Genomic DNA, 56,628 nt, shown 5'->3' with positions numbered 1-56,628 from the left:
CGATCTTGGCCGACGTCAGCGCCGACGCGCTTTCCATCACGGGCAGTGCGTGAGCCTCGTAGGACAGCCACGCCTTGCGTGCGCGATCAGCGCCGCCATCCACGGCACGCAAGATGCGCTCGGTGCGAGTGAGCTGGCGGCGTATCGAGCTAACCGGCACACGTCGCTCACCGACGCCGAAGAAGGCCCGCAAGTAGCCATCGCGCGCAGGGTCAAGAACGACACCTTGGCCGAATTCGTGGTGGGTGATTCGTTCGCCTGGTTGAAACTGAGTCTGTGCTTCCACGCGCCGACCTCAGGTAATCCGCAGATGGAACAGGCCAGCGGGCCTGCTGCCTGCGTGCAGCAGAATTTCCTGCGGATACTCGTTTGCCTCGCCCCACAGGATGCGGCCGAAGGCGAGCAGACTCTCGCCGTGCGGTGCCGCGCAGCGCCATTCGATAGAATCGGTGGCGGGATGGAATTTGATGCGCCCCTGACCGGAGGGCAGCCAGAAGATCAAGGCCGCCTGTCCGTCATAGGCGTCCTGGAACGATAGGATCGCCTGCTTCACGGAATCGCCCAGCCACGTCTCAGCATCTTCTGGCGTCAGTAAATCGAGGCCACCTTCCAAGCCCGCTACTACCAGCGTGTTGTTGCCGTTGCTCGGCAGATCGTCGGGCCAATTGCCCACCGCCTGAAGGAACTGGCGCAGGCTCCAGACCTCGCTGGCCACACACACCTGATTGCGCGCTTCCTCGTCCCAAATCCAGCTGGTGCCACGTCGCTGCCATACAGTGTCGAGCAGTTGCTTCATAGCGCATACTCCTCGAACAACGAGCCTTGCGTCGGTTTGACCGACTGCGTCGCCGCCCATGCGTTGTAGATCGACACGGCGCGCGAGGCCGCATTGCGGTTGGCCTGATCCGGGCCGTTCTTGTGCAGCCACTCCAGCAAGGGCTTCAGCGCCACGTGGGGCTTGAAATTCTCGTTCTTCAGCGTGTCCGAGGCATTGATGCCGCTGCTATCGAAGCACGCGCCGATGAGCACTAGCGCCTGATCCAAATCCGAGGTCAAGCGGCGTTTGTGCTTTCCAGACCACTCGCGGGCGAAATCGAGCGGATTCGCTCGCGTGAACACCTTGCTCTTCTCTGAGCACCAGCCGCGCTGTTCGAATTCGTCAGGCGTGGTGATCGAGCCCTTCAAGAATTTCTGCAACTGGTCGCGCTTCATCTCGGTCGCGTTGCCGAAGGTGCGCAGGAACTGGCGGGTGATTGGCTCGGCATTGACCGGCGGCGGCTCTTTGCCTTTGTCCGCGTCTTCGTCGATGAGCTGGTTGATACCGACTAGCGCGTCCTTGACCGAGATTGTGCGCCCCTCGTCGACATAGACCTTGCCGTAGTGGCGGGAGAAGTACTCCAGCGCCTTGCCGCGCCGGATCACCTGGATGTCTGCGGCGGGGAGACCTTCCTTGGCGTGGTTCTCCAGCATCGCCTGCAGTTGGCGCACGTCGGCCATCACCTCGCGGCGCATCCGGCCCCAGCTCACCGGTTTCGGTTCTTCCGTGCGCTTGCGGCAGACGTGGATGATGTCGTACTCGATGGTCTGAGAACCGAATGTTCCAGGCTTCGATCCCTCACCCTTTGTTTCGTCGGAACGAATCGGATAGGTCGCTTCAAGGTAGTAGCCCGCATCGAACAGCGATTCCAGCACAGCCACCCATGGCTCATCCTCACTGTGGTGGAAGGTGAAGGCGAGAATGCCGCCAGGCTTGAGCACGCGATGCGCTTCGCGCCAGCACTGCGTGAGCAGGCGCTGGTAGAACCCGTCCGGGTCTTCAGGCTCGCGAGCCCGGTTGGCGACGGCCTCCAGCGATTTGGGCGTGTGTTCGGTGCTGAAATAGTCTGGGTACTTTTCTTTCAGTACGAGGCGTAGCCAGACGTAGAAGAAATCGGACAGTTCCGAATAGTGCAGCAGGCCGCCGAAGGGCGGATCGGTGATGACCAGATCGAGGCTGGAGGTGGCAATGTGCGCGAGATCGGTGGACGAAGCCCGGTACACGCCAACCTCGCCGACCGAATCGCCGGGGTAGACCTTCTCGCTCTTGCCAGTAATCTGTTCAGCCAAGGCTGGATCATGTCGTTTCAGCGTCTCAAGGCTCGCTGCTTCCCACGGCTGCATCGCCCATTCTCGGCCCTGGACGATTCCTTCGATGCAGGATGCCCAGTTCCCGCGTCCAAGTGTGGCGAACACACAATTCTCAACTGTTGTAGCCTTAGGGTGGTAATTGTTGTTAGCAAACTGCGGCTCAAGCTTGTCAGCTTGCACGTTCCACAAAGTAAACAGACTTTGATTACGTAGGTATTGCTGGAATGCTCCAAGAACATACTCTCTCACATTCCACGCGTAGCTTCCGACAGTTGAAATAGCCTTCAAGAGCTGTGTATGCACGAGCCTCTGCCGGGGGTTGAACATGGTCCACCAATGCGTGTATCCATGATTCGGTATCCCGCCGTTGTTCATGTGCGTCATGAACCCGTAGGGAAGTTCTGAACGCGGCCAGTAGTCCTTCAGGTCGCCGTCCTTGCGCTCTTCCCACTCCTGGAACGCCGCGTCGTACTGCTTGGCGTGCGCTGTATCAAATGCCGCGAAGAAGCGACCGCTGTAGGGCATGCCGGCCGCGTCTCGTCCGGGCGCATAACCCTGCACCGCGTAGGACGCCATCGGCCCGGTCTTGCCGCTAGCCTTGATCGTCGTCAGCACGTCCTGCACCGTGCCGCAGGCCGCGCAGGAGTAGTGCGACTTCTTCGGTACCGTAGCTGCATCAGTCTTGAATGTGAGTTTGGTCTCAGGGCAAGTCACTTCCTCGGGCAGCGCACCACGCACCTCCAGGAATCGAATCTTTGCCGCGCGTTCCTGATCCCATCGCGTGGTCGCGGCCGCGTCGTCCTGAGCCGAGCCGCCGTAGGGCTGGCTGTTTGCGTCTTGCTTGGGCGAACCAGCCAGCCACTGCGGATGCACCAGCAGGCTGAGTTCGACTTTTTTGTTCTTGCCCTTGCCCAGGTTGACGAGCGCGGTGTGACCGCAATGAGGACAGACAACGCCCTTCTTGCGGTCGAGCACGGAGAACGGGTACTCGGAAGGTGCTACGTACAGCGGCGCATCGGGTGCCATGCGTGCGGCGTCTTCCTCAACGTGGAACTCGCCGCCGCACTTGCCGCAGGAATGTTCCCAGTGTTTGACGCTGAGCGTCTTCACTGCCATCACTGGGCTGCTCATGATCGGCGTCCGGTGGCCGCAGCCGGTCACCTGACAGGGGCCATGCTTGGCCCAGAATGTGTAGATGATCTCCGGGCCTTCGTAGCTGTACTCAGACCGCTGCTCCTGAGGAATGCTGAGAGGGTCGAAATCGGCTGACATCACGCGCTTGGTAGGCACGTGCGTCCATTTGCCCTTCTCGCCGTTCGGCCCGTCGCAGTAGTAGTACGGCATGATTTGCGGCTTGACCTCGGCCTCGATGTCGACGAGCAGGCGCTTCACTTCCTCCAGATCGACGTTGGCGAGTTCCTGCTTGACCACGAACCACGCAACCGGATTCAGGTCGTTGCCGACCATCTGCATCCCGAGACGGGAGCCTTCCACCAGCGTGGTGCCGCCACCCATGAAGATGTCGGCAACCTTGAGGTTCTTGAACGCGCCTTTCTTCTGGTGGTTGGCGTAGTAGTTTTCCCACACCAGCTTGGCCGCGTGCGACTTGTCTTCCGGGGCCTTGGTCGCCGCCGCGATCAACATCGAGCGGAACACGCTGGAACGACGCCGCGCCCACCATTTCGACATCTGGTAGATGGGCTTGCCTGCGTTGCCTTCGATGATCGCCACCTGATTGACTGGCAGGATCGGGAAGTCCACCTCCAGACAAGTCTTGGGGCGGTTCGGGTCGTTGAAATCGACCGTTTCGAGAGCGACCGTCTTGCCTGCACCGACGGCCTTGGCGACTTCTTGCGCCAGTAGTTCTTTTTTGGTTGCCATGCAGCGCGTTCCTTATTTCGTGAGCTCGACGAAGGGCGACAGCACCTCCAGCAGCGAGAGGCCGCCGTGCGTCAACGTCGGATAACCGCCCTGGCTCTTCCATTTCCAGCGGCCAACGGCCAGGAGATGAGCGCCGTGCGGGCTGTTGATCTGGAGTGCCACGGGGGGCACGAACGGGCCAGTCTCGCCCGTGCCAGCAGTACTACGACCACTGGCGAAGGTCTTCTTGAGAAATTGGCCGACCTCGCCGTCGGCATCAGGGAAGTAGCCGGTGGCGGCGTAACCGTGGTCGGAAGTGATGACCAGCCGTCGCCCGGTAGCTAAGCGCTCGACGAAGGCCCAGAAGTCGTCGCTACTGAGTTGGTCGGTCGCGTCACGGGTCAGCGTGTCGAGTCCCTGTCCCGCGCCAGATCCGTCGTGAACCTTGCTGTCGGGCCAGTGGTGCCAGAATACCCAGTTCAGTGCGCTGTTGATCAGACCCTCACAGTCCTTCCATGGCATATCGACGCACTCGGTGTGCGCCGGTTGCAGCCTGTGGGCAAGGCCGCCACCGTTGTTCTGGAGTTGGCTGCGACTGCCAAAACCGAGCGCCTGCGCAAACTCGTTGGTTTCGCCGGGCAGTTCGGAGGCGTTGGCAGTGACCTCGTGCAAGGTGAATCCGCGTTCCTTGGCTCCTTGTAGCAGCCAAGGCAATTCGCGCAACGACAGACCGTCAAGGATCAGCACCGCCTTGGCGCTGTAGGGCTCGGCCCACCAGCGAGCGAGTCGATCAGAGGTGCGTTCGACGGTGTCGCCGAAGGCCTGCCACAGATCCCACCCGGTGGACGACAGGAAATGATCGAGCGCACCGATCTCCCGGTCACGTTTGATGACCTCGCTGGGCGCATTGCCTACAGCCAATGGCTTCGAGGCGATCTCGACGGCGTTGTTGATGATGACGTGCCATGCGTCCTCGGCAGTGCCTTTGGTGAGGCTGTGCAATACCCCGGCGTCGAGTGCCATTAGTTGTCCTCCTTCTCAAGGCTCAGCTCGAAGGTCATGCCATCGGGCAGTTTCTTGAGCAGTTCCTTGAGCTGGGCACCGTTGGCCGCAGATACTTTGATCGAAACCTCGGCGACCTGCGTCGCGGGGCCAATGCCCCAACCTTCAAGTTTGCCGATCAGGTTCAATGGTGACGTCGGCGGGTTGCTCAAGGGGATACGTGGCTTGCCGCCAGTACTTGTCGAGCCACCACCGAAGATGCCGCCTCCGGCCGGGGGCGCGTCACCGCCAGAAGTCGCATCACCACCCGAAGGAGGTGCTGTGCCACCGCCGAACAGGCCACCGCCATCCCCGCCAGCAGGCGGCTGGGGTGCAGGAGGCGTCGTGCCGCCAGTGGTTGGCACCGCCGAGGGCTCCATCAGGAACACCTCGTCCAGCTGACGTCCGGTGTAGGAGAGCTTGGGGCGCAGTCGCTTCCAGGCTGTGTCCTCGTCTTCGCCAGGCTGAGTCTGGAGGTATTCGAGGCCGCGCAGGTTGACGGCGATCTTGCCCCGCGCGCACAAGCGCAGGACACGTTCCTTCATCGCGGTTTCGCCGAGCCAAGGGATGCAATCCCGGCCCGCCGGGCGGGGCTCTTGCAGCTCGCGCAGCAGTTTGCCAACCGGTGAATTTTCGGTGGCAGCTTCCAGCACGAGGTCTTCAAAGTCCTCTGGCACGAACAGGTCGTTGACCAGCGCCTCTTCGATGCCCTCGGGGATCTGGGCACCTTGCTTCTTCAGGCTCTCGACGCCGAACATGCATTGGTTCGGGTCGGCGAAATTCCAGCGATGCAGCACGGCGAAGCGGTCAAAGCGTTTCTTCAGAATGTCGCGCAATGCACCTTGGAATTCTGTGTGCAGCTTCTTGTACTCGGGGTTCTGGCCGCTCCACTCCTGCGCTTTCATCTCGGCGCGAGCGAGGATCAGCAAATCGCGGTCTTGGAACGCATTCGATGAGCCGGATCGCGGCAGCAGGAAACGGATGGTGTTGCGGCGCTTCTGCAGATGGTCTTTGAGCCAGCGGCCAAGGCGCTGGTCAATGGTGTCGGGTTCTTCCGGCAGCACTAGGATGGGCAAGCGATCGTCCCAACGCTCGGGTTGCTCGGCCTCATCCAGTGTTGACCACGGATCGGTCTGCCAAGACTTCGGCAGCGCGATCACGCGGAAGGTCTTGGCCACCTCGTCGGTGCCGCCGATAACGTAGCGAACCTGCTTGGCCAGCTGCGCCTGATCGGAACCGTCCGTGAACAGCTTGTCGTTGCGCGCGCAGGCCATCAGCTTGGCACGCGGGTTTTCCTCTTCGCGGAAAACCAGACGGGGGCCATCCTGGTGAATGTTGAAGCTGTTTTCGACGATGGTCGCCAGTTCAACCTGGAAGGCGTTGTCGTCGACGGCCTTGCTGCGGGTGATGTCGACCTGCAGTGTCACGGGCTCGGCACCAGCGAGATTCCCGACGGCAATGGATCGCAGCCACAGCGCACCCACGATTTCCTGCAGGTGCGGGGCGAGACTTGCGTGATCGGCGACCGCCTCCGTGACCGAGATAATGTTCTGTTGAGCCTTGGCACGCAGGGTGCGGTGATGCTCATTCGACACCGAATCCAGTAGCGCGCCGATACCTGAGGCATCGTCATCCAGACGGAAGTCTGCGGCCGTGAGCACGGGAGCCGCCTCGCCACGACTCTTGTAGAGGTTGGCCAGGATACGGATCATGTCGCGCGTTTCCTGCGCGTCAGTCGCAATCAGCACCTGCTCTTCAAGCAGTCGCAGCAGATGTGGCGCGTAGGGCCAGGACTCGGTGAATTCCTTGCTCTTGCGATCCTGCTCGGACGATGGCACGTCAAGCAGGCGGAAATATTCGGCGACGTGCTTGGCTACAAGCGACTCGATGCTGGCCGGAGCAATCTGCATCCGGTTATCGAACAGACGGTGCAACAGCATCCGACGGCGATCCCGCTGGATGCGCTCTGCGTTGCCGCCAGCCTTGAAGTCGATGGCGACCGGATTGACGCGATGCACCTGCTGGTAGGCATCGCTACTGCCATTGCGAACCGAGATCACCAGCACCAGAAGGTCTGGACGCTCCTTGGCGATCTCCGAAAGGATCTGGATGAAGTTGAACGCCCAGTTCTTCCAGGGGTACTGCTTCGTGTTGGTCAAACCGTCATACCACGTCTGGAACTCGTCCAGGAGCAGCATCGTGGGCGTATGCTGCAGCAGTTCGAGGATTAGCTTGTCGGATGGAATGTCGGTCTTGGCCGCTCCCATCCCTTCCCATTTGCCTTTGATGTAAGTGCCGTGAGGATGACGCTCGAACAGTAAGTCCCACAGGAATTTGTAGCGCTGGCGGTGCAGGCTTTCGCCAATGACCAGCATTCCATCGCGCAGGGCGATCTGGCCGACATTGGGGTCGCCCAACGTGGTCGCCCATGAATTGAGCCATGCCCTCGTAGATGTTGCATCGTTCACCGCGTGGTAGAGCGCAGCCATCAGGTGCGACTTACCAAGGCCGCGCTCGCCGATCACTACTACCGGGCGACCTTGGTTCGGACCGACCGCCTCGATCCCTTTCAGTAGGTCATGGGTCGGATAGGTAATCTCCAGGAACTCCTTAGCCGCAATCTGCGTTGCGCCGGTGTTCGTGTCGTTGGAGAGTTCAATTGCCGTCCCTTTGAGACGTTTGCCCCGGAATTCTTCGCGCAGGTTCAGTCCAAGCATTACTTCCGCTCCCGTCTATTTTTTGATTCTTGGCTTAGAAGCCAAAGATGCTGCGATTCTAACGTTTTAACGAAAACCCGCGTGAGCCGTGGTTTTCCGAGATTTGAGGTGCCGGCTGCCGTCATTTTCGCCCGGACCCCTCAGTGCCATCCTTTCGGCGCGGCAGGTCGCCGTTCCGCGTCTTCAGTACGCCACCTTGAAGGTCGGTGAATCTTCTGGCCGGCTCTTTCGTCGATCATAGATGCGCGTGGTCGCAATATTCGCGTGCCCGAGCCATTCCTGAACCTTCGCGATATCGGCCTCGTGTTCGAGCGCATTGGTGGCCGCGGTCGCGCGGAGGCTGTGCACGCCGAAGCCCTGCACGTCGATCTTCGCCTGCGCCGCATAAGCGAGCACGCATTTGTAGACGCCATCGGCTGTGATCGCGGCGCCGGTCGGGCCACGCAGTGGACGGAACAGCGGCGCATCGGGCGTGATGCCGTGGCCAGCCATTTCCAGATAGAGGTGGATTCGCTCCGCAGTACCCGGGTGCAGCGGTAAGTATCTGGTCCTGCCGCCCTTGCCGTGCACCCGCAGATGGGGCACCCCGCGCCGGCTGTGAATATCTCGCACCTTCAGCAGACAGAGTTCTTCGCGACGCAGCCCGTGATATAGCAGTACCGCGAGCAGCGCCCTGTCGCGCAGGCCTTTGAGCGTGGCGGGGTCGGGCGCGTCGAGCAGCGCGCGCGCCTGGTGGTCGCCGAGCGCTGGCGTCTTGCCTTCATTGCTATCCACCTTGGGCCGCTTCGCGCCCTTGACCGGGTTGAAGTCGACCGCGTTCTTTTCGCACAGGTACTCAAACAGCGACGACAGCGCGGCCAGCTTGCGCCGGATCGTCGCGCCCGACAGCGCGCGCTCCTCGAGCACCTTGCGCCACGCCAGTACGTGGGCGCGCGTGACGAGGCGGAACTCCTCCGGACGCTGGATCCCCGCGAAGCCCATGAAGTCCTGCAGATCGATCTGATAGGCTCGCCGCGTGCGTGGATTGTCGAGATTCGCGAACCACTCGGCCTCGGCGGGCACGGCCCCCAGCTGGTGAAATTCCGGCGCACTCAGGCGCCGCTCACCGGGCAGGTTGGCCGCCGGCAACCCCGTGGTGGACCCGCGTGATGTGGGTGCAGTCATGGCGGCCTACAGCACGCGCAGGTTACGGATCCGGCCGATCCGCGGTGAGCGCTGGCGGATCAGGTCGGCGATGAATTCGGGCAGCAGCGCGCGCGGCACGGTGGCCGGCACACCGGTCACCAGCTGGGACGGGATCTGGACAATGAACGCGTCCGGCGCGCTCGCCAGGCTGTGTTCGTAGCTGACGCGGTAATCCATCGAAACTCCTTGAGGTCAGTGGCTACATTACTATTGATAACATATTTTATCAATACTTCGGTCGTCTGACCCGGCCCTGCCCCATCCGTCCCGGTTTGTTTCGTCTTCGCGCATCTCCACGAATCGCTTGAAACGCCCGTGCTGCAAGGGTTTGGGCGTCGTGCGCGCCCTCCTCCGGGCGCGTCGTTGAAAGTTAGTTAGTTTCTTTATTTGTTTATTTGTTTGTGATACGATGGCGGTATTCCGTTTTGGAGCCCTTTGCCATGCGCCCCGTTGAATTCACGCCAGAACAGATCATCGAAGCCGGCCAGTCGCTGCGCGATGCCGGCCGCAACGTCACCGGCTTTGCGCTGCGTCAGCGGATCGGCGGCGGCAACCCGAACCGCCTGAAACAGGTGTGGGACGAATATGTGGCGTCGCAGTCGACGGTGGAGGCCCAGCCGGTGGCCGAATTGCCGGTCGAGGTCGCCGAAGAGGTCGCGGCGGTGACCGCGGCGCTGACCGAGCGGATCGCGAAGCTCGCCGCGGAACTGAACGACAAGGCCGTCAAGGCGGCGGAGCGGCGTGTCGCCGAGGTGGTACGCGCGGCGGGCGAGCAGCGTGAACAGGCGGAGCGCGAACTGGCTGACGCCGCACAGACGGTGGACGACCTGGAGGCGCAACTGGACGCCATGAAGGCCCACGCCAATGAACTGACGCAGCGTGTCGCGGACACCCAGGACGAAAAGCAGGCGCTGGCGGTTCAGCTCGCGCAGACGCGCGAACGGCTTGCTGCGACCGAGCAGCAGGCCAAGGCTGCGGCCGAACAACACACTGCGGAGCTGACGCGGGGACAGGAGAGCGTGGATCGGCTACGAGCCGAACTTGAGACGGTACGCGCCGGCGCGGCCGAGAAGATTGAGGTGCTGCGTGCGGAACTCAGCGAGTCGAGGGCACAGGCCCGAGCCGCCGAGCAGACGCACACTGAACAGCGCCGGCTCGCCGATGAAGGGCATGCCGCGGAGCGCAAGCGGACGGCGGAGGAGGCGCAGCGGCAGGCCGAGAGGTTCACACAGGTCCAGGCGGAGCGCGACGCCGCCCGCAAGGAGGCCGGCCAGGCCAGGGAGGAAGCATCCCGGCAGGCCGGCAAACTGGAAGCGCTGGCGACGCAGAATGCGGAGCTGCTGGCCGCGCTCAGGGCGCAAAAGTGACCGCCCAGTCCCGCCGGGCCGGATCCCAGGAAAGCTGCCCGATGGTGCCGCCCTCAGGCTTGGACCGCGACGTCACCCAGCGCCCGCGGACATGGTTTGGATTAGCCTTGGCTCACCTCCAATGTCTGAACCAACGTTGCGATATCGCGAAAGCCTTATCCGGCTTAGGTTTGCTTGCACCCTTGGATCGGGTCCTTGGCTCATCGAGCCGAGATAGGTGGCGATTTGCGCCAACGCTAGGTGTAGCGGCTTGCATTTGAAATCGTCCGTGCTTGCAATCGACGTGCTTTCCCGCTCGAGATAACTGCAACTGACGGAACGTGCGTGCTCGGATTATCTGCAACTGTGCTTGCATTCAGCCGGCCGTGCTTGCATTCCATCGTGGTCCGCTCACATTATCTGCAACGGACGTGGAGCGCACGGACCCGGTGCGCTCCGCCTTCACGCCGCTTGCCGTGTCCTCGAAGACGCGTTCGCAACCGGCCTTCGCCAGCGCGTCGCGTTGCAGGTCGAGCGCTGGTCGTCTGTCGACACTCGGACAACCTCACACGGCTTGCCGGGGCGTCAGCGCGCGCCGGTCAATTTCCTGTCGTAGTGCAGTGCAACTGGCTCCCGATCTGATAGCAGTTCGTGTTCTGAATCGACGGCGTTCGGATCGGGGGCGGCGGGGGCAACGGCGTGTAGATAGGTCTCGAGTTCGCCAACATTTGCAACGCAAGCGCACGCCGAGCATTTTGCGCCGCTTCTTCATTCGCTTGCGCTTGTGCTTGCGTAGCGGCCTCTTGCGCGGCAGCTGCCTTCTGTTGAGCTTCGATGCTGGCTTGTTGGGCCCGCCTATTTGCCTGCTCCCGATCGCTCTCCGCCTGCAATGTCTGCAGAGTGCTGGCAACCCGTTCCCGATAGGTGTCGTCGGTAGCTTGACGCTGCTGATTGAACTGAGCGTAGGTCAGCTTACCGGCGTACAGCTTTGCAACCAGGGCCTCGATTGCGTGCATGCTCTCGTCGATGAGAGCGGATACAACTGGCTGATATGCGATGGCTCGATAGTCGTGGCCGAGATCGTAACAGCGTTCGCTCTCGGCAACCCAGGCAGCGATCGCGTCCTTCTCCCGCTTCGTTGGTCGATGGTCGTTTGCGAGCATCGAGAGATCAGGATGGGCGCCGAGCTTCAAAACCACTTTGCCTCGCAGCGGCGCAAACGCTGGATTGTCCGCCATAGCTGCAAAACATGCGATCGACGGGTCCTCCGCCGCCCACGCCGCGGAAGATGCGACGGCCACTGCCAATGCAGCCACCGACCACGAAAATTTTTTCCCCATGATCACCCTTGTCTCGCTATTCTTGTCAACGATTACCGTCATGACAGCCGCCTCGCCGATGATACCGTCATCCTCGCCACCGCATCGGCATGTCGACAAGGATTCTCGGGCGCTGGCAAGGAAGCGTAGATGCCTACTACCGTCGCAGAAGCGTTCGCTGCCGCCGACCTCAGTCGGGCCGGCTGCGTTCCTTGGGGTACAAAGCCGCCCGCGCCTGAGTGTGGGGTCTACATCGTTTCGCTTACGGACTCTCTAGATTCGCTCGATGGAGTTCTGTCGGAAGCCCCTTTGTCATCAATTGACTTCGAACACTGGCTGTATGTGCGGCCGGAGCTATCAATCGACGGCAGCAGGCCGACCCCTGAGGAGTTGATGCGGCGGGTGGCGGCCTTCTGGTTACGAGACGAAGTCATCCTCTATGTCGGGCTGACGGAATCTCAGTCGCTATCGAAACGACTGGGCCAGTACTATCGGACGCCAATTGGAAAGCGTAGTCCCCATGCCGGTGGCTACTTTCTGAAACTGCTCTCGAATCTCGATAGTCTTTGGATTCATTACGCACCAAGCTCAGACCCGGCCGGTGCGGAATCGAAGATCATCGACTGGTTTTACTCGCACGTTTCCGATACAGCTAAGCGCGACCTATGGGATCCGGAGCACCCGTTCCCGTTTGCAAATCTCGAGTGGCCCCGTGGCACTCGAAAGAAGCACGGGTTCCGTGGTTCCGCCGAAGCCCGCTGACCATCCGCCATTTTCTGCACGATCGCCTGCGGCGCGCCCTTCTCCGCATAACGGAAACCATACGCAGACCCGCCGAACGTCATCATTTCGGGTAGACCACGCCTTGCGGCGAGATCGTGGACGGTTCGTTCCATGTGGGCGAGCGCTTGATCGTCCAATAAACGAAGGTTTGCTGGATGCCACACCGCCGTCAATCCGACATCACGGGAACCCGCATGGCGAGCATCTTTCAACGTCACAATATACCGGTCGTTTCTCGCACAAACTGAACAGTGCACGCCGATGGTCGTCATTTGGGGAGCGTTCGACGAAAGGGGCGCCAAAGTACGCTAAGCCGGCTCACCTATTATGGCAACGGCTAGACGGTGCGCGCGAAGTTCGGCAATGCCGGCTCGCTGCTGCATTGCTTCTCGCGGTACTCGCACCATCAGCGTCTTGAGGCGCCTCGCCGGGGAACGTAGGAGCCTCGTTCGTTGTACCTGCGGTTGCCGACATTCCAGTCGAATCCCGCATCTAGCATGTCCGGCTGCAGATACAGAAGCACAAGCGCTGTACCGCCGGCGCTGCCAATGCACTGCTCCAGCACCTCGTACTTTTCGGCGTCATCGTTCTCGAACCAAGCGTCCGCCGACTGTTTGCCGAGGTACCGGGACTCCTTGCCGCTGTTGAGAAAATCGTAGGTAAAAGTATCTTCATCCAGCTTGTCTTTGAGAAACCAGCGCTTCGGGATGTCCGCTGCCGGCAAACTCCAACGCTTCCCATCCCTGGTATAGCAAGCGACGATGACCGGCAGGGTGTCGATGTTCGCGAGGCGCAGGGCCGTTGCCATGATGCTCGTCTCGAACTCTCCCGCGACCTTCGTGAGCTGCTGAAAGCTCGGCTGCCCAAGCTGGGCAATCACCGGTTTGAAGAGCGGGCCGGGTAACAGCAGATGAGCTGCGAAATTGTCCGCCTCCTTCTCCAGAGCACGGTCGGAGGAAAGGTTGGCGCTCGGGTCATCGACGCGACACTGGAACGAGCGCCCCCTGTGAAGATGCCAATGTCCCAGCTCGTGTGCGACGGAGAACCGTTCGCGACCACGCACGTCTGACGGATTGATGGTCGCAACGGCACGGTCGAGATAGCCAACGAGAGATGCCTCGCACCCCGTCATCGCTTCGTAGACCACCTCAACTCCCGAGTCGAAGGCAATTGCTTCGACATCCAGATCCTGAGGACACTTGATGCCAAGCTCTGCGACCAATGCCTCAGCACGCTTGCCCGCAGAAGTCACTTCTCAGCTCCCTCAGCGCCCGACTCCAGTGCCTTGATTTTCCTGTACAGCTTGAGCACTTCGTCATCCGAGAGATCACCAAGGCTCCGAGCGGCCAACGTATACCTGCCATCGTTTGCAGCCTGGGCAATGAACCGGCGAGCCTCGTTTGCAGAAACCTCTGCGGTTACAGCAGCAGGCTGCTCTTTCAGAGCCGCAAAACCAGCCTTGGCCGCAGCAAGCCGCGCATGCCCAGCCTTCGCCTTGGCGGCTTGGAGCAGACGCAAACCGTCCGCCTGCACGGAGGCTGGGTCAAGGCCTTCTAACACCTGGTCGTCGGGCATCGCAATCAACTCATCCACCAGCGCATCGATGAAGTTCTCGAATTCGTTTGTCGGCTTGGTCGTCATTTCGATCTCCGGTCGGGGTCCAGCGCTGCGAGTCTGCGCAGCAACCGATTTCGAGCCGCATCGTATTTCTTCTCGTCCCAGCCCAGTTCTTCGCGTGCTTCGGCGCCGCGAAGGCCATCAGCCCACGCCATGACTAGCAATTCTAGGTCCTCGTCGCCGCCAAGCGCCGCGTAAAGGGCAACTATCTGCTGCTTGCCCGACATCTTGTCCTCTGGCGTCACCGACACCTTACCGTGCGCCACTGGAGTCTTGTCGTCATCGTCGGCCTCGAACGGGTCCACGATCACATTCTCGTCGACGGGGCTCGCCTCGTTATGCTTTCTGGCATTGCTGGCGACGCTGTGCATCGCGGTTTTGATCACCACCAACGGGTGAACGCCGTGTGGCCATACGCGTGTGCCGTCGAGTAACTTAAGCACGGTCTCCTGCAGCAGGTCATCGGGCTTCCAGCCAGTCAGGCCGCCACAGAAGGCAGCGGCAATGGCCTTGGCACGCTGCCAATCAGCTGGGGTGAAAGCCGTGAGGACGGCCTCCACTTCCCCCTTGGTCAGGCGTTTTTCAGGTTCTGGGATAGCAGACATAGACGGGTTCTCCACTCCCTAAGACTCCCCAGCAGCGGCTGGAGGATGTGTCCGCGGAAGATTTTTTTATGGTGCCGGGCGTCCATGGAGCCGTCCCGGGGAGTCCTTGTTAGTAGGAGGGCAATACCGCCCGTCCCGACAACCTGAAAGGACTTCAATAATATGCAGATTAACCGCAAAACCCGCAACATTGCCAAGTACCTCAACCACATCCAGCCTTCCGAGCTGTACATGCTCGGCCTGGCCCTCAATGCCGACATCGAGAAACGGCTGGATGAGCTGGGGTTCGACATCCCGTTCGTTCCCGGCCATAGCCTGCTGCCGCCCGCACGCAAAGGACCTGCGTGCCGACGCAACGCAGAGGGCTATGACATCGTCCACCGCGACCAGCCGATGGAGACGGCTTACCGCCAGGTGGAATGGCACTGGACCCAGTTCGTCGGTCGCTACGGCACCGAAGAGATGTCGAAGATAGTCGATGTACCCTACCAGCGTTACCCGCGCACTCACGTCGCACCGTACAGCATCGAACTGGAAATCAAGGTTCGCGAAGATGGCAAGGTCTTCGTGGTGGCCGGCCCGTTCGCCAACGACGAGGCCCACGCCGCAGTCGCCACGAACACCGCCAACATGCTGCGCGAGGCGCTCGGTGGCTTCGAGGTGCTCGGCAAGGATCTCAGCGACTGGGTCAGCGCACCGGTGCGTCGCCTACACTGGCAGTTGCTGCCTCCCGGCAAGAACCCTTGGGAATCGGCCAAACCGGCGCTGGAGAAGATGATCGAACGCGCCCCGACCGGCAACCGGGGCGTGCTCCGTGCCCGTCTCTCCGCCGTCGGCGAAAAGAAGCCCGACTTCGTCGCCATCGGCATTGGGGGCTTCGAGGGATACACCGTCTTCGGCTTCGTGAAGCAGGAACTGTGCGTGCTGGAGTGCCCGCAGGTGAACAATGCCACCTACGTGCTGCCGATGGAGTCTTGGGAAGCGCTGTCAAAGATGAGCAAAGCGCAAATCCTCGACGCCCAAGCCCACAAGGCGCGCATCGTGCACACGCGCTCGTGGTTTGATGCCTTGGGAAAAGTCCTCGGCGCCGGCCGCAAAGCGGCATGATGCGTGTCTCGCCTTGGTCGGCAGCAGCAGTGCTGCCGACCCGTGTACCTTGTCGTACGGCTCCTTCAAGCGTGTCGAGAAGGGTGAATTCTGACCGCTACGCTCGCCCGTCCTCCCGGCTTAACGTACTTTGGCGCCCCTTTCGTCGAACGCCCCGATTTGCAACTAATTCGAGCACGCGGCGATGGAATACAAGTCGGACCGGCTGAATGCAAGCACAGTTGCAGATAATCCGAGCACGCACGTTCCGTCAGTTGCAGTTATCTCGAGCGGGAAAGCACGTCGATTGCAAGCACGGACGATTTCAAATGCAAGCCGCTACAGCTAGGTGTAGCGACCTGAAATCGCATGGATTGCAGGTCCGGCCCGTTTCGATTTCAGGTCGTTACAGCTAGGAGGCCAAGGTATATCGGGCCGTACTGCGCGTCCCCGTCAACCGTAGTTTTCCGTTCTTCACCAGGTGATCCAATGTCCGTCGCACCTGTGAGCGCGGTATTTCTAGGCCCACCCGCTGGTGGATCTCGCTAATCCTCGTACCCGGATACCGAGCAACATCTTCCAGAATGAGCGCCGACAGGCGATGTGGTTCGATCCGCTTCAGCGTCGTCGCTGCCGTAAAGTCGAGGTTCCGCAGCAAGTGCGGGTCAACGAAGTAACGCGTGGCCTGCGTGCGCCCCGCGGTCTTCACCACCTCCCAGTCCACCAGTCGCGCTAGCCAGGGACGAAGTTCGTCCGGGGATGCAAGCTCGAGCATGGCGGCAAGCTCACGGGCCGTGAGCGCTTCGTGCTGCGCGAGCAGCCCCAAGGCGATTCGTTCGCGCTGCTGCAGGTGAAACGTCTCATCCGCCTTGGCAAGAAAGTCGATGACCTCTGGCTTCGGAATGCGTCGGCGAATCACCACCTGCACGCGGTCGTGTCCTTCGATGAGCTCAGGCGCGGGCCGCCCCTGCGATAGCAGGACCTCATACATCTTGTCAAAGCCGCTTCCCTCGCGCTCCATTAGCTTCAGATCGTGGAACAGTCGCGCCAGTACCTCGTTGCGTCGAACGGTCGTGTGCAGGATGTTTTGCGGCGTCACGCCGAGCGGCAGAAGTCCCGGGTTCACGACCTCGAGGCGATCCGGATACAAATTCATGAAAATGTCGCCGCGCTGCGTGTAGGGCCGATGCACCAGTGCATTGACGAGCAGCTCGCGTACCACAATCTCGTCGTATGCCGGCACGTACTGACGGTAGAGGCCGTCGGGAAGCTCATACCGCTCCCGGAAATCCGGCACCTCCTTCCACACCGCCTCGATCAGCTCCATCGGGCTGAGAAGATGGTCGTCCCACACCCATTTGTTGATTTTTGCGCCGCTGTCGTCGTACTTGATCACCTGAATGACCGGCGCCGTCGAGAGCTGGGCTCGATCGGCCTGCGTGCCGACGCAGAGGGTCCCCATGTTCGTCAGGTAGTCGCCGCGCGCCAGCATGTAATGCTCGAGTAACTCGTCGTCCGACTTCTCCTTCACCGACGCTTTCACTCGGTCCGACGTCCTAAGGCCGTGCGTGAGCCGATGGACCTGCTCGGGGTTCGCCGCACGCCGCGACACGTGCGCCGTGCGTTGGGTCTCCCAAGGCAGCGCCGCGCGCTCGCTCGCGAGCCGCAGCACATCGTCGCCGGTGATGGGCGCACTTTTGTCCGCGATGCGGATGTAGTAACGGCCGTCGGTGGTCGACGCCACCGCCACGGCGCGCGGAATAGTAAGTTCGAGGTATTGCGCGCCGTTCTCGGCCGTTCGCACCTCGGGTAACCCAACGACATTGACGGTCAGCTCGCTCAGGCGACGGCGCACCAGGTCAGGAAGATCGGCGGGAAGCACTTGTCCAGCCGGAGGCGAAGCGGCGTCGTTTTCGATGCCGATGAGCAGTCGGCCGCCGGCCGCATTGGCAAACGCCACGCAGTCCTTGGCCAACTCATTCCAGTCTGCAGACTTTCCCTTGACGACGCGCAGCGATTTCTTGTCGAGCAACTGGCCTTCTTGGCTCAAGCCTCACTCCTCGGGAATGCAGTGATTAGCGTTGTGGTGGTGCTCGCGCCTTCAGGCGCCCAGCGCCGCGGTGAACAGCAAGCGCTGCATTTTATGCTGAACCCGACGGACAAGGCCCCGTCTATGCTCGATGTGCGGCCGATGTGCGCACACGACGACCACCCTCCACTTTTCCGATAGACGTGCGAGAAAAGCGGTCGTCTAACAGATATCTGGTAGCTACTGGATAGCTGTTAGTTACGTGCTTTCCTGGGCTTCCAGTGCAGTTAGGGCTCGATCGAGCACTTCACCGAGGGGCACCTTTAACTCATCAGCTTTTCGGTACAGGCGTTCAATCGTTTCTGTGGTCGCCTTGATATTGATCTGCCTGTTTCGCCCGGTGACGTATCGGCGCTGCGACCTGACTGTGGGGCGCTCGCTGGTCTGCTGGGGTTGTCGACTGGGGAAGCCGTTGTCTTCGGCGATGCGTTCAATAACGTCGCGCTCGACGGGCTTGCGAGTCTTCTCGCCTGGCGCCTTGGGTTTGAATTCGTCCAGGCCCTCGATAGGATTGACGCGCTTCATTTATGCCACCTCCGCGACTGCCGGGCGCTCACCCTCGCGAAGGGTGGCGATGACCTCGGCAGTGAATGCTTCTGCGTTTGCGATTGCCTTGTCTAAATTGGAAACCTCGCGCGGATCTAGATGCTCCAGAGGCTCCCCGAACGAAAACATGGCGCGATACGCTTCGCGCTCGTTCAGTTCTGTTTGGAAGACGTTGATACCGGCATCGGTCAGCGAGCCGGCAATGTGTGCCATGGTGCGCGTCCGAATGATCGGACTGGTGCGCGTCAGAAGGACGCCGTATGGGACCGAACGACGCGCCATTTTTTCATGCTGTTTCACCACCTTTAATGCACGCGTTGCCTGCGCTGCGTCGAGCTGTGAGCCCTGAGTTGGCACGATGACCAGGTCAGCTTGACTGACCGCGAGCAGCACGATCTTCGCCGCAGTTCCTTCAAGGTCGACAATCACGAACGGCGTTTTCTCTGCTGCCTCTTCGATGCGCTCGATCATGTTTTCCTCGTCGGCGTCGGAGAGTACCGTGAGGTTGTTGGGCGTATTCGCGCCGGTCGACCATGCCTTGATGGGATGATTCGGGTCCGCGTCGATCACCGTTACGGCGGCGCCCTTGCGCGCAATTTGGGTTGCGAGGATCAAGGCCGAGGTGGTCTTTCCGGCGCCGCCTTTCGGGCTGACGAAAACTATGGTGGGCATGCGTAGATCTCCGTTGGGGTAAGGCCGACTCCGCAAGGATACGTCTGGTAGCTAATCGGTATCCAGTAGCTATATGGTATCGCATAGCTACTCGATAGCCAACAGATACCATGAGGCTACGTTGGTAGCTACCGGATACCAGATTGGTGCCCACCATGTTTTTTGTGTGAAATGTGTTCAGCCCAGGGACCGTAGCGCACACAACGAAAAGCGTATTGGAAAGTACGTTTTATATGTGTCCCCAATTAAACTCGCGCAAGCGACGACTTTTATCGCGTGGCGCCGAGGGCGTTCCCTCCCTGGGGCGTGAAACAATACGGTGCAAAGTGGATCAACGCCTTATGGATAAAGGCCGACCACGACGCGCGCATTTTATTTCGAATGTTTCACGAGATGGTCGTCGCGAGAATGTCTGCCGGGTCTGGAGGCCGGAAGCAAGCGCGCCGATTATTCGGCTATCCGATAGCTACCAAGAAACGCTGCTGCACATTGCGACTCGTCGTCCGTACCATTTCCGCAATGATCTATGGAAGTCGGGGGATGCGTCGGCGCCCTTGGCCGAAGCCGCGCGCTGCGATTTTTTCTTCTCGACCTGGGTCGTCAGCTCAGCTACCAGATAGCTACCATATATTTCATCCACTTCGTTGTGCGCCACTTCGGGCTCGCCGACAAGGCGTCGACACGGGAAAGGATGGAAGCGCCGTGCACATCAGCTTGCCAGCAAGAGCGGGGGTTCGTACCATGCGTGCATTCGTCAGATGGATGTGCAGGCGGTGACTTGGTCCAGCCAGAGAGGGCGACACAATGAGCGATGTCTCTGCCGGGAAATTTAAGGCGCGCGTCAATAGATTACGAACGCGGGTAGCTGCAGCAGTACCTCGGCCGTCGCGGTCTCTCGCCTGGATCCCAGCCGGGGCGCTCACGATCATCGTCGTCATCTGGAGTGCGATTCTTCCGCGCATCCATGCTGAGCGACAGGACACGCGTAACTTGGCCGTTGCAGAGACGGAGCAGCTGGCTTCGGCATTTTCCCAACATATCGGCAAGACCGTTCATGACGCGGATGCCGTCGTTAGCTGGGTGAAATATGAATACGAGCGTTCGCCATCAACGTTTGACCTCGCGGCATACCAGCGGCAAGGCCTGATCTCAGCTGACACGGCGCTGCAAGTAACCCTCATCGGCGCCAATGGTGAGGTGTTGCAGACCACAACGCAAAATGCGAAGCAGGTAAATCTCAGTGACCGGCCTCACTTCCTCATTCATCAGGCCAACCCAGAGGCGGGCTTATATATCAGTCAGCCCGTTCTTGGCCGTGTATCGAATCAATGGACTTTGCAGTTCACCCGTCGTCTGAACAACTCTGATGGCTCGTTCGCGGGCGTTGTCGTTGTTTCGGAGGACCCCGACTTCCTTACCGACGGCTTCTACAGTCTTGACTCGCTTGGGCGAGGCGGCATGCTTGCCGTTATATCGGATAACGGTTATCTGCTGTCCCTACGAGCGGGGCAGAGTAGGGCTTCACCTGTAGGCCCACCTGCCGCAGCATATCGTGAAATGGTGGGCGCAAAAGGCGGTGTGTTCGATGATCCCCTCGATCACCAACGCCGGTTTGTGACGTATCGGCACCTCTCGCAGTACCCAGTCGCTGTACTCGTCGGACTGTCAGAGCGCGATGCACTTGCGACCTACCGTCACGCAAAGATGCTGTACATCGTGATGGCGACCATCGTCAGCGTTTTGTTGCTCGCGGGCGCATACATCATCATGGTGATGATGGGTAAATTACAGGGCTTGGCCGAAACCGATTCCTTAACCGGCCTGCCCAATCGCCACTTGCTTACACAGACGCTTCGCCGACGGATGGAGGCCGTGGGCCCATCGAAGCGGCTCGCGATGCTGTACATCGACCTCGACAATTTTAAAAAGATCAACGACACGTTGGGGCACAAGATGGGCGACGAACTTCTGCTGAAGGTCGCGCATCGACTTGCCGAGATGACTCGATGCGAACAACTGCTTGCGCGTATCGGTGGAGACGAGTTCGTCATCCTGGTGGAGGATACGGAGGTAACGCGAAAAGCTAGCGCTCTGGCCGATGCAGTCATTAAGTTGTTCGACCGCCCATTCGTTATGCGCGGCAACAGCTATCTGATCTGTGTGAGCATCGGTATCGCAGTCTACAAGGATGCGGGTGATAACGAGTTTGGTTTGCTCACGCAAGCGGATCTGGCGATGTATGCGGCAAAGGAGACGGGCAAGCCTGCCAATGTCAGTCAGCACTGTACCTACACGCCGGCCCTGTCCGAACGCGCCCTGCAGGATATTGAGCGGCACCAGGAGTTGCAGTGCGCCATCATAAACCGTGAATTTTTCCTCGAATACCAACCGATCGTCAGCCTTGACGGGGAGCTGCGGGGCGTCGAAGCCCTGGTGCGTTGGCGGCATCCAACAAAGGGCGTGTTACTGCCAGCCGAGTTCATCCCGTTTGCCGAGTCGAGCGGGTTCATTGTGCAGATCGGTGAATTCGTGCTCGACCAGGCGTGCCAAGACTTCCGGGAATGGCAGGACGCGGATCCGAGACAACTGACCTTATCAATCAACGTATCGCCCATGCAGTTCACCACCGGCAATGTGGTCCATGCCGTTACGCGATGCCTGAACGACTACATGATCGAACCGGACCGGTTGCAACTGGAGGTGACGGAGACGGTCGTCCTTGATGAATCAGCTTTGGTCAGGACCAGGCTCGAAGCGCTGCGCAGGGCAGGGGTGAAAATTGTTCTCGACGATTTCGGCACCGGCTATTCGTCGCTCTCGAATCTGGTCAATCTGTCTATCGACGGCGTGAAAATTGACCGGTATTTCACGCGCGATGTGCCCGCCAAAAAGGCCTCGTCGGCGATGCTCACGCACCTTGTTGGGCTGACGCGCGACCTCGGGCTGTCATTGGTGGTCGAGGGAGTCGAGACGCAGCAGCAGGTCGAGTGGCTGTCGCGTTTCGGAAACGTAATGGCCCAAGGTTTCTACTTTTCAAAACCGGTGTCGGCTGCGGCGCTTCCGATAGTCAGGGCGGCCTAGTCGCATGTCCATGCTAGCTACCGACAGAGTCGCGGTCGAGCGTGAAGAGATCGTCTATGAGGGCGTGGATCGAGTCGGCCGAGATGAAGTCACGTTGCGCCTGCGCCGAGGAGGTGGCGCATTTTTCACGCTCGAGCGCCAGCTCGTGCGCGCTGGCGGTGTCAAGTTAACGCAGGTATTTCCCGTCGGTAGTGACGGTGCGCTTCATGACTTCGCATCGGCGGACCCATATGGCGACAGCCTGCAAGGCTCTTATATGGCTCTGCGGCAGCGTTACCTTTCAGAGGGTGGGGGGCGACGGACCGCTGTACAGCGGCCCGTCACACCTGGCGATTTTCTCGACCAGATTGGGGCAATGGAGCATTGCCGCCATGAGGCGGAGTTGCTGCCGATTGCGCAGACCGTGACGCGAGCACTCGGTGCTGAGCAATACATTTTCAGCTGGCTCGTACTGGATGAAAAATCGGGTGACGTCACTGAGCATCGGTATCTTGTCGGCTGCGATCCCGCATGGCTGAACAAGTACATTGACCATGTGTGGTACATGAATGATCCGTTGCTCGAATATGCAAAACGCAACGCGACGCCTGTGCTGTCGTCCCAACTGGATCTATACAGCGACTCTCACTGGCTGGCCATCGAGGCGGCCGCACACGGGTTTCGTAATAATCTGGTCTGCCCTGTGCATGCAGGTACGAATTCGTTACTTGTCATGCTTCAGGCCAGCAATGCGGAGCCTAGGGAGGTCGGGGAGGGCATCTTGTGGCGCAATCGGCGCCTGCTGCGGGCGCTCGCGGGCGAACTGCTTGACTGGCATTTGGCGGGCCTGCGACAGCAGGCAACCAGCCAGTTTGATCTGAGTGAGCAGGAGGTGAAAGTCCTGCGGATGGTGCATGGCGGCGGCACGGCATCCAATGTCGCGGCCGTCCTGGACGTGTCCGTAAAGACGGTTTATGGGGTTGTGTATCCGAGAATCAACGACAAAATGGGTACTTCCCACATCAACAAGGCGGTCGCCACGGCCGTCAATTGCGGGCTGATTGAGTAAGCGTCTGAAAACGCTGAAAACCTTTAATCATACCAAATGCTTCTGTGTTTGGGAATGGTAATTCGGAAACGGAATTTCCCTCGCTTTTCCGGCTAGAGTCTGTCCAAAGGTCGCCGATGCGCCTCTCGGCCGGGAGATTGGCAGCTTCCCCCCGTCGCTCGCAGCTTGCTTCCAAATGAAATTTAACAGGTTAGGACAACTATTTATTCGGTTGGCTGTCGCCAGCACGCTGGTCTGCTGCGTAGGACTCGCCCACGCACAACAGACGTGGTCAATTGCGACTGAGTATCCGGCGGACACGGTTGCCGGTCGGGGCGTCGCGTTTTTCGCCAGTGCACTGGCCAGCCAGACTGGTGGCAAGGTTTTGGGCAAACCAGAGTTCAAGGCGAAGGCTGGCGCGACGGATCTTGTAGCGGCGGTTCAAGACGGACGGTTGCACGTTGCGGACGTGTTTGGTGGGTCGCTCGCACAGCTGGATCCGATATTCGAGTTGCCTACGCTGCCATTCCAGGTGCATTCACTTGGCGACTCCCAGCGTCTTACGTGTGTGGTTGAGCCGCTGTACCGCCGCGCATTCTTGCGTGCCGGACTTCACATGCTGTTTATTTCACCGTGGCCGCCGACCGGGCTCTGGTCGCGCGGGCCGGTGTCAGATCCGGCCGACATGGCCGGCCTGCGCGTACGAACCTACGACGACAGCTCTGCTCAAGTTCTTAGGGGCTTGGGCATGAGCGCAACCGCGCTACCCGTTCAGGACGTACGCCCGCTGTTACGGACGGGTGCGCTGGACGGTGTCCTGTCATCAGGCGATGGGGCGGTTGGAAGGTCTTTTCACGGACAGTTGCCAAACTTCACCGCGATTCACTACGCCTTCCCGGTGTCATTTGTCGTGATGAGCCAGACACGTTATGAGGCGTTACCGGACGAGTTGCGAGCCCAGATCGATAAGGCGGCCAAAGACGTACAGCGCCGTCAATGGACAACGTTGCCGACGCGCATCCGTGAGAACTATGCAGCCATGCGGCTGGCGGGTGTCAATGTAAACACCTCGATCGATGACGGCTTTCGAACGCATCTTCGCGAGGCGGGTGATGCCCGCATGAAGGAATGGCTTGCACGCGTGCCAGCTGAATATTCCGCAGCTATCAAGGCGTTTCTGGAGGAGGCGCAGGACACGTGTCCAATCAGCTTGCTGGAAGCCCAACAGGGCGTTCGCGGGTAATGACGATGCGTAGCGTGATTGTGGCCGCTGGCGTGATCGGCACCTACGTTTTTCTAGTGCTCGCGAGCACGTCGCATATGTCTGCCAGAGAGCGTGCCGAGATCCTGATGCCGTGGAATGCGATCGAAGAACCGATTGCCACGTTGCATGTGCGAGTGAACGGGAGTGTATGCCGTTTCGAGTACGTATTTATTGGCGACGGCGCTGTTCGTACAGCCAGCCATTGTGTACCTGAAGAGGAGAGGGCAAAGGATGAGCGGGAAAAGCATTGATCTGAATGTCGATCTCGGCGAGGGCTTTCCTCACGATGCCGAGCTGCTCGAGTACGCCACGTCGGTCAACGTCGCATGCGGATGGCACGCGGGCGATCCCCTGACCATGCGCCGCGTCACGTCGGAGGCAATACGTCGGGGTGTGGCGATCGGCGCGCATCCGAGCTTCCCGGACCGGGAGAATTTTGGTCGGACTGCAATGGTCCTGCCGCCGGAAGAGGTGTATGCCGGCGTGCAATACCAGGTGGGTGCCCATGCTGCGGTCGTCGCGGGACTGAGCGGCCGGGTAAATCACGTCAAGCCTCATGGCGCGCTTTACAACCAGGCCGAGGAGGATTCTGACCTCGCCCGCGCCATTGTTCATGCGATCCGCGACCTCGACCCTGATCTTGCAGTATTCGGCCTTGCAGGCGGCCAGCTGATCCGGATTGCACGTCAAGAAGGCCTCGTTGCGGTTGAGGAAGGTTTCGCCGACCGCGCTTACACGCCGGCAGGAAAGCTGGTGCCGCGATCCAAGCCGAACGCGGTGTTCAGTAGCGACGACGAGGCGTGCAGGCAAGCGATCAGCATAGTGTGTGATGGCCGCGTCCGTGCGTGTGACGGCAGCTGGATTCAGGTCAGTGCCCAGACACTGTGCCTGCATGGCGACGGCGAGCATGCCGTCACGTTCGCACAACGCATCCGGGATGCCTTTTCGACTTCGAATATCGCGGTCAGGGCTGCATAGCCAAGGCTCACCCTATGACCGCTCAACCCCGTCGCGCGGTTGCCAAAGCGTGGCAGGCGTGCGATGCTGCATCAAATTCCATTTTCGCTTTCATTTTGCAAATTTGCGTTTTGCTGAATGATTTACTAAAATGAGAAATAGAGATGCGGATTGATGGCGCACTTTCTCGGCGTGTGGCAAAAAAACTCGTTTTGCTACTCAACGAGGAACGAATGGGGCTCACTAAACGCGAGCTGGCGGTGGTCGCGGAGACGCATCAGTACAGTTACATTGTGTGGATCAAAAAGGCGGAAGGTGGCTTCTGGCGCGTCGAGATCCACTTGGGTGACAAGGATCGGGTGTACGAGATTGATACGACTAGGGGCGTGCCTAAAGGCTGGCGCCAGCTATCGGACGCAATCATTTTCGTGCAGGAGAACTGTAAGCACCCCAAGGACATTTTTGTCGAAGTTGGCGAATGGGTGCTGACCAAAAAGGAGTGATGCCGCTGTGTTGAAGCGGTTGATGCCGGTGCTACCAACACCGACACCAACCTGACCATTTTGTAACCCTGTGAGGACTCACTATGGCTTCCGCCATTATAGGCGCGGCTGCGCTCGCGCCTACGTTTCACCACTTCCTGTCCAGCAAGACATCCACCCTGACGCGCTCACGGAGCAAGTCGGTGGCCACGCTGGCCCTGTTGTTTGTTGCCGCAGTGTTCCCCCAATTCGCCTATGCGATGGACTACAGCACTGGCACTGGCCTGGTCCGCGATTTCGTTAGCTGGCTGTTCGTTGATGCTGGGCCCTATGTCTTCATGGCGATTCTCGGCATCTGTGTGCTCGGAGTGCCGAAGGGTTGGATTCCGATGAAGGGTGCCGTGATCGCAGTTATCTGCTCATTTGTATTCTTCGCGGTCCCGTCGATCGTCCGCTATGCGGCGTCGGTCGCTTCCTCGCAGATCTGAGGCGCGGTCATGCGCGAAGTACACGAAATCCCGAAGGGCATGGTGCAGCCTTGGATGATATGGGGTTGCCTGGCTGAACTGTTTCTCGGTTCCTTCGTATTGCCCGCGATTGTCTTCATGTTCCTCAAATGGTGGCCGGTGATGCTTGCCGTGCCCTTCCTGGTCATCGGCGCCTATCTCATCACCGCGAAAGACATGTTCGCGTTCTCGGTCGCGTATCAGAGTTTTGGCGCGACGGCGAAGCCACGTAGCCTCAAATACTGGGGCGGAGCGAAGACCTATGCCCCTCGGTGACTTTCTTGATCGTCATTTCGGCGCGTCGCCATTCGTTCAGCGGAGCGAGGCAGACAAGGATGATGCGGCCGATCTGCACGCATCGCGCGAACTTCCGTTCGGCCTGAACGCGTACTACAACGGCCATACGTTGCGCACGCTCGACAGCGGACTGGTGCAGATTGTGCGTCTCCAGGGGCTCTACGCTGAAATGCTGGATGACATCGGCGTCGATGCTTACAAGCATCAGCGGAACACCGCGCTGGAGTCGATCGCTGACAGCAACGTGGGCATCTACGTGTACGAGATCCGGCGCAAGGCCAACCGGTGGCCCGCCGGCAAGTATTCGAACTGGTTTCCGAATTTCCTCAATGAAAAGCTGAAGGCGCGTTTCCAGACGCGGTCGTTGTATCAGCACGAAATCTATATTGCCATCGTGCGCTACCGCCACTACAGCGGGGTAGTGGGGCGGCTCGATCGCGTATTCAATGCGTTCAATCCTTCTGGCGCCAACGACAAGCTTGAAACGGAGTCGCGGCAGGCGCGTGACCTTGAAGAGAAGGTCAATTCGCTGATGAAATCGCTGGCGCACTACGCGCCTCGCCGGCTGGGCCGCGTTGAAACGGAAATCGGACCCTGTTGTGAGATGGCGCGTTTCCTGCGCTATCTGCTCACGCAGGAAGACGGCCCCGTGCTGGCTGACTCGTACAACCTGGCCCAGGCGATCGCGAGTTCGTATCTGCATTTCGGCCGCAACCCGATCCTGGGGAAAGACGTTTTTGAGGTCAACGGGCTCAACCATCGCCGCATCGGACAGGTGCTTGCCATGTCGCGCTGGCCCGATGGCGCTGTCGCCGGGATGGCAGACCGGTTCCAGCGGCTGCACGCCGAACTGATCGTTACGCAGAAGTTTTTTCCGATCGACAAGCTTGACGCCAGCATGGCGACGTCGACAAGTGAGGCCCGGCTGTCGCACGACCGGACGACTGCCGGTATGTCGGCGGAAATCACCGCTCTGCGCATGCGGCAGGCGGCCAACAAGGCCGTGCTCGGCACGCATCACATGAGCGTCCTTGTTCATGTGCCGGTAGAAGGGCGCTCGCAGGATGCTGCGGTGAAGGCGCTCGAGGCGCTGGATGATGCCGTCGGAAAGACAGGCGAGTGTTTCAAGAGCTGGGGCGTGAAGCCTGTTGTTGAGACGACCGGCATGGAGCGCGCCGTGTGGTCTCAGATACCGGGCGCCACGAAGCGGCACAACGGCCGGGTCGGCAAGGTCGAGACGATCCAGTTTGCCGCCTTTGCATCGCTGCACAGCTTTCCACAGGGACGCTTCGACGGGAACCTTTGGGGGGAATGCCTCATGGTTCTGCCGACGGAAGGTCAGACCGGCTACTACCTCAACCTGCATGAGGAGCGTGCGGGGATGGTGCCCGCACACGGCAATTTCGGGGCGAAAACGGGGGTGGGCAAGACGCTGTTTGTCGCGATGGTCACCAGCCAGGCCGATAAGTTTGAGCCCCGGGTGCACTGGTTCGACCGCGAGAACGGGAGCACCGTGTTCATGCAGGCCATGGGCGGCGCCGACATCGTACTCAGCCTGTCACGGTCCCTTGGCAATCCCTGCAAGATGCCCGACACGGAACAGAACCGCGCGATGCTGCGCGAGCTGCTGCAGATGATGGCGACGTGTTACGGCTATGTGCTCACGGTCGACGACATCGAACGGATTGCAACAGCGGTCAACGACAACTTCGAGGACAGCAAGACCAGGTTCGAGGATCGGCGCCTCCGCAATCTCGCGTGGCGCTTCGGCGGGAAGAATTCGGATCTGTATCGGGCGATTGCCGTGTGGCACGGCGATGGCGCGAATGCAGCGGTTTTCGACAACGAACATGACACGCTCGATGTGGCAACACACCGTCATTACCGCTATGAGATGCGGGAGCTGATGAAGGACAAGGAAGCGAAGCCGGAGCTTCCTGTCCTGCTCAACTATCTGACGCATCGTATCGAACAATCGCTCGACGGATCACCCGCAATCATCGTGTGGGATGAAGCCCAGATGCTGATCCGCAACCCGTTCTGGCAACAGAAGATCGAAACATATCGAGAGACATTCCGCCGGCGCAACTGCGCGACGCTCTTCATTACACCCGAGCCTAGCGCTCTCTATCGGCCAGTAGCGGCCGTCAAGAATCAGGCTGTAACGAGCTTCTATTTCGCCAACGACAAGGCAGATCGACGGGACTACGTCGATAACCTGGACTTTTCGCAGAGCGAGTTCGAGTTTATCGAACGTGCGGTGCCGGAGGACTACAAGGTGCTCATCAAGAAGGGCAGTGGAGTCAGTGTGCGCGCCTCGTTTGATATGTCGGACATGCCTGAGCTCGTGGCCGTGCTGTCGTCGAATGACAAGTCGGTTGAGTTGATGAATCGTGTTCGCGCCGAGTTGGGCACAACGGACCCGAGCCGGTGGGTCCCGGTGTTCATGGCGCGCGCGCTATCTGAACGGACGCACAACGTTTGACTTGAGACGTGGGGTGAACCTGTGATCGGACAGATTGCAATCGGTGTGCTTGGTGCTGCGAGCATTTTCCTGTCGCAGGACCGACGCGAACACTGGAGGAGGTGGGCCTGCATCTGTGGACTTGCAGGGCAACCTTTCTGGTTCTGGATGGCATGGGAATCGCAGCAGTACGGCGTGCTCGCGCTTTGTCTTGTGTATGCGTGGTCGTGGGCGCGAGGCTTTAGGGTGTACTGGATGGCCAACCAGGAGCGGCGGCATGCAGTTCACGCTCGGTGAAATAGAAGGGGCGATCCACTGGTGGCGTGTGCGCGCGTCATCTGATGCCGGGTTTGCCGGCAGCGTCGTGGGCTGCGCGCTGGCGCGACTTTATGGCGAGACGATCGCTGACCATCGCGTGGTGGCGGATAACGAACTCGACGACGTGCAGCGCGATGCTTTGCGCGTATTCGTCCGGATGTCAACCGTGCAACAGGAAGCGGAGGTGCAGAAATGAAAGGTATATCCGTAGCGGCCATCGCAATGATGGTCACGTCGACGTCCGCATTCGCGACCGGTGTCCCGGTGGTTAACATCCAGGAGGCCATGCAGCTTGCGCAGCAGTTGGATGCGATGGGCAAGCAGCTTGACCAGCTCAAGCAGCAGTACGGCGCGATGACCAATTCGTATGGACGCGGCGCGTCCGGTCTGACGGATGCGCTTGATGCTTCGTCGATCGTGCCCGGCAGCTGGCAGGACGTGGTGGCGCAGCAGAAGAGCGGCATCTACGGCAGCCGACAGGCGACGTACGAAAAAGTGATGAACACGATGTCACCCGATGACTTCGCGGACAAGGGCGAGGGCGCGAACTACAAGATGAGTACCGACTCGGTTCGCTCGGCGCTGGCTGGCGGAGAGTCTCTGTACGACGAGGCGCAAACGCACCTGCGTAACTTCCAGAACCTGTCGCAACAGGTCGACACGACGCAGAACGTCAAGGATGCAGCCGATCTGCAGAACCGCATGTCGGCCGAGCTGGGCATGGCGCAGTCCGCACAAACGAAATTGCAGGCCATCAATGCGAATCTGACAGCGAACCAGGTGAATGAAAGTAATCAGGCGACGGCGGCTCGCACGAAGTTTTTTCAGAACGTATCGAAGTGAGGATCGACATGCGACGCATCGCTTTTTACCTTCTGATCGCCGGGGCCACGTGTCTCGCCGGTTGTGCGCATTCCGGCGCGATATCGAAATCGCCGTGCGCGTGCGATTTTCATCCGATCGGCCATCAGGTGTAACTCGTGCACCGTGGGCCTGCCGGCGCACGGGTGACTGAAACTGGAGACAGGCATATGACGTGGACAGGCAAACTCACTTGGTTCCTTCTCGCGGTCGCAGTGGTTGGATGCGGAGGCTTGATCGTTTACGTCGTGCATACCAGTGGCACGGGTCGCAGCACTATCGAACCCCCCGCGCAGACTGTGCCGGCGTTCGATCCGAAGACCGAAGCGTATTACCTCGCGCATCAGGGCGAGATGAAGCAACGACTGGCCGAATGCAAGAACCACGGTATCGGGATCGGCGCCGACACGCCGGAAGCAAGGGATTGCACGGCCGCAGCCGCAGCGCTTAACGATAGGTTCTTCGGCGCGAGCAAGTGACATGGCCGATCCGGTAGATCAATTCATCCAGACGCTGTTCGACAGCATACCCTCGCGGACGGAAGCGTTCCTGTCGACCAACTACCCGGTGCTGGGGCACGCGGTCACGCAACCCGCGTTGTACCTCGCGATGATCTGGGTGGCGGTGAAGGTGATGCGGGTTCATTCCGGGCGCGATCCGGCGGACGTATGGCCTTTGGTGAGGATGCTGCTCACGATCATGTTCGTGTTTGCAGCATTGAACTGGGGCGGCCTGGCCGGACAGATTTTTCACTCATTCCAGGAGCTGCGCGACGACACCGTAAGTTCGCTGATGGGCGGACAGTCGATGACACAGTATCTGGAGAACGACTACAACAAGTTTTCAGATGCATCGGGCCAGATGATGAAGCAATCCATGCTCAATATCGGCATCGTTCTTCTCGGATTGGCGTTGCAGATCGTCAATTCAGCAATGGTCCTGATTGCTCTCGTCCTGAAGGTTGGGTCCGACATGGGCTTTGCAGTCACGATGCTGCTGTTCCCGTTGTTCGTGCCAACGCTGATGTGGAACAGCACGCGCGGATTCGGAATGAGCTGGTTCGCGGCAATGGCGAAGTTCGCACTGGTCGGAATCCTGCTCGGCGTCATCGTGAAATTCAGCTTCGATATCACCGACCAGTTCGTCTCGAAGATGGATCCCAATGCGATGACGGCAAAAGATGCATTCGCCGCAATCATTATCGCCGGCGCAATAGCGCTTTTCATGGCCTTTACCATTCGCCCCCTGGCATCCGCTCTGACGTCGAGCGGCGCCGCCGGCAGCGGCATGGCGGACATGATCGGCGGCTTCATGATGTCTCAAATCATGTCGAAGTTTTCCGGCGGTGGGCGAGGCGGCGCCGGCGCAAATCCGGGTGCAGCGACTGCACTGACCAGTATCAGCAGCACACAAACTGCTCACGGCAACCAGCTTGCGCGAATCGAGCGGGCGTTGTCCTCGGGCAGCGCTACGAGCACTTCAAGCATGTCGAGCCCATCGGGTGCCGGGCAACCGGGCGGCCCAGGAGGCACAGCACCTTCGAGCGGCGCATCTGATGGAGGTCAATGGTGAGCGCGATTCTTCAGAAAGCATCCAGAGCACGGAATGCGTCAGCGCCTGACGCACCGCCAGCCGAATCCTATGAAGCGATTCGCCTATCCCGGAATCGGGCATATCTGCTTGCGTTGGTAGCGTGGCCGATCGCGGGCCTTGCGCTGGCTTCGATGGCCTATGACAAGGCTAATCAGGAGTATGTGCCACCAGTGGTGCTCACCCTTGACACGCACAACCACGTCGCAAAAAGCGAGATCGGCACACCTGCGGTGCTCAGTTCGAAAGATGCCGTGATCGAAAGCGAGCTTGCCCGTTACGTGACGGAACGCTACACGCTCGACCGCGCGTTTCGCCAGGACCATATTGATTACGTCAGGCTGCATTCTGCATCGAACGTTGCGGACAGCTTCAACCACGAGATGGACGCTAAGAACAAGGACAACCCGTACTACAGCATCGCCGAGACGACGGTGCGCCGGGTCAGGGATGTTCGCGTGCGGATTCTCGACCGGGACGATCACAAAGCCGAAGCAACGTTCACGACCTACAACGACGGGAACGGCGACAACAAGACGGTGTACTGGCATGTGCTGTTCCGCTACGACTTCGTGAAGCAGGCGTTGACGCCGCAGAACCGCTACATCAACGGGACGGGATTCATGGTGACCGGCTTCGAGCCGAACACAGAGCCGGGTGCGCCGGCCCCATCTGGAGGTTGAGATGCGAAGAGTCAGGGGTGCCTTGACGGCAGTGGCAGTAGCGGTGGCGCTGTCGGCCGTGGCTCACGCAGTAACAGCTGCTGATCCTGTCCTGCGGGGTACGGAAGGCACCGTGCAGCGCCTGCCGTATATGCCGGACCAGATCTACGACCTGACGGTTGCTGACAGGACCTTGCTGGCGATTGACTTTCCGCGCGACGAACACATCAAGGCCATCGCGCAGAGCACGGCACCGGTCTTTCATGTTCAACGAACGGGAGACACGCTGCAGGTGACGGCCGACAAGCCAGGCGAAAAGATGGGGCTGAATGTCACGACGACGCGCGGCACTTACCACCTGCAGATAGCGTCGATTGACGATGCGTTACAGGCCGCGCATATCGTGCATTTCGTGACGCCCTCGGCGTACTAACCAGGAGAGGGAGCGACATGAAAACTATTCGCCACGGCATGCTGGCATGGTCAGTGGGAATTGCGTGCGCCGTTTTGGGTGTGAACGCAGAAGCGGCCAAAAATCCGCGCTGTGTGATCACGGACAACCGGGTATGTCAGCTTCAGTTCGATCCGAATCAGGTCTACGAAATCACTGGGGTCTATGGTTATGCGACAACGATCGAGTTCGCGCCTGGGGAAAAGATCCTCAACAAGGCGATCGGCGATTCAATCGGCTGGCAGGTCCTGAAGTTTCGCAATCATCTTGTGCTCAAGCCGGTCGAGCCTGATGCAAGAACCAATCTGACGGTCACGACCAGCAACCACGTCTATTACTTCCGCCTGTCCAGTTCGAAGAATCCGGACCGCGCGACCTATGCGGTGCGCTTCCTGTATCCGGCTGACCGAAACGATGGATGGGGCGACGATTCGGGCGGCGTCTCTGACGCGTCGTATTCGCAGCCCCGTATCGTCAACAGGAATTATCAGGTGTCGGGTGACGAAAGTTCATTCGGCCTGCAGCGTGTGTTTGACGACGGGCAATTCACTTATTTTCTGACCACGATCGGCAAGCCCAAGCCGACCATTTATGTAGTTGACCGGGACGGCACCGAGGCGCTTGCGCCCATGCGCAGGGAAGGGCCATACCTGGTGATCGAGCAGATGGCTGACCGATTTACGCTGCGCGATGGTGATCGCACCTTGTGCGTGATCCGGTCGCAACAGGGTGTGGCGACGCAGGCGCGGCGCTCGCCCTGGGGAGGCGGAAATTGAATACGCCTGATAACCCGAATGATCTGCCTCGCGACAGCGGGCGGCCAAGGGGCGAGCCCGGCGATGCAGGCGACAGCCTGAACGAGCGCCGGCGCGCAGCTGATGCGCTGCGGCAGACGTCGCTCGCGGCCGATCCTGCCCGCGGCCGGCGCCAGACCTTTTTCACGGTCGCCGGCGCGATTCTGTTTTTGCTGTGTGCCGGTGGGTTCTACGCGATGAAACATGACGCGCCGGCGCCATCGAGCAGTTCCGATAAGCCGAAGATTGACGAAGACACGACGAAGGCCGCTCCGCTGGATGCTGGCCGGCAGAAACTTCCGGCGTCGATGGCGGCAGCTGCGTCGGCACCAGCGGCAAGCTCGGGCGTTGATCCGGACGAAGCGCGACGGGCTGCGGAGCGTCAACGTCAGGCGGCCGCAGCAGCTGAGCAGGCGCGAAGAAAAGCCGAAACGATACGTGAGGCACGGATGAAATCGGGCCTGTTTGGTTCTGACACGGGGGGCGATGGTTCAGACGATGCCGGCGCGCCCGCTGATGGTCAGCAGGGCGAAGCGGGTCTGGGGCGTCGACCAGGCGGCGACGGTCCGAATGATCCGAATTCGGCCTTCGCGCGCAGTGTTGCGAACGCCGACGATTCGACTGTCAAGGCGCAAAAGATCGAGAACCTGCAATGCAAGATGGAACCGGGTGCCATCCTTGAAGGCCACCTGCTGCCCCGCATTATCTCTGACCTGCCTGGCTCAATCACGATCATGCTGGATCGGGACGCGTATGGGGAGAAGGGCCGGATTCCGCTGCTGCCGTGGGGCACGCGCATTACAGGCAAACCGAATTCGTCTGTGCGCAAGGGGCAGGAACGAACCTTCATTGCAAGCGCCGTCGCCTTGCGTCCGGATGGCGTCAAGATCCATGTCGACTCACCGGTTGCCGATCAGCTCGGATCGGCGGGCATCGATGCCGACGTTGATAACCACGTTGGCCAGATCCTCGGCATGAGCGCGGCGTTGGCAATCCTTGGCGCGGGCGCATCGAATTACGGGGTGTCGTCCTCGGACCGCAATAACTCATCTGCGATGTACCGCGAGAACGTCCAGTCGTCGATGGCCCAGTCTTCGCAGCAGCTGCTGGGCGGCTACGTCAACATCCCGCCGACGCTCAAAAACGACCAGGGCACGCGCGTGCGCATTCAGGTCGAGCACGAGCTGGATTTTTCCGACTACTGCAAGCCGGATGGCGAGGGGGATTGATGGCAACAGATATCTCGCACGTTCAACGCGAACTGCGCCGCCAGCTGGACGACGCGGTTGCCGATGCGTTGCAGGCACAGATATTCAGGGACGTCGCCCGGGATGACGGACGGCACCTGATGCTTGCGCAGGCAAAGCTTAAGGCCGTTGCCCGCCAGTGTTTCGACGCGCAAGTGTGTATGGAACGTCCCGCCGTGCAGCAGGCCGGTGCGGTGGCTCGCGCCGAACGGATCCGGGGACGCTGACATGTCGATCGTGCCGGCATTCTTCAACCGCACCGAGTCCATCCGGCCTCTCTTTGATGCCGCCGATGTCTCGGAGATCGCTGTGAATGGCCCAGGCGTTGTATGGGCCGGCCGGAAAGGCATGCGCTTCATGGAGCGAGTGGATACGCCAGTACTGACCGAAAGCACGTTGCGGGACTTCGCCGAGCTGGTGGCCCACCACTCCGACCAGGAGACGGACACGGAGCGCCCGCTTCTCGCAGCCTCGATACCCTCGGAACTGACGGGGCCAGGGAATCGCGATTTCCGTATTCAGGTTGTTCAACCCCCAGCGGTGCCGGCCGGCACGATTGCGATCGCGATACGCAAACCTTCGACGCTCGATCTGACGATGGAGTACTACGAGGAGAGCGGGGCCTTTGATCGGGTCAATGAACCATTAGCAGACTCGGAAGACACCGACAAGAAACTGGCATCGTTGTATCGGGATCGTGCGTGGCCGGCCTTCCTGCGGCTCGCCGTCAAGGCGAAAAAGAACATCGTTGTGAGCGCACCGACTTTTGCCGGTAAGACGGAGTTCATCAACATGCTTCTGAAAGAGATCTCATCGGCTGAGCGGATCGTGACGATTGAAGACGCGCGCGAGCTGCGGCCGCCTCAGGCCAATACGGTGAACCTGCTGTATTCGCGGGGTAATCAGGGCACGGCAAATGTGACGCCAGTTGAGTTAATGGAAGCGTCGTTGCGGCTTTCGCCTGATCGTGTGATTCCGGGCGAACTGCGTGGCGCTGAAGCATACGTCGCGCTCGAAATGCTGAATTCCGGTCACGGTGGCTGGATGACGACGCTGCACGCAACCAGCCCCGATCACATGTTTGAACGACTCGCGCAGATGGTCATGCGCTTCGGTTCGACCTTACAGCGTGCCGAGATTATCGACTATGCCCGCAGTCTCATAGACGTCGTGGTGCAGATGCATCGTTATGACGATGGAGTGCGGGGAATCAGCAAGGTGCTCTATGTCCCGCATTAAATTGGCCATCGTGCCTCTGGTGGTGAGTCTGATGCTGCTTTCCGCTCGAGCGTCACAAGCGGAAATGCAGGTCGCGGCCCCGCCGGTTACAGCGTCCTTTGTTTCGCTGGCCCAGGAGTGTGCCCCTGACGTTCATCACGCGCTGTTGGGGCGGGTGGCGACCGTCGAGAGCAGCGGCAATCCGTTCGCGATCGGCGTCGTCGGCGGTCATCTTGCGAGACAGCCAAAGAACCTTCCCGAAGCGTTGGCCACTGTCAAGGCGCTCGACGCCGGCGGCTGGAATTACAGCATGGGACTGGTGCAGGTCAACGTTCACAATCTGGCGCGGTATGGGCAGACCACAGAGACCATCTTTGAGCCCTGCACGAACCTCAAGACTGGTGCCGCGATTCTTAAAGCGTGCTACGCCCGCGCGAAACCGCAGTTTGCGCAGGCTGATGACGCGGTACGCGCGGCGCTCGCCTGTTATTACAGCGGCGATCTGACGCGAGGCGCCGCCTATGCGCAAAAAGTGGCGGCTGCCATCCCGGCGTCCGGTGTGCAGGGGGCGCAGCCAATCGAGGTTGTCCCAGACGTTCGCCCTGCAGGTGGACCCGCACGACGCGCGGCGGCACGGCCGGAGCGCGCCGCAAAGTCTGCGGCCAAAGACGACTGGTTCACGACCTATGGGGACGACGACGAAGACGGTCAGCTCAATGACCAGGCCAACGGCTCGCACAAGGCAGTGCGGGCAACCGGATCCGTTGATGATCAATAACCGGTATCGGATGCTCGCTGTGGCCCTCATGTTGGACGGCTATGCCGTCACGGCGGCCGTGGCGGCATCGCAATGGTGGCATCACCAGCCTGGGGGCGGAGGGCAGTTCGCGGCGCTCATGGTGCCTATGTCTTTTTATCTGATGACGCGACTGGTGCGGGAGAGCGGTGTCTGGGTCCTGCTGCCACCCGTGCTTGCCTTGATGTGGTTGGGTGCACTGGCGGCGTCGCCATTCTGTTTGTTGGGCCTGGCCGTGCGCAACACGTGCAGTGCCTGGCGATACATGAGGGCCGGGCGCAAGGCGCTTACCTGGAAAGGGGGTGGGGTATGACGATGAAAAACAGAGGTCGGCTGATGTTGCTCGCATCTACGCTCGCTTTAGGCGGTCACGCCAGTATGGTCCGTGCCGATGACGATTACGGATGCCGCGTTGTGATCTGCGTGGGCAACCCGTCATCGAATGGCGGGCCGTGGGCACCGGACACCTGTGGACCGGCGATGGATCATCTGATGGACGATCTCCGCCACGGCCGCGGCTGGCCGCAGTGTAAAGACTCGGACATGACCGTCCGTCAGAACAACACGCCGTACGATCCCTGCCCTGCAGGTACGACGGCCGCGGCGACCGGCGCCTGGGTGGCCGAAGGGCAACGCAAGGCCGGAGCTCGTCCATACAGTGGCATGAGTGGTTTCGCACTGGTCGGAACGCCGAAGCCTTCCGTGGCGGATATGAACACCGGTTACTCGTATTACGGGCCGCAGGCCTGTGTAGGCAGCCAGGTCGGTGCGTATCAGGTATACGGCGATCCTTCGGGCGATACGTCAACTGTGAGCTGGCGAAACGGGGGGGACGGTAGTGGATATGACGGCGATCCAGTCACTGTCACTGTGTATGACCACGTCGTCTGGCAACAGCCGCAATCGCCGAATGCGGTCGACGTGTACGAGGCCGGCCAGTTCCAAACGCGAATTCATTACTAAGAGGGTGGCGGGGATGACTTACGCGGCAGCGCATGGTTGGACACGGGTTGGTCCGAATGAACGGGTTCATCCGACTGGATGGCGAATTGCCAGCTGCATTATTCAGGGTAAGCCTAGACACATTCTCTGGCACGGTGGCGAGACGCAGGGCAATTGTCCTAGTGTTGACGTCGCCGTCGGGAGGCGCGTCGAGTTGTTGGGGCAGGTCCGGTGAGGGCGAGGATGCGCAAGCTCTATCGTTCGCTCAGATCTGCAGCCGTCACGTCTGCTCTTGCGGTTCTGGCCTTTCCCCTTTTGACCTACCCGATCAGTGCCCGGGCCGCATGCGTAGCCCCCGACGGTCCCGCGATCGACACGGGTTTTTCGCCGGAAGGTTCTGCCGAGCGGCTCGTGCTTAAAGCCATCTGCACGGCTCGCCACTCGATTCACCTGTCGGCGTACAGCTTCACGTCGCCGACGATCGTGCAGGCGCTGATCGAAGCGCATCGACGCGGCGTTGACGTGGCGGTGGTTGCTGATCGGAAGAGCAACCTGATTGAGGATCGCAGCGGCAAAGGTCGCATCGCACTCGATCTGCTGTCTGGCGCGGGCGTCGGCGTCCGGACGATCGACGCGTATCCGATTCATCACGACAAGTTCATGGTGATCGACGGTGAATCGGTCGAGACGGGCAGCTTCAATTACACGACGTCGGCCGCCAGGTACAACAGCGAAAACGCTGTGGTGATGTGGCATGTGCCGGTGGTCGCACAGGCGTATCAGCAGCACTGGCAAAGCCGGTTTAACCAAGGGCGCCCCTGGTCCGAGCAGGCGTCGAACTGACGGAGGTTTTTATGTTTGAAGACACCGTATTGCGGTTTAGCGACAAGGAGCGTCAGCAACAGCTTGCGGAGCAGGAACAGGCGCTCGCGCAACGCCGTGCGAGTCTCGAGGCGCGCCAGAAGAATCTCGCATACCGGCAGGACTGGCTTAAAAGGGAGCCGCACGCAGTCGCGCAGGCAAGCGAACGCGAGGACCAGCAGCGCCGTGAGGACAAGCAGCTCGCGATCGATGCCAAGGCGCTGAAGGCACGCTTCGGCCTGAAAGATGGTGAGCTGATCGACACGGCCGCGATGCGGGGTGCGCTCGAACAGGCGTTAGCAGAAAAAGAGGTCGAGCAGGCACAGCGGGCCGAGCAGATTACTGACCGGGCGTCGCTCCTGTCGGGTCTGAACAAGCTGGCGTTGATTGATGCAAAGAAGACTGCCGAGATCCTGCATGCGAACAAGGATCTGAATGTGCCTCGCGAATGGAGTCGCCAGGAAATCGCCGATCTGTTCGCGAAGGCTCAATCGCGCGTCGACGACAAGGGCGCCACTCACACTTACCCCAAGACGCTCGATGGCTGGGCGAAATCGCTGGAAGCTCGCAATCGTGAGCTGGAGCTTGCCGAGATCAAGCTCGATGCGCAGGAGCAGGCGTTACGGGCGCAGGTGCGCCGTGCGATCGAGAGCCCGGAGAAGGCTGCGGCGCAGTCCATCGCGGAGCAGGCCGTGCAGAAGACCGCAGACCGCACGGTAGAGGCAGCGGCGGGCAAGGGTTCGGTAGCGGCCGCGAAAGAGAGCGTCAGTATTGATACGTCTCTGGAGACCCTGAAAGATCCGGCCAAATTTACAGCGACTGTGGATACAGTCGCGAAGACCACGGGGGTTAGTGCTGAACAGGCCAAAGCGACACTCGAAATGCTGCGTGAAACGAAAGAGGCCAACGCCGACAGGGCGCCGGATGCGGTGGCATCTGACAAGGCCGCGATCGATGCCGCGCGCAATGCGTTCTTCGCGCGCGGCAGTGGGAAGAGCACGGCGCCGGTCGAGAAGGTAGCAAAGAAGGCCGCGGAAAAACCGGCGGCGCAAAAGTCGAACGTCATCGAAATGGGCGCTGGCAAGCGAACGCCGTCAGCTGCGCCAGTGGAGAACAGTGGCCAGACGCCAGAGGCAAGGAAGTCCATCGACGGGGTTGCGGGCTTCAAGAAACTTGGTCGAAACAAAACGAAGGAGGCCGCCGACCGGGGCGTTCCAGATGCCGGCAAGTCGGCGGTGGCGGGCAAGGTGCAACAGGTGGAAGGGGCCATCGCCGCGCGTGCCGACGCAGGACCACGTAAGAAATTTTCCGAACTGAATGCACACGAAAAGCTCGAGCGTCGCGCTGAGTTCTTCGGAAACCTGCGCGAGTCGGCCGGCTTTACGCGCGACGGCAAGCAGGCAGTCTCTGAGCGGGCCAAGGAGGCCGTCAGGCCGGGAAAGCAACGTGAAGGACACGGGATAGGCTGATCATGCAAAAGCACGAGGTCGTGATGATGCAGTGGACGGGCGCAGTGCTCGCGCTTGTCCTTGGCCTTTGCGTGTCCTTCACACTCGGAGGGTATCCGCCTCTGCCGTTTCCTGCGGGGATCTTTCACGGTTGCATGGCTTCCGTGCGTGATCCATTACTGTTCTGGGGCGCAGTGCCGGGCGCGGCGCTCGCGGCGGGGGGCGCATGGGCGTGCCACGAGTACCTGTTCAATGGCTTCGAAGGCTACCGGTACGCCAAATTCATTCGTGGCACGAAGATGGAAAACCGGCACCAGTTGAGCAACCGGATCGCGCGGCATAACAACAGTTATCGCAAGCTCGCAGTGAAGCACGGTGATGCACCACGCGCGCCGGTTGCCGTGTGTGGTGTCGAGATGCCGACGGATCTGGAGACGCAGAACCTGATCATTGTGGGCGCACCCGGTACTGGGAAGAGTCAGGCGATCAATGGTCTGGTCGCATCGGCACTGCGCCGCGATGACCGCATGGTGGTGGTCGATCCAAACGGCTCGCTCATGTCGCGTTTCTATCTGCCTGGCGACGTGGTGATCAACCCGTACGACGCCCGGTGCGTCGGCTGGTCGCTGTTCAATGAGGTCGATCACGGCTTCGACTTCGAGCGCCTCGCGCATTCGGCGATTCCGCCGCAGAACGGGGACCAGGCCGAAGAATGGGCAGGGTATGCGCGTGCGGTGCTCGCGGACACGATGAACAAGCTTGACCAGGACGACATGCGCGACATGGTGACGCTGACGGATCTGCTTGTGCGTGAGCAGCGCCCGGTGTTGCAGAAGTACCTGGAAGATACGGATTCGGTGGGTTTCTTCGCGAAGGATGCGGACCGGGCAACGGCCAGCATCATCTTTACGCTGAACAAGTACATCCGGCCACTGCGACGCATTCCCGATGGCGATTTTTCAATCCGGCGCTGGATGAGCGATGAAAACGGCGGGAACATCTGGCTTACGTGGCGCGAGGATCAGCGCACGGCGCTAGGTCCGACCATCCCGGTCTGGCTCGATCTGATCTACGCGATGATCCTCAGCGAAGCGCCGACTTTCGACCGGCGACTGTGGGTATACAAGGACGAACTGGCCTCGCTTGGCCGCCTCTACAGTTTCGAGGCTGCGGTCTCGAAGGGACGCAAACATGGCCTGTGTGTGGTTGGCGGTGTTCAGGATCTCGTACAGATGGACATGCAGCTGGGCGAACTGCCCGCGAAGGCGGTGCTGTCGTGCTTCCGTAGCCTGCTTGCGATGGGCGGCGCCAATGCCCTGACGACCAAACGCATGTCCGAGATGATTGGTACGCACGAAGTGGAGCGCCACCCGATCGGCGTGCAGGGACAGTTGCGTATCAATACGCGCGAGCGCCGGCGAGAGTCGGAGCATGTCGTCACGTCGTCGCAGATATCGAACCTGCCCGACCTGAACGGCTACCTGAAATACGGCAAGGATTGGCCGCTCGCAAAAATCAGGTTTGGTGCGCGTGACTACCCGGTGCGCGTGCCTGCCTACATCGAGGTGCCGCCACGTGAGGTGCTTCCGTCAATCGCTGTGCCTGCACCTGTCAATCCAGCGCCTGCTCCGCAGGACGAACCTGGGGCGACTGCAATCATCATCGGCGCGGCCCTCCCTTCAACGCAGTCGTAGCGACGTCGGGTAGAGGTAACGGTATGAGCGAGTTTCGATTCGATGACGTGATTGTTGCGGCTAATGCCGGTGACCTGCAGGCATACCTCGCCGATGCGCACGGCGAGAAGGTTCGGCCGCTGTGCATGTGTACGCCGGTCGGCGTCCCGATGTATGTCGCAAAAGTCGGCGAACACTATGTGATCAAGCGCATGCCGAATACGGGGGGCGCACATGCGCCGGATTGTGCGTCCTACGAGCCGCCGGCGGAACTCTCCGGACTGGGCGAGGTGAAAGGGGAGGCTATCCAGGAGAACATCGAGGACGGTATTACCACGCTCAGGCTCGATTTCAGCCTGTCGAAGACCGGTGGTAAAGCTGCGCCGGCACCCTCGGGCGTGGCGGCCGACACGGTGCGCACAGACGGCGCAAAACTAACGCTGCGCGGCACCTTGCACTACCTGTGGGAGGAAGCTGGCCTGAATCGCTGGTATCCGGCGATGGAGGGCAAGCGCAGCTGGTACGTCGTGCGCAAATTCCTGCTGCAGGCCGCGGCCGGCAAGGTATCCAAGGGAGAGCCGCTGGGGCGGTCACTGTATGTACCGGAGTCGTTCTCGTTGGAGCATGCGGCAGGCGTGACACAGCGCCGCATTGCTCACATGGCAGAGCTGGCCATCAACAAGAAAGCACGCAAACTGATGATCGCGATCGGAGAAGCGAAGGAGATTGCGGAATCGCGTTATGGTTTCAAGATCGTCGCAAAACACCTTCCGGACTTTCCGTTCATGCTGAGTGAGGATCTGCATCGACGGCTCCAGAAGCGTTTTGCGAATGAACTGGCACTGTGGGACAGCATCGAGGATGCGCACCTCGTGTTCATTGCAACTTTTGGCCTGAGCCCGACCGGCATCGCGTCGATCGAGACGCTTGCCGTCATGGTCGTGTCGTCCAACTGGATTCCATTCGAGCACGCTTACGACAAGCTGATGCTCGATGCGCTTACGGCGCACAAGCGCCGCTTCGTAAAGGGCCTTCGTTACAACCTGGCGGAAAACAAGCCGCTCGCGTGCGCGGTGCTTGCCGATGTGTTACCGAAGCCCGTTGCGCTGTATGTGCAGCCGCCCGGCGTCGAACAGGAAGACGAGGATGCGCTGTCTGCGCTAATCGATGAAAGCGACATGCCGTCGTGGATCTGGCGTGCGGGCGAGGAGATGCCGGAACTGCCGCCGCCGACGTTGAGTCGCGTTGCGAAGTCATCGCCGCGTGCCGGCAGGACGCTGGATGAAATCAATGCAGCCGCCTCGGATGCCGTCGCTTCATCGGCGGCGCAGGAGTCTGCATGGGACTGAAGATCGCTTTGCTCTGGCGTGTGGGGCTGAGCCCTCCACACATGCGCGAAGGTGCGAAAAGGGTTTCGGCCATGCACCGCTAGCGCGTCGAGGCACGCCAGACTATCGAAGAAACGAATGATTAGGGGTTCCGCGGCGCCCGGAGCCCCTATTCTGACGTTTACCCACTTAGTCAGGCGTCGTGAGTTGGTGTCAGAGAAGGAACAGTTGCGGATTCGGCTTAAACCGGAACTCCAGGCCAGTGACCTTTCGGCCGCCCTGCTTGGTTGGCTTCCACTCGATAAGCAGGCCATCCTTGCCGGTCAGCTCGTCGACGGCGACGTCGATTACGCGCCGTCGCATCTGGCCAAAGTCTTTGACACAACTCGGGGGCGCATCCATCGCATGACAAAAGTCGTCGAAGCTAATACGGACCAGGCCAGTGTCCCGATATTGGGCGAACATCTCCATCAGCCGCCACGAGTAGACGGAGCGAAGCGCGGCGGTATGCTTGAGCTTGTAGGTTGTGAATTCCTTGCGCAGGCCCAACAGGAATGGCGCGACCTCAGGCGAGAAATTGACGTCGACCCACCCTTCGCCTTCGTGATACGTATTTCCGGAGACCCACCGGTATTTGCGCTCTTTTTCGCCCCGGCGTGTCTGTTCTACGGTACGGATGTACTTGTTGAAGATCGACTCTGCGGCCTCACGAAGCTGCACGTAAGCCGTCGGCTGGTCGACGGCAAAGGCCGCTGCGTATTCCTGCGCGGACAGTTTTACCCGCCACCCCTCGTTTGGTCCCAAGGCGGCCGCCAGCTTGCGCAGTTCGACCGAGTCGCTTTGAGCGATCGCGGCAGATATCAGCCGCTTCTCGATCAGTTTGAGGCCTTGGGCTGCACGCGTGAGGGCATTGCTCATGTTAACGAACCGCTCGGAGAGAGCGCTATCGGGCATTTCTTGAAGTGTTGCCGGTACTTTCATTCTGACGTTTCCCAACTTGACCTGACACGGTTCGACGATGACAGACAGCCCGCATTCTGTCAACATTAGATATCGTCAGAAATGGGGTTCAGTGGGAAAACGTCAGAATTCGCTAGCTATCCTCTGCTAGTGGGAAAACGTCAGAATAGGTGCCTGTGGACAACAGTGGGAATTCGCCCGACTAAGTGGGCAAACGTCATTTTTCAGTGGGAAAACGTCAGATGAATGCGCCGCAAACCCATTCCTGGCAAGGCTTTCGCGCGTATACAAACCCCTACAAACCTATTTACAAACCCCCGCCCTGCATTCTGCGTCTTTGCTCACGATTACGCGCCATCATTTTAGCTGCGCCGTAAAAAGCGCCTACCCTACGGACCTACGGTCCTCCGCCCCGACGCTCCGCGTCGGCCTGCGCGTGCTGCGCACGCTTCTATCCAGCCCTCAAAGAGGGTGGAAGAAACCAAAACCATTCACCAAGACTTCTGCGGGGCAGGCACTAAGGGCTACGCCGGCCTGCGGCCGTCGAATCCCTAAGTGCGCGATAAAAGATTTACGCGCGCGCCTGCGGCACACCCGTAAATCAACGCGCTCGCGTGCTCGCCTGATTGCCCTACACACGCTATTTCTCACGAAGACCCCAGGAAGTCTACAGAAACGTGGTTAATCCGCCATCACGAAAATAGCAAGCGGTATTGGATATTTTCGCGCCAAAAACGGCAATAAAAAAGCCCGCGCCTGATTAAGTGCGAGCCATAAAACAACGCCTTTCCGAGGCGACGAAGAGGCATTAGCCCAAACATAGGGCGGGGTGCAAATCAATTGGTTTATTCAGCGTTGGCCAATTATCCCGATAATCGGATTAATCACCAATTTCTGGTCCGCCACGCCCGCGCGATACCGTGCGCTCACGCGGGGGCTTATGTCGCTCGACCGGCTGGCCAGCCGCTTCGCGCAACTGAGCCTTGAACTCGTTGCGCCGTTCCTGACGTTCTTCTGGCGTCAGGTCGGCGAAACGCCGGGACTCGGTGGCTGGCGACGACGCTTGCGGGTGTCCGGCGGCTGACGTGTCGATGCCGGCGCGCTGCGCTCGGGCCCGTGCCACCTCATTGACAAGCGCAGCCGCGCGCGCGGGGCCGCTGAGTTCAACGAGCGCGCGCCAGGCGCGATCATCCCGCTCGACCACGTGCCGGATCTCGCGGCGCATCGCTGGATCGAGCCTGTTCAGCCCAACACTCGCCCGCTTCAGCGCCGCACGATCCTTCGCCGGCACCGGCTTGCCTGCCCGGTTTGCCACCGACGCAGCGGATAGAGCGTCGGCATACTGCTCGACTGCTCGGCCGAGCGTCTTTTCCGCACGTTGCGGCCGCGGCGCATTGGAGAATTCGGCGCGCCGCTGGTTCAGCGTGTGCCGGTAGCCCAGTTCTGGCCGGCGATCGCGCTCCGGCTGCAACTCATGTTGCGCACTGAACGATTTTTCGTCGGCACGCGACAGGCTGCGCATCAGCGCTGCACCGTCCGCAAACTCGTCGCGTCCGGCCGCCACGGTCAGTTTTTCCTTGTGCCGCGTCATCGCAACGTAGGCCAGCTCGGCGTGCATGCTCTTCGTGGCCAGCACGTACGCGCGATCGACCGTCACGCCCTGGCTCTTATGGACCGTGAGCGCGTAGCCGTGATCGAAATGGCCGTACTGCGCCGTATCGACCGCGAGTCGCCGGCCGTCATCCAGGCGCACATGTAGCACGGCGCCCGCCGCTTTCCTGTCCGCCGACGCGTCGATCCGTTCGACGGTGGCCAGTGTTCCGTTCTTCACCTGCATCACGTATTCGTTCTGCAGGAACATGATCCGCTCGCCGGCAGCGATCGCGATGTGCCGTTCCTCGGTGCGCACGGACTGTTCGGCGCCCAGCTCGCCGGCGGCCCGCCGCAATTCACGTACGCGCGCATTCAGCGCGCAGCGCTGTTCGTTGGTGTGGGTCAGCAGCAGCTGGGTCTTGCCGGGGCTTGCCCGGCGATCATCTTGCCATTGCGCGATCAGCTGCTCGCGCGCGTCGGCGACGGTCGAATACAGTTGCACGTCCCCGCGCTCCGCATACGCAGAAACGGCTTTTGGCACATCGTGCCGGGCCAGTGCCGAAGTCGCTTCGCGCTGCCAGGTCTCATCCTGACGCTTGATCTCGGTCAGGCTTTCGAGGCGGTTTGCGGCGGCCGCTTCGCGCGACACGGCGCGAAAAGCATCGCCGGCGTCGACCGCATGCAGCTGCCACGCATCACCCACCAGGCGCACACGTGCCCCGGACGATTGCGCGTGGCCAAGCAGTTTTTCCATCTGCCGCGAGCCAACCATGCCGGCTTCGTCGATCACCAGAACCGTTTTCGCATCCAAGGTGGCCGTACCGCGCTCGATGCCCGACAGCAAGCTGTGCAGCGTCCGGCTCGCAATGCCGGCGTCGCGCTGCATGTCGTCGGCCGTCTTGCCCTGCAGGGCTGCGCCGATCACGCGCAGGCCGTCCGCCTCGAGCGCTTCGCGTGCGGCCGCGAGCACATAGCTCTTCCCTGTACCCGCCGCACCATTTACCACCACCAGCTGGCCGCCGCTGGCGAGCGCGACAAAAGCCGCATCCTGTCCCGCATTGAATTTCCGGGTTGCACGGAGCATTTCGCGCACCGCGGCGTCGCCGGTTGCAGCGTCGTCGGCGCGACTCATGAAGCGCGCACGCTCGACCAGCTGGACCTCAATCGCGCGCAGATCCGCCGACGTGAACCACTCGCCGTTGCGACCGGAATCCTTTAGCGCGAGCAGTTCCTTCGAATTCATCAAGCGCGCATACACCTGCCGGAACTGTTCGGCGCCGTCGGTATTGCGAAACACGAATTGCTCGACGTCGCGCCGTGAGAAGGTGGACTGATTGATCGTCAACGCGGCGACGCCGATCGCGGGGTTGATGAGCAGCCGCTGGCCGTTACGGTACGCGCGCTGGCGGTTCTCTTTGAGCACACCTGCCATGACGCCGCGCTCGCCCGCGTAGCGCGCGACGCCGACCTTGACGGACGGTTCCAGCTCGATACCTAGTGTCCGATAACTGCGATGATCGATGCGGGCCTCGATGCCCGCCCGCGCCATAAAGTGATTCGCCGTGATGGCCCATTCTTCCCGAACGTCGCGCACGAACTGCCGGCTGCCCAAATAGCGGTCTTTTCCCGCACCGCCTTTTTCAGGTTCCTTCGCATTCCAGCGCTTGAAGTATTGCGCCGGATCGCGCGCGATGCCGTCGTTCACGCGTTCTGTGAACATGATGTGCGCGTGCGGCTGTTCCAGTCCGTCGCTTGCCGCTGGATTGTGAATCGCCCAGGTGTACGCGTGCCGCTCGCCGAGCGTGTGTTCAACGAACTCGCGAACGAGTGCGACTCGCTGTTCATCGTCCAGTTCGCGCGGAATCGAAACCTCGATTTCCGTGTACGGGCGACCGTTTGCCCGCTCGTAAGTGTCCGCTGCCTGCCAGAAAATGCTGGCGTCGTGTGCGGCCCACGCCGGCATATTTCCGCTCTCGGTCATCCTCAGATCGCCGCGTTCCTCGAACTTGCCACCGCGAGAAATGTAGGCGTAGTGATCCTCCCGCGCAATGTATTTTGCGTGCTCCCCTGCGGCAGCCTTCCTGCCTGCTTTTACGCTCAGATGGTACGTTGGCATGGGCGCTTTGGCTTTCGTCTTATCATAAGCTGTTTCTATGCTAGCATAGAAACGCGGAAGCGCGCTCTGACTCGCTTTGCTCGCCAGATACTGCCGAGTGGCGCGCCCTTGCTGGCCCGCTTTGCGGTTTTCATAATCTGAAATGGCTTGGCAGAAAGGGGCTGATGGTCGGTCTGCGCTGTCGCCCGATGCAACGTGAATTTGGATCCAGGAGAGAAATGATGGCAAAGGCCGAATGGCTCACGGAACACGTCCAGTACATCAAGGGTTTGAAGTCGCCCACCGCCACCCAATCGTTGCTGGTCGAACTGGCCGCGATTCCGAATCCGACCGCGCAGGAGTCCCGCCAGTTAGACAAGCTGGTCAGGCTTGAAAAGATTAACCAGAAGGCTGACGCGATGAAGGCCGAAGCGGCCCGCATGCTGAGCGCGCGGCGCGAGGATCAACGCAAGGCCCGCACGCGCGAACTGATTGAACTAGGTGGCATTGTCTCGATGACTAATTTTCCGGCGGATCGCGGCACGCTGACCGGCGCCTTGCTATGGGCACTCGATCAGTTCAGGACGGACGACGATTTGCAGCACACGCTCAAGAAACGCGGTGACGCTTTCATCGCTGAGCGCGAAAATGAGAAAAAGGCGGAGTCGCAGGCCAGCGCGGAGGTAGCGGCTAAAGCGGCTGCGGCGGAGAAAGTCCCCGCGTAGTGTGCGGGTGCCCAGCCGGATCGCCCCCTCGCTGCGCTCCGGGTCGGCGCTCTCCCCGCACCTGTCGGCGCGGGTCCCCGTGCGCCTCGATCCGGGCGCGCAGGCGCGCGCGACACCGCAGCGGTCGGCGTGGCTTCGGGCTCGCAGAAAAAGAAACAGCGCGTCGTGGGGAACGACGCGCTGGAGGCATAAAAAGGGGATTCTGGAAAATGAGCCGGGTATCGATCAGCGCCCCGGAACAGCTTCGTCCGGGGCGCTGTACTGGGCTCGCTTAGGCTTCCTCCTCCTCCTCGTCTTCGTCGTCGTCCCAGACGACCGGCGTTTCCCGGCTCACCAGCACCTCGGGCAACCAGCGTGCATCGGCCAGCAACCGTTCTGCCGTCTCTGCTGCTGCGTCTTTCTTCAATTTCTCCAGCGGTGCCGCCGCTTCGGGGGAGAGCGCCTGCGCTACCACGTCAACGATACGTGATTTCGAAACGTGGTTCAGATAGCTCGTTCGCGTCGGCGTCCAGTACTGCGTCATATCGACGTTGAGCAGATTCATCAGCACGTTCACCGGGTGTGCGCCATCCGATTCGCTCACCCCGTTGACGGTCGCGGCCACGCAGAAGGCAAACAGGTTGCTCAACACGTCTTCGCTCTGCGTTATCAGCCAAGGCAGCACATCACTGAAACGCTCCGGCAGCAGCGCGGTCCACTTTTCGCGCTCGGCCGAAATCTCTTTCCATGCCGCGCTGGCTTCCATGTCGTCCGCTGTCTGCAACAGGCGGTTGTGTGCGCACGTGGCCCGCACGTCGGCGGCATGCTGGTCGTAGACGCAGACATAGCGGTCATCGAACACAACCGGGATCAGGCGGTGCATCAATACCGCCAGTGCGGCCACCGGGGTCCGTGCAAGTTCGATCTGGACGGCGGCGGTGCGGTGCGCCGTCAATCGCTTGTTGAGGTCTTTGCCGTGCAGCGGCTTTTCTGCTGGCGCTGGCAGTTCGTCAGCACCCGTCACACCTTCGCGATTCGCGCTGGCCCGGTCCTCAGGTTTGACCAGTCCGCGCTCGATTACGGCGTTGCCGTCATGGTCGAGCGTCACGAATGCACCAGCACGCGTCTTCTCGTCGTCGCTCCAGATTTCGAGGCGTTCGGCAAACTCGTCCAGCGCCTGGGAAGCGGCGTCAGCTACGGTTTCCAGTGCGTCGCGGCGGGCGTTGTCCTCGGCTTCGGCTTCGGCGTCGTAGTACGCGTTCAGTTCCGCTGCGGCTGCCTCGCTCGCCTTCTTCAAGGCGCGAAGCTCGGTCTTTTCCTTCTTCGTGTACTCGCGTGACGCTGATGGCAGCCGACCGAAGCGGGCCATTTCGGAAAAGTCACGGCGCACACGTGTTTCGACCCAACTCCAGCCCTCGTTGCTCAAGGTCTGCGCGACAGAAACCAGCTTTTCCGCGACCAGACGATGCAGCAGTTCGGCATCGGTTACATACCCGGCGTTGTGCTCGTCGCTGAACAGGTCGCGGCGCACGTTGCCTCCTGCTGCCTCGTACGCGTCGAGCGTGACGAACGCAACCAGGTTGCTGTCGGCCACGTTGATTTCGCTGTTTGTGATCGCGGCGCGCAGCTGCGCCGGGTTGCGTTGCCACGCCTGGGCGGCGTCAAACCACAGGCGTTCCTGCAGTTCGTGATCGTCCGTCAGTGCAAGCGTGCGGATCTCTTCCAGCGTCATGCCGTCATCGCGAAAGACGTCGATCAGGCGGGGCGACACGTTCGCAAGTTTCAGGTGCCTTTGCACCTGGATTTCAGACAGCGAGAAAAGAGCCGCAATGTAGTCCACCGTACGGCCTTCATTGACCAGCAGGCGGAATGCTTCACAGGCGTCCGCCGGATGCATCGGCTCGCGCTGCTGGTTCTCGATCAGCGACACCGCGACGGCATCGGCTTCGCTCACAACCTTGACCGGTACGAGGTAGCTGTCATCGATCCGGCCAGTCGTGCGCAGCAGTTCCAGTGCGAGCAGGCGGCGCTGGCCCGCGCATACGCCCAGCTTGCGCTGCTTGCCGCGCGCCTTCACCTCGTGGGCGACGAGGTTTTGCATGACGCCTGCCGCAGCAATGTTCCCGGCCAGTGTCTCGATGCCGGTAGGCGCTTTGCGGCGCACGTTGTGCGGTGACTTGCACAACAGTGCGAGCGGCACGTATTCGATCTGGGTGTCGTTGCCGAAACTGCTTTCGACAATGGTTTCGGTTGCACATTTTTCAACGATTTGATCCACGGTTATCTCCGGTTATGGCCATCGCACCACCCGCGAGGCAAATAACCATTATAAGGACATAATGACCTAAGTAAAGAATATATCGATGGATATCTTTTGAATTTTTTAATCGAATAACCAAAGCGATTTAAAATGAAAATAAAAATACTCTGTTGTTAGGACAAAATGTCACTATAATTAAATTGTGCCTCGCGTGGTGCGATGGCCATAACCGGAGATAACCGTGATTGATAATGAAACCAGAATCTCGTCAAACGTTGTTGTTGATGAGTTGCGTCTGAATTTCCTTCCTCACTACCTGGGCGCGCGATACCTCCAGGGCGAGGCGTTGGTGTACGACTGGGCCGGGCGTCTTTCGAGTGCCTACAACGGCGGCTCGTGGGACTTCTTCCAGTTGTCGAACGGCGGTTTCTATATGGCCCCCTCGAACTGCGGACGGGTGCATGTGCGGTGGCACATGAACGGCTACAGCGACATGATGGGCGCGGACGCGTTCGGCATCGTCGTCACGCTGTTCGCCCTGTGCCACCTGGCGGAAAAGGGCAGCGATGACAGGATCATTGACCACTACCACTCCCTGCGTGCCTTTGCGACGCAGCACGCAGAGGCCGCGAACATTCTCCGCGCTATCGACTAATCAACCAGCCCCGGCCTGCAGGCTGGGGTCTTTCGCCCTACCTGAAAATCAGTGAGGAAGAAATGGACATGACGCAAATTCGCCCAACCTGGCTGACCGCACTTCTGCCGTTGCTGGCCGTCTACCAGTACGGGGACCGTGAAGTCGTGCGCGCTGAACTGTTCCGTATGGCGCTATCGGCAGATGCGGCGGCGAAGTCCGCCGACGCGCTGCATCGCATCGCCAACATGCTCGACCGGGACGGCCATGCGATCGACATGCACCGCGAAGAGCTTCGCGCGATCGCGCGCGCCGCGCTTTCCGAGTTCGAGCGCGTACCACCCCGGGCGCCTCTGGTAGCGTTTCACGCAGCGCTCCGCCACACTCGGGAGCGGGTCACATGACGACTGAACTGAAACGGGGTTGCGAACTGAAGCGCGGCGACGTGCTGCGCACATGGTTCGGCAATCAGACGATTCTTGAGATGTTGCCGTATAGCGGCCCGTTCGATTTCATCTGTGGTGTGGCGAAGTTGCCGGCCGTCGAAATGTCGATCGACCGGGGCGGACTTTACGAAGTGCTATTCGCTCAATAACCTGAACCGCCCGCGTGCGTGTGGACACACTTGCGCGCGGGCTTCGGAGCCTGACATGCCAACCTTTACAATTGCCGGGATTGAACAGGCGATCAACGTGTGGCGAAACCGCCAGGCGTCGGGAGAAGACGCGGCGCTGTGCCCGAAAGCGCGTCCCCTTGCCGATATCTATGGCGAGATGATCTATACACATGCAACGGCCATCGACGTGTCCTTGCTGTCTGCCGAGCAGGTGGAAGCGGTGACCACTGCCCTTTATCAACAGGAATTGCCGATATGACCGACGAATCGAAGTTCCCTCCCGAAGTGCTCGAACAGTTTCTCCGCGAGCAGGAGGAAAGCGAGGCCCATTTTACTGACGCGCCTGCGCGGTTTTTTGAGGCGTGGAAACAGGCCGTCATGCTCGCCGGTCCGGTGTATTTCGGCGATGGCACCAGCGAGGCCGTTGAGAACGCGAAAGACAAGTGGGCGCTCGCGCCCAATGGGACGGTCATTCTCGACGCCTTCGGTGTTCTCAGCAGCGGCGAGCGCACCTTCCTTGCCGCGCTGTATTCGTTCTACAACTCCGACGATAGCGTTCTTCTGTGGGAGAAAGCAGGCATCAGGGGCTTCGCCGACCTGTCAGGGCTGGACCTTGTTCGTCGCAAGCTGATCGCGGAGCTTTTGCTGAACTACGTTGGTTGGTAATGGTGAGGTGTGTCTGTGTCTGTGTCCGGGGCTGACAGGCTCCGGCTCGGAAGCCCGATCGCAGACATCTGTGCCGGGCAGCCCCTTCCTGCCAAACCAGGGATCGTATTGACCGGGAGCGCATCGCGCGCGCCTGTGCGCCCGGATCGAGGCGCACGGGGACCCGCGCCGGGAGGCGTGGGGAGAGCGCCGGCTCGCAGCGGTAGCGGAGGGACGATCCGGTGAGGCACCGTGCAACTACGGTCGGGGTCGTCAAGCAGCCGCAGGCTGCGTGTTTCCACCGCGGCGAAGCCGTGGGGGCTGGATCGAGGACAGACGCAGCAATGATTCGTTCAGGATCAGGAGGGCACCATGTTTCGAGTGCAGGTCTGGGATGACGAGGCGAAGCGCTATTTCGATGTGGTGCTCAGTTTGGACCAGTGGGGTGCGGTCGGATTCAGGCACACGCAGCTTGGCGATACGCCGGCGGAATACGACGATCCAGGGGAGGCATGGCGAGATGCGGTTGATCTGCAGGAACGATTTGGCGACGCGATCGTTACGCTGCTCGACATGTCGACCGGGGAGCGACACTTTGATAAGCGCAACCTGCCGGAAGTTGGCATAGATGCCAGTGAAGCTTCGGCGGCGCCCGAAATCTGGACGGACGACTGGGTCATCCAGCGTGCCGTGCGCATACGGGTGGCGAGTGATGGCGCCGCCGCGTACGAACCATGGCCGGGATATACACATCCGATGACTCGCGATCAGGCCGTCAAGGCACTCGAAGAGTGCGAAGAGCGGTGGCCGGAACAGGAGTTCCGCGCGCATCGATTACGGCTGGAAGAAAAGGTCGCTGCGGACGCGATCGACCGGGCGCGAAGATCCGTCCGTTCCAGGAAGTACGACCAAGAGAAAAGGCGATAGAAAAATGACGATTGATATTCATACACCCATTCGGGCCGAGTGTCTGCTGCCGGCGGATGAAGGCTGGGAGCGGCCCCGGGGCGCTGAAGTTCAGGAGGTAGTGCGACGCATCGGGCTGTCGGGTCGGGCTCTTGCCAGGGTGCTCGGGCTGAGTGAGCATGGCGGCCGCCAGGTCAGACGCTGGATAAGCGGAGAAACGCCCGTCCCCTATATAGCGTGGGCAATTCTCTGTGATATGGCGGGCCTGGGCACAATCTGGCGTGGCAAAACCCTTGAATTGGGATTGAGCGGTATGGCTGAATCGGCGCCCGATGACGAATGAATGACAGGCGTTACGTTTTGGGGTCACATCGCAGCGCGATAAGAATAAGCACCAGCGCAGCGAGGTGCGCTGGCCGAATCACACAAGAGGGAAGTGGTCCAAATGGGATTGATCAGTCCCTATAATAAACTGGCGGTGTCGAAAAGATGCTCCCGAAAATGCTCACCAGTGAGACGGGTCTCTATCAAAAAACGCAACTAACGGTCAATGACAATCGCGCAGGCGGTGAACCGAACCCGCTGACAAAGGAAGTGCCGCACATGCAGACAGTCGGTGAGCTGTACGTATGCAGATCTCATTAAAAGCGCCGGCAGGAGTAATTAATCGCCCTGCGGCTATCTTCCTCGCCACTTCGGCTTGATTGCTCGCGTGCCAAACAACGTACCGTCAATGGTCGCCGTGCCCTGTTGTCAGTTGGCAGCGAGATTGCTTCGTGTACCGAAGCGTAGACCTTCGGATCGAGATCGGTCACGTATCATGTTACCGTTATGGGCTCGAATTCGAAATAGAGCGCAATGAGATGAACAAGCCCAAGATGGCATCGCAAGATCCGAAGCTGCTAGACAGGATCAAAGGTTTGGCTGTTCAGGCGATGTTTTCTGATGACGAACTGCTCGAACAACTGGTGCTCAAAGGTGGTAACGCAATGGCGCTGGTTCACCGGATCAGTGCTCGAGCGTCAGTGGATCTTGATTTCTCTCTCAGGCAGGACTTTGGTGAGGGTTTCGAGAAAGTCGGGGCGCGAATCGAGAAGACGCTGCGGGAGACTCCGGACTCTTCAGCTTGCTCATCGCGGCTCGTCGGTTCGTTTTGTTCCGACAACTCTAACCCATTCGCCGGCCCTATTTGCACCAGAGCCCTTTTGGCAGCTATGTGGTCACTACCCCTTATTGCGACAGAACCACTTTTGAGTTACCCCGCCAAGGAGTTATGACCCAAGAGGTGGATGCATGAGCGCTCTGCCCCTCCAGAGGACAACCGGGATATTCAAGTTTAAAATGTCTAACATCCTTACCATTTGCTGTAAGGCATCCGTTTCGCGCAACATTTTTTATAAGAACGGAACCGTTCTCATTGGGGATCAGTTGCCATTTTGCTCTGTCATGATTGCAATTCCCCATCACTGTATTCCCATTAGTTTCAGCATATATACACCAACCACTTACTGGGTGTTCAAAATTGATATTCCCGTCGTTCAAGTACCGCAATTTAAAATTTATTGGGGTAACATCGTTTCGGAAGTCAAAAGCAGCCCCCCCCCATACGTCCGAACTCTGTTGCGCATTTTTTCCTACCGCAGCCAAAACGCCGCCGTTAAAAATGTTGGAAATTGTTACATTGAGGTAAATGTCTTCTGCTGAAGCAGATGCAGACAGCAGCAATAATGAAGCACCTACCCATAACGAACGAGTGCATAGCGTTTTTGAAAAAATCATCCTTAATTACCTCTTATAGAATATTACAGGGTAGTGGTCTGACGACATTTGACCAAGCAGGCCGGCTATGAATAGTGATGCTCGAAGAGTAATCAGAGGAACATTAATACTGTTTATTTGACCAACCACAGCGTAGTCGAGAATGCCTCCACTATCTTGCGTTGGAGCATTTTGTGAGACAATTGTTACATTTTCGGCCACATGGGGAAACCTTGTGTCCAGAAGACCCTGAAGGCTATTGGTACCGTAAGGATTTCTGTTAAAATCACCAGTTATCATCCAGCTACTTTGATTATTATTTTGATTAAAATATTCCCACACCCGCGCCGTGACTACACCAGAATCACTCCCGCCATTAGCAATAGCATGAATATTGAAATAGTAAGAATTATCAACTTCTATGCCTAATACGGGCCTGCCGTAACCTGCGGCAAAAACGCTAGTCCCTAAAATTACCACTCTGCTTGCTCTCTGCCGACTAACAATTGCCAGATTTACTCTATTCGCGCCCGTATCAACGCGGGAGAAATATATATAATAGATGTTTCTTCTATATATTGTACCCAGGTTCCATTCATACTCTTCAACAGGCACAGCTAGATTATCTGGGTTGTCAAGCCGTGTCCCGAGTGGCTGCATAAGGACAGCAGACGCGGGGGGGGAGCCAGCTTCTTGAATATTAATTATATCGATATTTTGGTGATCCGCCCCCCCCCTCAGCAGGCCTCTTACGTTAACATTCCACTTGCTCTCAGTCATGTGAGATGCTCCTTGTAAGTTCCATGAAATAACTCTTTTATCATTGAGGTTCGCATATGAAACGTAGGGTATAACCCAGAAAAAGAATGCAAGTATGATACTTATCTGCTTTCCCATATAGCTCTATATCCTATCTATATTTAACGAGCATAATAAACATAAAGTCGCCTTCGATCTACGAGTTGCCCTCCTATATAGCCTTACTGTGCGACTTCATAGCACTGACATGAGCGGATAGTCGGTGGCTGGTCACCACAGCTTTCGATGCACTGCGACTTGAACGCAAAAAGAGTGCCGGCCAACGAGGCGACCAAATATGCGATCGTGACGTCGGAAATTCGGCTCTGGTGCAAATAGGGCCGGCGAATGGGTTAGAGTTGTCGGAACAAAACGAACCGACGAGCCGCGATGAGCAAG

The 56,628-nt window shown here is 59.9% G+C and carries 57 protein-coding genes and 1 pseudogene (1 of these 58 only partly in view); 37 read left to right on the top strand and 21 right to left on the bottom strand.

The features are described 5' to 3' along the window. The 7 genes from EVC45_RS31260 to EVC45_RS31230 all read right to left on the bottom strand — a co-directional run. Positions 1-286 carry the 5' portion of a DEAD/DEAH box helicase gene (locus tag EVC45_RS31260; RefSeq protein WP_129962036.1) on the bottom strand. Its footprint begins 2,489 nt before the window's first position, so only the first 286 of its 2,775 coding nucleotides appear in the window; its start codon is at positions 284-286; the stop codon falls past the left edge of the window. A 9-nt stretch (positions 287-295) separates the two neighbouring features. Beyond that, positions 296-796 carry a hypothetical protein gene (locus EVC45_RS31255; protein WP_129962035.1) on the bottom strand — a complete coding sequence of 167 codons (501 nt, stop codon included), beginning with the start codon at positions 794-796 and terminating at the stop codon, positions 296-298. Then, a complete protein-coding gene (locus EVC45_RS31250; RefSeq protein ID WP_129962034.1) occupies positions 793-4,008 on the bottom strand; it encodes a DUF1156 domain-containing protein in 3,216 nt (1,071 codons plus the stop codon). The genes EVC45_RS31255 and EVC45_RS31250 overlap by 4 nt, the downstream gene beginning before the upstream one ends. A gap of 12 nt (positions 4,009-4,020) precedes the next feature. Beyond that, positions 4,021-5,010, bottom strand: a complete 990-nt coding sequence (locus EVC45_RS31245) for a hypothetical protein (protein WP_129962033.1) — start codon at positions 5,008-5,010, stop codon at positions 4,021-4,023. Then, positions 5,010-7,745 carry a DUF499 domain-containing protein gene (locus EVC45_RS31240; RefSeq protein ID WP_129962032.1) on the bottom strand — a complete coding sequence of 912 codons (2,736 nt, stop codon included), beginning with the start codon at positions 7,743-7,745 and terminating at the stop codon, positions 5,010-5,012. Before EVC45_RS31240 ends, EVC45_RS31245 begins: the two co-directional genes overlap by 1 nt. Positions 7,746-7,928: 183 nt before the next feature. Next, a complete protein-coding gene (locus EVC45_RS31235) occupies positions 7,929-8,909 on the bottom strand; it encodes a tyrosine-type recombinase/integrase (protein ID WP_129962031.1) in 981 nt (326 codons plus the stop codon). 6 nt (positions 8,910-8,915) lie between these two features. Then, entirely contained in the window at positions 8,916-9,107 is a 192-nt protein-coding gene (locus tag EVC45_RS31230; protein WP_129962030.1) for a hypothetical protein, read from the bottom strand. A gap of 263 nt (positions 9,108-9,370) precedes the next feature. Between EVC45_RS31230 and EVC45_RS31225 the strand changes: the two genes are divergently transcribed. Then, positions 9,371-10,297, top strand: a complete 927-nt coding sequence (locus EVC45_RS31225; protein ID WP_129962029.1) for a DNA-binding protein — start codon at positions 9,371-9,373, stop codon at positions 10,295-10,297. A gap of 424 nt (positions 10,298-10,721) precedes the next feature. Here EVC45_RS31225 and EVC45_RS47035 read toward each other — a convergent pair. After that, positions 10,722-10,831, bottom strand: a pseudogene (locus EVC45_RS47035) (recombinase family protein); the annotation flags it as partial. A gap of 44 nt (positions 10,832-10,875) precedes the next feature. Next, positions 10,876-11,658 (bottom strand): hypothetical protein, encoded by a 783-nt coding sequence (locus EVC45_RS31220; protein ID WP_129962028.1) that lies wholly within the window; start codon positions 11,656-11,658, stop codon positions 10,876-10,878. 87 nt (positions 11,659-11,745) lie between these two features. Here EVC45_RS31220 and EVC45_RS45815 point away from each other — a divergent pair, with 87 nt between their 5' ends. After that, positions 11,746-12,357, top strand: a complete 612-nt coding sequence (locus EVC45_RS45815) for a hypothetical protein (protein WP_168991566.1) — start codon at positions 11,746-11,748, stop codon at positions 12,355-12,357. A gap of 427 nt (positions 12,358-12,784) precedes the next feature. On the opposite strand, the gene EVC45_RS31210 is transcribed toward EVC45_RS45815, so the two are convergent. The 3 genes from EVC45_RS31210 to EVC45_RS31200 are packed head-to-tail and all read right to left on the bottom strand — an operon-like array spanning position 12,785 to position 14,600. Next, on the bottom strand, positions 12,785-13,630 hold the full coding sequence (locus EVC45_RS31210) for an ImmA/IrrE family metallo-endopeptidase (RefSeq protein ID WP_129962026.1): 846 nt from the start codon (positions 13,628-13,630) through the stop codon (positions 12,785-12,787). Then, entirely contained in the window at positions 13,627-14,019 is a 393-nt protein-coding gene (locus tag EVC45_RS31205) for a hypothetical protein (RefSeq protein WP_129962025.1), read from the bottom strand. Before EVC45_RS31205 ends, EVC45_RS31210 begins: the two co-directional genes overlap by 4 nt. Further along, entirely contained in the window at positions 14,016-14,600 is a 585-nt protein-coding gene (locus EVC45_RS31200) for an RNA polymerase sigma factor (protein WP_129962024.1), read from the bottom strand. The genes EVC45_RS31205 and EVC45_RS31200 overlap by 4 nt, the downstream gene beginning before the upstream one ends. A gap of 162 nt (positions 14,601-14,762) precedes the next feature. Here EVC45_RS31200 and EVC45_RS31195 point away from each other — a divergent pair, with 162 nt between their 5' ends. After that, positions 14,763-15,707, top strand: a complete 945-nt coding sequence (locus EVC45_RS31195) for a hypothetical protein (protein WP_129962023.1) — start codon at positions 14,763-14,765, stop codon at positions 15,705-15,707. Between the two features lie 391 nt (positions 15,708-16,098). On the opposite strand, the gene EVC45_RS31190 is transcribed toward EVC45_RS31195, so the two are convergent. The 3 genes from EVC45_RS31190 to EVC45_RS31180 form a co-directional block, all read right to left on the bottom strand. After that, complete coding sequence (locus tag EVC45_RS31190; protein WP_129962022.1) at positions 16,099-17,736, bottom strand: ATP-binding protein; 1,638 nt, start codon at positions 17,734-17,736, stop codon at positions 16,099-16,101. Positions 17,737-17,973: 237 nt separating this feature from the next. Further along, on the bottom strand, positions 17,974-18,300 hold the full coding sequence (locus EVC45_RS31185; protein ID WP_129962021.1) for a stability/partitioning determinant: 327 nt from the start codon (positions 18,298-18,300) through the stop codon (positions 17,974-17,976). Beyond that, positions 18,301-18,993 carry a ParA family protein gene (locus tag EVC45_RS31180; RefSeq protein ID WP_129962020.1) on the bottom strand — a complete coding sequence of 231 codons (693 nt, stop codon included), beginning with the start codon at positions 18,991-18,993 and terminating at the stop codon, positions 18,301-18,303. 804 nt (positions 18,994-19,797) lie between these two features. On the opposite strand from EVC45_RS31180, the gene EVC45_RS31175 reads away from it, so the two are divergent. The 17 genes from EVC45_RS31175 (at position 19,798) to EVC45_RS31090 (ending at position 34,976) form a co-directional block, all read left to right on the top strand. Next, on the top strand, positions 19,798-22,074 hold the full coding sequence (locus EVC45_RS31175) for an EAL domain-containing protein (protein WP_129962019.1): 2,277 nt from the start codon (positions 19,798-19,800) through the stop codon (positions 22,072-22,074). Between the two features lie 4 nt (positions 22,075-22,078). Further along, entirely contained in the window at positions 22,079-23,122 is a 1,044-nt protein-coding gene (locus EVC45_RS31170) for an autoinducer binding domain-containing protein (protein WP_129962018.1), read from the top strand. Between the two features lie 175 nt (positions 23,123-23,297). Next, the gene (gene dctP / locus EVC45_RS31165) at positions 23,298-24,344 is read left to right on the top strand and encodes a TRAP transporter substrate-binding protein DctP (protein WP_129962017.1); all 1,047 of its coding nucleotides are present in this window, start codon (positions 23,298-23,300) and stop codon (positions 24,342-24,344) included. Between the two features lie 5 nt (positions 24,345-24,349). Further along, entirely contained in the window at positions 24,350-24,616 is a 267-nt protein-coding gene (locus EVC45_RS31160) for a hypothetical protein (protein WP_168991565.1), read from the top strand. Then, entirely contained in the window at positions 24,597-25,343 is a 747-nt protein-coding gene (pxpA, locus tag EVC45_RS31155; RefSeq protein WP_129962015.1) for a 5-oxoprolinase subunit PxpA, read from the top strand. Before EVC45_RS31160 ends, pxpA begins: the two co-directional genes overlap by 20 nt. Positions 25,344-25,486: 143 nt before the next feature. Continuing rightward, positions 25,487-25,825, top strand: a complete 339-nt coding sequence (locus EVC45_RS31150; RefSeq protein WP_211193504.1) for a hypothetical protein — start codon at positions 25,487-25,489, stop codon at positions 25,823-25,825. An 83-nt stretch (positions 25,826-25,908) separates the two neighbouring features. Next, on the top strand, positions 25,909-26,292 hold the full coding sequence (locus EVC45_RS31145; RefSeq protein WP_129962014.1) for a mating pair formation protein: 384 nt from the start codon (positions 25,909-25,911) through the stop codon (positions 26,290-26,292). A gap of 9 nt (positions 26,293-26,301) precedes the next feature. Next, a complete protein-coding gene (locus EVC45_RS31140; protein ID WP_129962013.1) occupies positions 26,302-26,586 on the top strand; it encodes a VirB3 family type IV secretion system protein in 285 nt (94 codons plus the stop codon). Continuing rightward, positions 26,573-29,092, top strand: coding sequence for a hypothetical protein (locus tag EVC45_RS31135; protein ID WP_129962012.1), 2,520 nt, complete (start codon positions 26,573-26,575; stop codon positions 29,090-29,092). The genes EVC45_RS31140 and EVC45_RS31135 overlap by 14 nt, the downstream gene beginning before the upstream one ends. A 256-nt stretch (positions 29,093-29,348) precedes the next feature. Further along, positions 29,349-29,585, top strand: coding sequence for a DUF3717 domain-containing protein (locus EVC45_RS31125; RefSeq protein ID WP_007182888.1), 237 nt, complete (start codon positions 29,349-29,351; stop codon positions 29,583-29,585). Then, entirely contained in the window at positions 29,582-30,232 is a 651-nt protein-coding gene (locus EVC45_RS31120) for a type IV secretion system protein (RefSeq protein WP_129962010.1), read from the top strand. Before EVC45_RS31125 ends, EVC45_RS31120 begins: the two co-directional genes overlap by 4 nt. Positions 30,233-30,420: 188 nt before the next feature. Beyond that, positions 30,421-30,729 (top strand): hypothetical protein, encoded by a 309-nt coding sequence (locus EVC45_RS31115; RefSeq protein ID WP_129962009.1) that lies wholly within the window; start codon positions 30,421-30,423, stop codon positions 30,727-30,729. A 1-nt stretch (position 30,730) separates the two neighbouring features. Beyond that, positions 30,731-31,822, top strand: a complete 1,092-nt coding sequence (locus EVC45_RS31110; RefSeq protein ID WP_129962008.1) for a type IV secretion system protein — start codon at positions 30,731-30,733, stop codon at positions 31,820-31,822. Continuing rightward, the gene (locus EVC45_RS31105; RefSeq protein WP_129962007.1) at positions 31,816-32,523 is read left to right on the top strand and encodes a type IV secretion system protein; all 708 of its coding nucleotides are present in this window, start codon (positions 31,816-31,818) and stop codon (positions 32,521-32,523) included. The genes EVC45_RS31110 and EVC45_RS31105 overlap by 7 nt, the downstream gene beginning before the upstream one ends. 1 nt (position 32,524) lies before the next feature. Continuing rightward, entirely contained in the window at positions 32,525-32,935 is a 411-nt protein-coding gene (locus EVC45_RS31100) for a TrbG/VirB9 family P-type conjugative transfer protein (RefSeq protein ID WP_129962006.1), read from the top strand. A gap of 17 nt (positions 32,936-32,952) precedes the next feature. Next, positions 32,953-33,729 (top strand): TrbG/VirB9 family P-type conjugative transfer protein, encoded by a 777-nt coding sequence (locus EVC45_RS31095; protein ID WP_129962005.1) that lies wholly within the window; start codon positions 32,953-32,955, stop codon positions 33,727-33,729. Further along, positions 33,726-34,976 (top strand): TrbI/VirB10 family protein, encoded by a 1,251-nt coding sequence (locus EVC45_RS31090; protein WP_129962004.1) that lies wholly within the window; start codon positions 33,726-33,728, stop codon positions 34,974-34,976. The genes EVC45_RS31095 and EVC45_RS31090 overlap by 4 nt, the downstream gene beginning before the upstream one ends. Here the strand turns inward: EVC45_RS31090 and EVC45_RS31085 are convergent. Beyond that, entirely contained in the window at positions 34,946-35,248 is a 303-nt protein-coding gene (locus EVC45_RS31085; RefSeq protein WP_129962003.1) for a hypothetical protein, read from the bottom strand. The two genes, EVC45_RS31090 and EVC45_RS31085, sit on opposite strands and share 31 nt — an antisense overlap. Between EVC45_RS31085 and virB11 the strand changes: the two genes are divergently transcribed. From virB11 to EVC45_RS31045, 8 genes are all read left to right on the top strand, one after another. After that, the gene (gene virB11, locus EVC45_RS31080) at positions 35,223-36,233 is read left to right on the top strand and encodes a P-type DNA transfer ATPase VirB11 (RefSeq protein ID WP_129962002.1); all 1,011 of its coding nucleotides are present in this window, start codon (positions 35,223-35,225) and stop codon (positions 36,231-36,233) included. The genes EVC45_RS31085 and virB11 overlap by 26 nt on opposite strands. After that, on the top strand, positions 36,220-36,990 hold the full coding sequence (locus EVC45_RS31075) for a lytic transglycosylase domain-containing protein (protein ID WP_129962001.1): 771 nt from the start codon (positions 36,220-36,222) through the stop codon (positions 36,988-36,990). Before virB11 ends, EVC45_RS31075 begins: the two co-directional genes overlap by 14 nt. Further along, positions 36,980-37,321, top strand: a complete 342-nt coding sequence (locus EVC45_RS31070) for a hypothetical protein (protein ID WP_129962000.1) — start codon at positions 36,980-36,982, stop codon at positions 37,319-37,321. Before EVC45_RS31075 ends, EVC45_RS31070 begins: the two co-directional genes overlap by 11 nt. Then, entirely contained in the window at positions 37,318-37,971 is a 654-nt protein-coding gene (locus EVC45_RS31065) for a hypothetical protein (protein ID WP_129961999.1), read from the top strand. The genes EVC45_RS31070 and EVC45_RS31065 overlap by 4 nt, the downstream gene beginning before the upstream one ends. Positions 37,972-38,193: 222 nt before the next feature. After that, positions 38,194-38,793 carry a phospholipase D family protein gene (locus tag EVC45_RS31060; protein WP_129961998.1) on the top strand — a complete coding sequence of 200 codons (600 nt, stop codon included), beginning with the start codon at positions 38,194-38,196 and terminating at the stop codon, positions 38,791-38,793. 11 nt (positions 38,794-38,804) lie between these two features. Continuing rightward, positions 38,805-40,280 (top strand): hypothetical protein, encoded by a 1,476-nt coding sequence (locus tag EVC45_RS31055; RefSeq protein ID WP_129961997.1) that lies wholly within the window; start codon positions 38,805-38,807, stop codon positions 40,278-40,280. 2 nt (positions 40,281-40,282) lie between these two features. Further along, positions 40,283-41,953 (top strand): type IV secretion system DNA-binding domain-containing protein, encoded by a 1,671-nt coding sequence (locus EVC45_RS31050; RefSeq protein ID WP_129961996.1) that lies wholly within the window; start codon positions 40,283-40,285, stop codon positions 41,951-41,953. Between the two features lie 23 nt (positions 41,954-41,976). Further along, positions 41,977-43,281 carry a DUF1173 domain-containing protein gene (locus EVC45_RS31045; RefSeq protein ID WP_129961995.1) on the top strand — a complete coding sequence of 435 codons (1,305 nt, stop codon included), beginning with the start codon at positions 41,977-41,979 and terminating at the stop codon, positions 43,279-43,281. A 192-nt stretch (positions 43,282-43,473) separates the two neighbouring features. Here the strand turns inward: EVC45_RS31045 and EVC45_RS31040 are convergent, their stop codons facing one another. Both EVC45_RS31040 and traA read right to left on the bottom strand, forming a co-directional pair. Beyond that, positions 43,474-44,241, bottom strand: coding sequence for a replication initiation protein (locus tag EVC45_RS31040; RefSeq protein WP_129961994.1), 768 nt, complete (start codon positions 44,239-44,241; stop codon positions 43,474-43,476). An 859-nt stretch (positions 44,242-45,100) separates the two neighbouring features. Then, on the bottom strand, positions 45,101-47,794 hold the full coding sequence (gene traA, locus EVC45_RS31035) for a Ti-type conjugative transfer relaxase TraA (RefSeq protein ID WP_168991563.1): 2,694 nt from the start codon (positions 47,792-47,794) through the stop codon (positions 45,101-45,103). Positions 47,795-48,147: 353 nt separating this feature from the next. Between traA and EVC45_RS31030 the strand changes: the two genes are divergently transcribed. Continuing rightward, positions 48,148-48,633 (top strand): conjugal transfer protein TraD, encoded by a 486-nt coding sequence (locus tag EVC45_RS31030; protein ID WP_211193503.1) that lies wholly within the window; start codon positions 48,148-48,150, stop codon positions 48,631-48,633. 271 nt (positions 48,634-48,904) lie between these two features. Here the strand turns inward: EVC45_RS31030 and EVC45_RS31025 are convergent, their stop codons facing one another. Further along, on the bottom strand, positions 48,905-50,890 hold the full coding sequence (locus EVC45_RS31025) for a ParB/RepB/Spo0J family partition protein (protein ID WP_248295324.1): 1,986 nt from the start codon (positions 50,888-50,890) through the stop codon (positions 48,905-48,907). 223 nt (positions 50,891-51,113) lie between these two features. Between EVC45_RS31025 and EVC45_RS31020 the strand changes: the two genes are divergently transcribed. The 8 genes from EVC45_RS31020 to EVC45_RS30985 all read left to right on the top strand — a co-directional run bounded on the left by EVC45_RS31020 (position 51,114) and on the right by EVC45_RS30985 (position 54,950). Beyond that, positions 51,114-51,527: an antirestriction protein gene (locus EVC45_RS31020; RefSeq protein ID WP_129961991.1), complete on the top strand. Its 414-nt coding sequence runs from the start codon at positions 51,114-51,116 to the stop codon at positions 51,525-51,527. A 62-nt stretch (positions 51,528-51,589) separates the two neighbouring features. After that, complete coding sequence (locus EVC45_RS31015) at positions 51,590-51,910, top strand: hypothetical protein (RefSeq protein WP_129961990.1); 321 nt, start codon at positions 51,590-51,592, stop codon at positions 51,908-51,910. Beyond that, on the top strand, positions 51,907-52,101 hold the full coding sequence (locus EVC45_RS31010) for a hypothetical protein (protein WP_129961989.1): 195 nt from the start codon (positions 51,907-51,909) through the stop codon (positions 52,099-52,101). The genes EVC45_RS31015 and EVC45_RS31010 overlap by 4 nt, the downstream gene beginning before the upstream one ends. Positions 52,102-52,156: 55 nt before the next feature. Then, on the top strand, positions 52,157-52,381 hold the full coding sequence (locus EVC45_RS31005; RefSeq protein ID WP_129961988.1) for a DUF3717 domain-containing protein: 225 nt from the start codon (positions 52,157-52,159) through the stop codon (positions 52,379-52,381). Further along, entirely contained in the window at positions 52,378-52,788 is a 411-nt protein-coding gene (locus tag EVC45_RS31000; RefSeq protein ID WP_129961987.1) for a hypothetical protein, read from the top strand. Before EVC45_RS31005 ends, EVC45_RS31000 begins: the two co-directional genes overlap by 4 nt. Before the next feature lie 351 nt (positions 52,789-53,139). Further along, a complete protein-coding gene (locus EVC45_RS30995) occupies positions 53,140-53,694 on the top strand; it encodes a hypothetical protein (RefSeq protein WP_129961986.1) in 555 nt (184 codons plus the stop codon). A 4-nt stretch (positions 53,695-53,698) separates the two neighbouring features. After that, positions 53,699-54,016 carry an XRE family transcriptional regulator gene (locus EVC45_RS30990; RefSeq protein WP_129961985.1) on the top strand — a complete coding sequence of 106 codons (318 nt, stop codon included), beginning with the start codon at positions 53,699-53,701 and terminating at the stop codon, positions 54,014-54,016. Between the two features lie 520 nt (positions 54,017-54,536). Next, entirely contained in the window at positions 54,537-54,950 is a 414-nt protein-coding gene (locus tag EVC45_RS30985) for a nucleotidyl transferase AbiEii/AbiGii toxin family protein (RefSeq protein WP_211193502.1), read from the top strand. On the opposite strand, the gene EVC45_RS30980 is transcribed toward EVC45_RS30985, so the two are convergent. Together EVC45_RS30980 and EVC45_RS30975 are read right to left on the bottom strand one after the other, a co-directional pair. After that, complete coding sequence (locus EVC45_RS30980; protein ID WP_129961984.1) at positions 54,904-55,452, bottom strand: hypothetical protein; 549 nt, start codon at positions 55,450-55,452, stop codon at positions 54,904-54,906. The genes EVC45_RS30985 and EVC45_RS30980 overlap by 47 nt on opposite strands. Before the next feature lie 6 nt (positions 55,453-55,458). Beyond that, positions 55,459-56,328: a cytolethal distending toxin subunit B family protein gene (locus EVC45_RS30975; RefSeq protein WP_129961983.1), complete on the bottom strand. Its 870-nt coding sequence runs from the start codon at positions 56,326-56,328 to the stop codon at positions 55,459-55,461. Positions 56,329-56,628: the final 300 nt, after the last annotated feature.

The sequence above is a fragment of the Paraburkholderia sp. UYCP14C genome, assembly GCF_004197395.1.
In the GTDB taxonomy this organism is placed as follows: domain Bacteria; phylum Pseudomonadota; class Gammaproteobacteria; order Burkholderiales; family Burkholderiaceae; genus Paraburkholderia.
This window is presented reverse-complemented; position numbering and strand designations above follow the sequence as displayed.

Bases quoted from the DNA above. Each gene is read 5' to 3' on its own strand.
- EVC45_RS31070 (WP_129962000.1), top strand. From the start codon at position 36,980: ATGATCAATAACCGGTATCGGATGCTCGCTGTGGCCCTCATGTTGGAC.
- EVC45_RS31245 (WP_129962033.1), bottom strand. From the start codon at position 5,010: ATGGCACTCGACGCCGGGGTATTGCACAGCCTCACCAAAGGCACTGCC.
- EVC45_RS45815 (WP_168991566.1), top strand. From the start codon at position 11,746: ATGCCTACTACCGTCGCAGAAGCGTTCGCTGCCGCCGACCTCAGTCGG.
- EVC45_RS31045 (WP_129961995.1), top strand. From the start codon at position 41,977: ATGAGCGAGTTTCGATTCGATGACGTGATTGTTGCGGCTAATGCCGGT.
- EVC45_RS31075 (WP_129962001.1), top strand. From the start codon at position 36,220: ATGTCCCGCATTAAATTGGCCATCGTGCCTCTGGTGGTGAGTCTGATG.
- EVC45_RS31065 (WP_129961999.1), top strand. From the start codon at position 37,318: ATGACGATGAAAAACAGAGGTCGGCTGATGTTGCTCGCATCTACGCTC.
- EVC45_RS31005 (WP_129961988.1), top strand. From the start codon at position 52,157: ATGCCAACCTTTACAATTGCCGGGATTGAACAGGCGATCAACGTGTGG.
- EVC45_RS31030 (WP_211193503.1), top strand. From the start codon at position 48,148: ATGATGGCAAAGGCCGAATGGCTCACGGAACACGTCCAGTACATCAAG.
- EVC45_RS31010 (WP_129961989.1), top strand. From the start codon at position 51,907: ATGACGACTGAACTGAAACGGGGTTGCGAACTGAAGCGCGGCGACGTG.
- EVC45_RS31230 (WP_129962030.1), bottom strand. From the start codon at position 9,107: ATGGATTACCGCGTCAGCTACGAACACAGCCTGGCGAGCGCGCCGGAC.
- EVC45_RS30990 (WP_129961985.1), top strand. From the start codon at position 53,699: ATGACGATTGATATTCATACACCCATTCGGGCCGAGTGTCTGCTGCCG.
- EVC45_RS30985 (WP_211193502.1), top strand. From the start codon at position 54,537: ATGAACAAGCCCAAGATGGCATCGCAAGATCCGAAGCTGCTAGACAGG.
- EVC45_RS31055 (WP_129961997.1), top strand. From the start codon at position 38,805: ATGTTTGAAGACACCGTATTGCGGTTTAGCGACAAGGAGCGTCAGCAA.
- EVC45_RS30975 (WP_129961983.1), bottom strand. From the start codon at position 56,328: ATGGGAAAGCAGATAAGTATCATACTTGCATTCTTTTTCTGGGTTATA.
- EVC45_RS31240 (WP_129962032.1), bottom strand. From the start codon at position 7,745: ATGCTTGGACTGAACCTGCGCGAAGAATTCCGGGGCAAACGTCTCAAA.
- EVC45_RS31175 (WP_129962019.1), top strand. From the start codon at position 19,798: ATGAGCGATGTCTCTGCCGGGAAATTTAAGGCGCGCGTCAATAGATTA.
- EVC45_RS31105 (WP_129962007.1), top strand. From the start codon at position 31,816: ATGGTGAGCGCGATTCTTCAGAAAGCATCCAGAGCACGGAATGCGTCA.
- EVC45_RS31115 (WP_129962009.1), top strand. From the start codon at position 30,421: ATGACGTGGACAGGCAAACTCACTTGGTTCCTTCTCGCGGTCGCAGTG.
- EVC45_RS31205 (WP_129962025.1), bottom strand. From the start codon at position 14,019: ATGACGACCAAGCCGACAAACGAATTCGAGAACTTCATCGATGCGCTG.
- EVC45_RS30995 (WP_129961986.1), top strand. From the start codon at position 53,140: ATGTTTCGAGTGCAGGTCTGGGATGACGAGGCGAAGCGCTATTTCGAT.
- EVC45_RS30980 (WP_129961984.1), bottom strand. From the start codon at position 55,452: ATGATTTTTTCAAAAACGCTATGCACTCGTTCGTTATGGGTAGGTGCT.
- EVC45_RS31195 (WP_129962023.1), top strand. From the start codon at position 14,763: ATGCAGATTAACCGCAAAACCCGCAACATTGCCAAGTACCTCAACCAC.
- EVC45_RS31255 (WP_129962035.1), bottom strand. From the start codon at position 796: ATGAAGCAACTGCTCGACACTGTATGGCAGCGACGTGGCACCAGCTGG.
- EVC45_RS31145 (WP_129962014.1), top strand. From the start codon at position 25,909: ATGGCTTCCGCCATTATAGGCGCGGCTGCGCTCGCGCCTACGTTTCAC.
- EVC45_RS31185 (WP_129962021.1), bottom strand. From the start codon at position 18,300: ATGAAGCGCGTCAATCCTATCGAGGGCCTGGACGAATTCAAACCCAAG.
- EVC45_RS31110 (WP_129962008.1), top strand. From the start codon at position 30,731: ATGGCCGATCCGGTAGATCAATTCATCCAGACGCTGTTCGACAGCATA.
- dctP (WP_129962017.1), top strand. From the start codon at position 23,298: ATGAAATTTAACAGGTTAGGACAACTATTTATTCGGTTGGCTGTCGCC.
- EVC45_RS31150 (WP_211193504.1), top strand. From the start codon at position 25,487: ATGCGGATTGATGGCGCACTTTCTCGGCGTGTGGCAAAAAAACTCGTT.
- EVC45_RS31050 (WP_129961996.1), top strand. From the start codon at position 40,283: ATGCAAAAGCACGAGGTCGTGATGATGCAGTGGACGGGCGCAGTGCTC.
- EVC45_RS31140 (WP_129962013.1), top strand. From the start codon at position 26,302: ATGCGCGAAGTACACGAAATCCCGAAGGGCATGGTGCAGCCTTGGATG.
- EVC45_RS31170 (WP_129962018.1), top strand. From the start codon at position 22,079: ATGTCCATGCTAGCTACCGACAGAGTCGCGGTCGAGCGTGAAGAGATC.
- EVC45_RS31225 (WP_129962029.1), top strand. From the start codon at position 9,371: ATGCGCCCCGTTGAATTCACGCCAGAACAGATCATCGAAGCCGGCCAG.
- EVC45_RS31235 (WP_129962031.1), bottom strand. From the start codon at position 8,909: ATGACTGCACCCACATCACGCGGGTCCACCACGGGGTTGCCGGCGGCC.
- EVC45_RS31160 (WP_168991565.1), top strand. From the start codon at position 24,350: ATGCGTAGCGTGATTGTGGCCGCTGGCGTGATCGGCACCTACGTTTTT.
- EVC45_RS31200 (WP_129962024.1), bottom strand. From the start codon at position 14,600: ATGTCTGCTATCCCAGAACCTGAAAAACGCCTGACCAAGGGGGAAGTG.
- EVC45_RS31100 (WP_129962006.1), top strand. From the start codon at position 32,525: ATGCGAAGAGTCAGGGGTGCCTTGACGGCAGTGGCAGTAGCGGTGGCG.
- EVC45_RS31180 (WP_129962020.1), bottom strand. From the start codon at position 18,993: ATGCCCACCATAGTTTTCGTCAGCCCGAAAGGCGGCGCCGGAAAGACC.
- virB11 (WP_129962002.1), top strand. From the start codon at position 35,223: ATGTCGATCGTGCCGGCATTCTTCAACCGCACCGAGTCCATCCGGCCT.
- EVC45_RS31000 (WP_129961987.1), top strand. From the start codon at position 52,378: ATGACCGACGAATCGAAGTTCCCTCCCGAAGTGCTCGAACAGTTTCTC.
- EVC45_RS31015 (WP_129961990.1), top strand. From the start codon at position 51,590: ATGGACATGACGCAAATTCGCCCAACCTGGCTGACCGCACTTCTGCCG.
- traA (WP_168991563.1), bottom strand. From the start codon at position 47,794: ATGACCGAGAGCGGAAATATGCCGGCGTGGGCCGCACACGACGCCAGC.
- EVC45_RS31135 (WP_129962012.1), top strand. From the start codon at position 26,573: ATGCCCCTCGGTGACTTTCTTGATCGTCATTTCGGCGCGTCGCCATTC.
- EVC45_RS31220 (WP_129962028.1), bottom strand. From the start codon at position 11,658: ATGACGGTAATCGTTGACAAGAATAGCGAGACAAGGGTGATCATGGGG.
- EVC45_RS31250 (WP_129962034.1), bottom strand. From the start codon at position 4,008: ATGGCAACCAAAAAAGAACTACTGGCGCAAGAAGTCGCCAAGGCCGTC.
- EVC45_RS31040 (WP_129961994.1), bottom strand. From the start codon at position 44,241: ATGAAAGTACCGGCAACACTTCAAGAAATGCCCGATAGCGCTCTCTCC.
- EVC45_RS31125 (WP_007182888.1), top strand. From the start codon at position 29,349: ATGCAGTTCACGCTCGGTGAAATAGAAGGGGCGATCCACTGGTGGCGT.
- pxpA (WP_129962015.1), top strand. From the start codon at position 24,597: ATGAGCGGGAAAAGCATTGATCTGAATGTCGATCTCGGCGAGGGCTTT.
- EVC45_RS31095 (WP_129962005.1), top strand. From the start codon at position 32,953: ATGAAAACTATTCGCCACGGCATGCTGGCATGGTCAGTGGGAATTGCG.
- EVC45_RS31120 (WP_129962010.1), top strand. From the start codon at position 29,582: ATGAAAGGTATATCCGTAGCGGCCATCGCAATGATGGTCACGTCGACG.
- EVC45_RS31060 (WP_129961998.1), top strand. From the start codon at position 38,194: ATGCGCAAGCTCTATCGTTCGCTCAGATCTGCAGCCGTCACGTCTGCT.